Origin of the sequence: Agreia sp. Leaf283 (assembly GCF_001422485.1) — a bacterium.
Taxonomy (GTDB): Bacteria; Actinomycetota; Actinomycetes; order Actinomycetales; family Microbacteriaceae; genus Agreia.
In genome coordinates this window covers 1,373,256-1,430,926 of record NZ_LMNF01000001.1, presented here as the reverse complement: position 1 = coordinate 1,430,926, position 57,671 = coordinate 1,373,256, and the positions used below count along the sequence as shown (strand labels likewise).

General features: G+C 68.9%; 46 protein-coding genes (2 of these 46 cut by a window edge). 33 read left to right on the top strand and 13 right to left on the bottom strand.

The features are described 5' to 3' along the window. Positions 1–232: the beginning of a methyltransferase domain-containing protein gene (locus tag ASF51_RS06450; protein ID WP_055926655.1), read on the bottom strand. It extends 458 nt beyond the left edge of the window; 232 of the gene's 690 nt are visible here — the first part of the coding sequence; the start codon lies at positions 230–232; its stop codon lies off the left edge, out of view. Positions 233–376: 144 nt separating this feature from the next. Between ASF51_RS06450 and ASF51_RS06445 the strand changes: the two genes are divergently transcribed. Next, complete coding sequence (locus ASF51_RS06445; protein ID WP_055926653.1) at positions 377–1,384, top strand: ATP-binding cassette domain-containing protein; 1,008 nt, start codon at positions 377–379, stop codon at positions 1,382–1,384. Continuing rightward, a complete protein-coding gene (locus tag ASF51_RS06440) occupies positions 1,381–2,202 on the top strand; it encodes an ABC transporter permease (RefSeq protein ID WP_200926093.1) in 822 nt (273 codons plus the stop codon). Before ASF51_RS06445 ends, ASF51_RS06440 begins: the two co-directional genes overlap by 4 nt. Before the next feature lie 20 nt (positions 2,203–2,222). On the opposite strand, the gene ASF51_RS06435 is transcribed toward ASF51_RS06440, so the two are convergent. Further along, positions 2,223–5,612: a BTAD domain-containing putative transcriptional regulator gene (locus ASF51_RS06435; protein WP_055926651.1), complete on the bottom strand. Its 3,390-nt coding sequence runs from the start codon at positions 5,610–5,612 to the stop codon at positions 2,223–2,225. A gap of 4 nt (positions 5,613–5,616) precedes the next feature. Further along, positions 5,617–6,579 carry a DUF4190 domain-containing protein gene (locus tag ASF51_RS06430; RefSeq protein ID WP_162236926.1) on the bottom strand — a complete coding sequence of 321 codons (963 nt, stop codon included), beginning with the start codon at positions 6,577–6,579 and terminating at the stop codon, positions 5,617–5,619. 174 nt (positions 6,580–6,753) lie between these two features. On the opposite strand from ASF51_RS06430, the gene ASF51_RS06425 reads away from it, so the two are divergent. The 5 genes from ASF51_RS06425 (at position 6,754) to ASF51_RS06405 (ending at position 12,164) form a co-directional block, all read left to right on the top strand. Next, positions 6,754–8,190: a DUF6421 family protein gene (locus ASF51_RS06425; RefSeq protein WP_055926647.1), complete on the top strand. Its 1,437-nt coding sequence runs from the start codon at positions 6,754–6,756 to the stop codon at positions 8,188–8,190. Positions 8,191–8,290: 100 nt separating this feature from the next. Then, a complete protein-coding gene (locus ASF51_RS06420; protein ID WP_055926646.1) occupies positions 8,291–9,013 on the top strand; it encodes an SDR family oxidoreductase in 723 nt (240 codons plus the stop codon). Positions 9,014–9,040: 27 nt separating this feature from the next. Then, a complete protein-coding gene (locus ASF51_RS06415) occupies positions 9,041–10,708 on the top strand; it encodes an alpha-amylase family protein (protein ID WP_055926644.1) in 1,668 nt (555 codons plus the stop codon). A gap of 29 nt (positions 10,709–10,737) precedes the next feature. Next, positions 10,738–11,838, top strand: coding sequence for a GNAT family N-acetyltransferase (locus ASF51_RS06410; RefSeq protein ID WP_055926642.1), 1,101 nt, complete (start codon positions 10,738–10,740; stop codon positions 11,836–11,838). A 44-nt stretch (positions 11,839–11,882) separates the two neighbouring features. Next, on the top strand, positions 11,883–12,164 hold the full coding sequence (locus ASF51_RS06405; protein WP_055926640.1) for a hypothetical protein: 282 nt from the start codon (positions 11,883–11,885) through the stop codon (positions 12,162–12,164). An 84-nt stretch (positions 12,165–12,248) separates the two neighbouring features. Here the strand turns inward: ASF51_RS06405 and ASF51_RS06400 are convergent, their stop codons facing one another. The 3 genes from ASF51_RS06400 to ASF51_RS06390 form a co-directional block, all read right to left on the bottom strand. After that, complete coding sequence (locus tag ASF51_RS06400) at positions 12,249–15,707, bottom strand: bifunctional RecB family nuclease/DEAD/DEAH box helicase (RefSeq protein WP_055926638.1); 3,459 nt, start codon at positions 15,705–15,707, stop codon at positions 12,249–12,251. An 8-nt stretch (positions 15,708–15,715) separates the two neighbouring features. Beyond that, positions 15,716–16,969, bottom strand: a complete 1,254-nt coding sequence (locus ASF51_RS06395) for an MFS transporter (RefSeq protein ID WP_055926635.1) — start codon at positions 16,967–16,969, stop codon at positions 15,716–15,718. 131 nt (positions 16,970–17,100) lie between these two features. Further along, the gene (locus ASF51_RS06390; RefSeq protein ID WP_055926633.1) at positions 17,101–18,342 is read right to left on the bottom strand and encodes an MFS transporter; all 1,242 of its coding nucleotides are present in this window, start codon (positions 18,340–18,342) and stop codon (positions 17,101–17,103) included. Positions 18,343–18,481: 139 nt separating this feature from the next. Here ASF51_RS06390 and ASF51_RS06385 point away from each other — a divergent pair, with 139 nt between their 5' ends. After that, a complete protein-coding gene (locus tag ASF51_RS06385) occupies positions 18,482–20,230 on the top strand; it encodes a cation:proton antiporter (RefSeq protein WP_369797293.1) in 1,749 nt (582 codons plus the stop codon). A gap of 75 nt (positions 20,231–20,305) precedes the next feature. Continuing rightward, positions 20,306–20,977 carry a nucleoside/nucleotide kinase family protein gene (locus ASF51_RS06380; RefSeq protein ID WP_157412028.1) on the top strand — a complete coding sequence of 224 codons (672 nt, stop codon included), beginning with the start codon at positions 20,306–20,308 and terminating at the stop codon, positions 20,975–20,977. Between the two features lie 27 nt (positions 20,978–21,004). Here the strand turns inward: ASF51_RS06380 and ASF51_RS06375 are convergent, their stop codons facing one another. Further along, positions 21,005–21,718 carry an HAD family hydrolase gene (locus tag ASF51_RS06375; RefSeq protein WP_235497153.1) on the bottom strand — a complete coding sequence of 238 codons (714 nt, stop codon included), beginning with the start codon at positions 21,716–21,718 and terminating at the stop codon, positions 21,005–21,007. A gap of 314 nt (positions 21,719–22,032) precedes the next feature. Here ASF51_RS06375 and ASF51_RS06370 point away from each other — a divergent pair, with 314 nt between their 5' ends. The 3 genes from ASF51_RS06370 to ASF51_RS06360 all read left to right on the top strand — a co-directional run bounded on the left by ASF51_RS06370 (position 22,033) and on the right by ASF51_RS06360 (position 25,031). Next, the gene (locus tag ASF51_RS06370) at positions 22,033–23,001 is read left to right on the top strand and encodes a hypothetical protein (protein ID WP_157412027.1); all 969 of its coding nucleotides are present in this window, start codon (positions 22,033–22,035) and stop codon (positions 22,999–23,001) included. A gap of 118 nt (positions 23,002–23,119) precedes the next feature. Continuing rightward, positions 23,120–24,199, top strand: a complete 1,080-nt coding sequence (locus tag ASF51_RS06365; protein ID WP_055926629.1) for a low specificity L-threonine aldolase — start codon at positions 23,120–23,122, stop codon at positions 24,197–24,199. A 232-nt stretch (positions 24,200–24,431) separates the two neighbouring features. Beyond that, positions 24,432–25,031, top strand: a complete 600-nt coding sequence (locus ASF51_RS06360) for a nitroreductase family protein (protein WP_055926626.1) — start codon at positions 24,432–24,434, stop codon at positions 25,029–25,031. A gap of 164 nt (positions 25,032–25,195) precedes the next feature. On the opposite strand, the gene ASF51_RS06355 is transcribed toward ASF51_RS06360, so the two are convergent. Further along, complete coding sequence (locus ASF51_RS06355; RefSeq protein ID WP_082479592.1) at positions 25,196–26,779, bottom strand: amino acid permease; 1,584 nt, start codon at positions 26,777–26,779, stop codon at positions 25,196–25,198. Between the two features lie 118 nt (positions 26,780–26,897). Further along, the gene (locus ASF51_RS06350; RefSeq protein ID WP_082479591.1) at positions 26,898–29,051 is read right to left on the bottom strand and encodes an ATP-dependent Clp protease ATP-binding subunit; all 2,154 of its coding nucleotides are present in this window, start codon (positions 29,049–29,051) and stop codon (positions 26,898–26,900) included. Between the two features lie 180 nt (positions 29,052–29,231). Between ASF51_RS06350 and ASF51_RS06345 the strand changes: the two genes are divergently transcribed. The 18 genes from ASF51_RS06345 to ASF51_RS06260 all read left to right on the top strand — a co-directional run bounded on the left by ASF51_RS06345 (position 29,232) and on the right by ASF51_RS06260 (position 50,855). Continuing rightward, positions 29,232–29,651, top strand: coding sequence for a hypothetical protein (locus ASF51_RS06345; protein WP_055926625.1), 420 nt, complete (start codon positions 29,232–29,234; stop codon positions 29,649–29,651). 176 nt (positions 29,652–29,827) lie between these two features. Next, on the top strand, positions 29,828–30,349 hold the full coding sequence (locus tag ASF51_RS19320; protein WP_055926622.1) for an NADPH-dependent FMN reductase: 522 nt from the start codon (positions 29,828–29,830) through the stop codon (positions 30,347–30,349). After that, positions 30,346–30,852, top strand: coding sequence for a flavin reductase family protein (locus tag ASF51_RS06335; RefSeq protein ID WP_055926620.1), 507 nt, complete (start codon positions 30,346–30,348; stop codon positions 30,850–30,852). Before ASF51_RS19320 ends, ASF51_RS06335 begins: the two co-directional genes overlap by 4 nt. Before the next feature lie 5 nt (positions 30,853–30,857). Beyond that, complete coding sequence (locus ASF51_RS06330; RefSeq protein WP_055926618.1) at positions 30,858–31,712, top strand: ABC transporter ATP-binding protein; 855 nt, start codon at positions 30,858–30,860, stop codon at positions 31,710–31,712. A gap of 18 nt (positions 31,713–31,730) precedes the next feature. Next, positions 31,731–32,627, top strand: coding sequence for an ABC transporter permease (locus ASF51_RS06325; protein ID WP_235497194.1), 897 nt, complete (start codon positions 31,731–31,733; stop codon positions 32,625–32,627). A 65-nt stretch (positions 32,628–32,692) separates the two neighbouring features. Then, the gene (locus ASF51_RS06320) at positions 32,693–33,787 is read left to right on the top strand and encodes an ABC transporter substrate-binding protein (RefSeq protein WP_055926615.1); all 1,095 of its coding nucleotides are present in this window, start codon (positions 32,693–32,695) and stop codon (positions 33,785–33,787) included. 100 nt (positions 33,788–33,887) lie between these two features. Next, complete coding sequence (locus tag ASF51_RS06315) at positions 33,888–34,955, top strand: LLM class flavin-dependent oxidoreductase (protein ID WP_055926613.1); 1,068 nt, start codon at positions 33,888–33,890, stop codon at positions 34,953–34,955. Next, positions 34,952–35,620 carry a cysteine hydrolase family protein gene (locus tag ASF51_RS06310; protein WP_055926611.1) on the top strand — a complete coding sequence of 223 codons (669 nt, stop codon included), beginning with the start codon at positions 34,952–34,954 and terminating at the stop codon, positions 35,618–35,620. Before ASF51_RS06315 ends, ASF51_RS06310 begins: the two co-directional genes overlap by 4 nt. Then, the gene (locus tag ASF51_RS06305) at positions 35,617–36,978 is read left to right on the top strand and encodes an NtaA/DmoA family FMN-dependent monooxygenase (RefSeq protein WP_235497152.1); all 1,362 of its coding nucleotides are present in this window, start codon (positions 35,617–35,619) and stop codon (positions 36,976–36,978) included. The genes ASF51_RS06310 and ASF51_RS06305 overlap by 4 nt, the downstream gene beginning before the upstream one ends. Next, positions 36,975–38,252: an MFS transporter gene (locus tag ASF51_RS06300; protein WP_055926609.1), complete on the top strand. Its 1,278-nt coding sequence runs from the start codon at positions 36,975–36,977 to the stop codon at positions 38,250–38,252. The genes ASF51_RS06305 and ASF51_RS06300 overlap by 4 nt, the downstream gene beginning before the upstream one ends. A 50-nt stretch (positions 38,253–38,302) precedes the next feature. After that, positions 38,303–41,671: a DEAD/DEAH box helicase gene (locus ASF51_RS06295; protein WP_055926607.1), complete on the top strand. Its 3,369-nt coding sequence runs from the start codon at positions 38,303–38,305 to the stop codon at positions 41,669–41,671. 182 nt (positions 41,672–41,853) lie between these two features. Beyond that, positions 41,854–42,738, top strand: a complete 885-nt coding sequence (locus ASF51_RS06290) for a C40 family peptidase (RefSeq protein WP_055926605.1) — start codon at positions 41,854–41,856, stop codon at positions 42,736–42,738. A 119-nt stretch (positions 42,739–42,857) separates the two neighbouring features. Further along, positions 42,858–43,154 (top strand): hypothetical protein, encoded by a 297-nt coding sequence (locus ASF51_RS06285; RefSeq protein ID WP_055926603.1) that lies wholly within the window; start codon positions 42,858–42,860, stop codon positions 43,152–43,154. 142 nt (positions 43,155–43,296) lie between these two features. Continuing rightward, entirely contained in the window at positions 43,297–44,736 is a 1,440-nt protein-coding gene (locus ASF51_RS06280) for a gamma-aminobutyraldehyde dehydrogenase (protein ID WP_055926601.1), read from the top strand. 96 nt (positions 44,737–44,832) lie between these two features. Then, on the top strand, positions 44,833–46,230 hold the full coding sequence (gabT, locus tag ASF51_RS06275) for a 4-aminobutyrate--2-oxoglutarate transaminase (protein WP_055926599.1): 1,398 nt from the start codon (positions 44,833–44,835) through the stop codon (positions 46,228–46,230). Next, positions 46,227–48,224 carry a primary-amine oxidase gene (locus ASF51_RS06270; RefSeq protein WP_055926597.1) on the top strand — a complete coding sequence of 666 codons (1,998 nt, stop codon included), beginning with the start codon at positions 46,227–46,229 and terminating at the stop codon, positions 48,222–48,224. Before gabT ends, ASF51_RS06270 begins: the two co-directional genes overlap by 4 nt. Positions 48,225–48,323: 99 nt before the next feature. Further along, on the top strand, positions 48,324–49,181 hold the full coding sequence (locus ASF51_RS06265) for a universal stress protein (protein ID WP_055926595.1): 858 nt from the start codon (positions 48,324–48,326) through the stop codon (positions 49,179–49,181). A gap of 27 nt (positions 49,182–49,208) precedes the next feature. After that, entirely contained in the window at positions 49,209–50,855 is a 1,647-nt protein-coding gene (locus ASF51_RS06260; protein ID WP_082479588.1) for an APC family permease, read from the top strand. Between the two features lie 70 nt (positions 50,856–50,925). Here the strand turns inward: ASF51_RS06260 and ASF51_RS06255 are convergent, their stop codons facing one another. After that, a complete protein-coding gene (locus tag ASF51_RS06255) occupies positions 50,926–52,410 on the bottom strand; it encodes a GntR family transcriptional regulator (RefSeq protein WP_055926593.1) in 1,485 nt (494 codons plus the stop codon). A gap of 139 nt (positions 52,411–52,549) precedes the next feature. Further along, positions 52,550–53,686 carry a class I SAM-dependent methyltransferase gene (locus tag ASF51_RS06250; protein ID WP_055926591.1) on the bottom strand — a complete coding sequence of 379 codons (1,137 nt, stop codon included), beginning with the start codon at positions 53,684–53,686 and terminating at the stop codon, positions 52,550–52,552. 76 nt (positions 53,687–53,762) lie between these two features. On the opposite strand from ASF51_RS06250, the gene ASF51_RS06245 reads away from it, so the two are divergent. Then, positions 53,763–54,596, top strand: a complete 834-nt coding sequence (locus tag ASF51_RS06245; RefSeq protein WP_055926589.1) for a class I SAM-dependent methyltransferase — start codon at positions 53,763–53,765, stop codon at positions 54,594–54,596. Positions 54,597–54,722: 126 nt separating this feature from the next. Next, a complete protein-coding gene (locus ASF51_RS06240) occupies positions 54,723–56,069 on the top strand; it encodes a glycosyltransferase family 87 protein (protein WP_055926588.1) in 1,347 nt (448 codons plus the stop codon). A gap of 20 nt (positions 56,070–56,089) precedes the next feature. Here the strand turns inward: ASF51_RS06240 and ASF51_RS06235 are convergent, their stop codons facing one another. Beyond that, positions 56,090–56,551 (bottom strand): GNAT family N-acetyltransferase, encoded by a 462-nt coding sequence (locus ASF51_RS06235; protein ID WP_235497151.1) that lies wholly within the window; start codon positions 56,549–56,551, stop codon positions 56,090–56,092. Positions 56,552–56,577: 26 nt separating this feature from the next. On the opposite strand from ASF51_RS06235, the gene glpX reads away from it, so the two are divergent. Beyond that, positions 56,578–57,456, top strand: a complete 879-nt coding sequence (gene glpX, locus ASF51_RS06230) for a class II fructose-bisphosphatase (RefSeq protein WP_082479586.1) — start codon at positions 56,578–56,580, stop codon at positions 57,454–57,456. A 13-nt stretch (positions 57,457–57,469) separates the two neighbouring features. Here the strand turns inward: glpX and ASF51_RS06225 are convergent, their stop codons facing one another. Next, positions 57,470–57,671 carry the final stretch of a heat shock protein transcriptional repressor HspR gene (locus tag ASF51_RS06225; protein WP_055926585.1) on the bottom strand. Its footprint extends 209 nt past the window's final position, so the window shows 202 of its 411 coding nt (coding positions 210–411); its start codon lies beyond the right edge, outside the window — the gene reads right to left on this strand; it ends in the stop codon at positions 57,470–57,472.

Sequence of the window (57,671 nt, the reverse complement as noted above, 5' to 3'; positions counted from 1 at the left end):
ATCCGATGTCGAGCACGGGACCGCGGGCGTGCCGAAGCAGTGAGCGGTCGACCTCGTCGGCGTCGGCGCTCCACTTCGTGACATCAAGGTCGAGCAGGGCCGTCGAGCCTCCCCGCCCGGCCTCGCGCAGTTCGAGGCGCCCCGCGGCGCCATCCCGAAGCGCCCGGGCGTAGGGCTCGTCTCCCCCGCGGCCGAACGTGGCATCGGCGGGGTTCTGCTGCAGGAGGCTCATGGACTGTATTCGTGCCCGCGCGCCGCAACGGATTGTCTTTCGGCCGGGGCGACGGCGCCGACAGCACGACGACAGAGCCGCGACAGCGCCACGACAGCGGGCCGCTGAACGATGGAGACAACTTCAGCGAAAGGAAGTCCACCCATGGCAACCAGCTCCGACTGGGCCGTCGAGGCCACCGGCCTCGTCAAGATCTTCGGCGACAACCGCGCCGTCGACGGCGTCGACCTGCGCGTGCGAACCGGGAGCGTCTACGGCGTTCTCGGCCCGAACGGCGCCGGCAAGACCACCGTCATCCGCATGCTCGCAACCCTTCTTCGACCAGACGCCGGGCACGCCACCGTCTTCGGGCACGACGTGCAGCACGAGGCGCAGATCGTGCGCCAGCTCATCGGCGTGACCGGGCAGTACGCCTCGGTCGACGAGACGCTCAGCGCGACCGAGAACCTCGTGCTCTTCAGCCGGCTCAACGGTCTCGGCCGCGCGGAATCCCGGGTCAAGGCCAACGAGCTGCTCGAGGAGTTCGGGCTGACGGCCGCCGCGAAACGCCCGCTCAAGAACTTCTCCGGCGGCATGCGACGCCGCCTCGACCTGGCCGCGAGCCTGATCTCGCAGCCCCCTCTCATCTTCCTCGACGAGCCGACCACGGGTCTCGACCCGCGCACGCGTTCGCAGATGTGGGACACCATCCGGCGGCTCGTCAGCACGGGATCGACCGTGCTGCTCACCACCCAGTACCTCGACGAGGCAGACCAGCTGGCCGACCGCATCGCCGTGATCGACACGGGCAGGGTCGTCGCCGAGGGAACCGCCGACGAGCTCAAGGCCTCGGTGGGAAAGTCCTCGCTGCAGCTGCGCCTGCTCGACCCCGCCGATCGAGACGACGCCGTGCGCGCCATCCGCTCGGTGCTCGGGGTCGACGTGACCCTGTCGCCCGAGGCCGCCCGCATCACCGCCCCCATGCAGGACCCCGATCGCATCACCGACCTCCTCGTTGCGCTGCGCGAGCAGAACATCAGCCTCACCGAGCTCGCCGTGCAGAAGCCGACGCTCGACGAGGTCTTCCTCACCCTCACCGGGCACGGCGTCGAGAACGACTCCGAGACCCGGCCCGACGCATCCGAGACCCCGAGAGGACGGGTGAACGCATGAGCACCATCACCTCGACCATCCAATCCGGCGTGAGCCGGGAGCTGCGCAACCACGTGAGCGTCGGCCAGACCGTGCGCAACTCGTTCTCGATGGCCTATCGCGGCCTGTTGAAGGTGAGGCGCACCCCCGAGCAGCTGATCGACGTCACGCTGCAGCCGATCATCTTCACCGTGATGTTCACCTTCATCTTCGGAGGCGCCATCGCCGGCGACGTGGCGAGCTACCTGCCCCTGCTCATTCCGGGCATCCTCGTGCAGACCGTGATCACGACCTCGGTCGTGACCGGCGTGCAGCTGCGCGAGGACATGGACAAGGGCGTGTTCGACCGCTTCAAGTCGCTGCCCATCGCCCGCATAGCCCCGCTCGCCGGCGCGCTGCTGGCCGACACCGTGCGCTACACGATCGCCACGACGATCACCTTCGTCGTGGGGTTCATCCTGGGCTACCGGCCCGAGGGCGGCATCGGCATGGTGGTGCTCGCCGGCCTGCTGGTGATCGTCTGCTCGTGGGCGCTGAGCTGGATCTTCGCGTTCTTCGGCGTGATCGCCCGCAGCGCCTCGAGCGTGCAGGGCATCTCGTTCCTGGTGCTCTTCCCGCTCACCTTCCTGTCGAACGCGTTCGTTCCGAGCGACACCATGCCGGGGTGGCTCCAGGCGTTCGTGAACGTCAACCCGGTGTCGCACCTGGTGTCGGCGGTGCGCGACCTCGCCAACCTCGGCACGATCGGCGGCGACTTCTGGCTGGCGCTGCTCGGAGCCGCGGTCGTCGTGGCGATCTTCGCTCCGCTCACCGTGCGCGCCTACATGCGCAAGGCGTAGAGGCGCGTCCGCTCTGCTCATTACTGCAAGCGCAGGGCGGGAGACGACAGCAGCTCGGAGATGCGCGCCACGCGCTCATCGCGGGTCAGACGGCCGGATGCCTCGAGCATCCGGCCGTACTCGTCTGCCCCGACGGCCGAGCTCACGTGTGCGACGTGCTGCTCGATGCGCATGCTCGGGCTGTCCTGCCGCGGCGAGATGCCGGATGCGAGGGCGAGCAGTTCGGCCGCCAGCTCGGGCTCGTCGAGGGCGTCGAGGGCCCAGCGGGCCATGGCCACGGTCGCCGTTCCGAGCACGGGCCTGTCGAACTGGATGCTCCGCCTGCGGAACTCGACGAGCAGCCGGATGCGCAGATCGCGCCCGTGGTCGCGCAGCATTCGGGCGTCGGAAGCAGCGTTGGTATCGGCAGCGGTGTCGCTGTCCGCAGCGGTGTCGCTGTCCGCAGCGGCGTCGCTTGCGGTCTGGCACTCCGTGGCGACCAGGATGGCGAGGGCGATGAGCGCCTCGGGGCGCAGGCGCTGAGCCGATGAGCGCCCTTGGTCGACGCTCCTGCGGTACCCCTCGGTGCCGAGCGCCCGATGCCGGGCTGCCGCAGCGCGATCTCCGGCCCGCGCGGCCTTCGCGGCCCGGGCGAGTTCGACCTCCGCGAGGCCCGCCCGCCCGTTCAGCGCGAGCATGCCGTCGTCCAGCCCTCCCTCGACCGCGATCACCTCGTGCAGCAGGACCTCGGCCTCGTCGAGTTCGCCGAGGCCGATCCGGGCGATGGCGATCGCCCAGGTCAGCTGATGCAGATCGCTGAGGGCGCCCATGTCGCGCAGACCTTCGCTCGCGATCGGCGCCCAGTCGAGAACACCCTGCCAGTCGCCGGCCTCGCTGCTGAAGAGCACGAGCATCTGGGCGCTCATGGTCGAGCCCCACTCGTCTCCGACCTGCTCGGCCAGCTCGCGGGCGCGCAGCGCGAAGACGCGCGCACCCTCGACGTCGCCCCCGTTCTCGGCGAGCTGGGCGCCCATCACGTTGCCGAGGATCGCGGTGCGGGCATCCGGATGCGCCTGGGTCGCCTCCACGGCGGAGAACGCGGCCGACAGGTTGTCGATCGAGAGCACCAGTCGGGCCATCGCCTGCAGCTGCGGATACGCCACCTCCACGCGGTCGACGAGCCGACGCAGCAGCACGATCGCCCGAACGGTCGTGCTGAACTGGAACAGTCCGAAGGTCGCCGCGGTGATCACCAGCGCGAGCACGGCGAGCTGCCCCAGGGCGGCGGCCGGTCGGTAGCCGCCGAGCATCGCCATCACGGGGGCACCGAAGGCGAGCACCTCGGAGTGAGCGCCTCGCAGGGTCCACAGATAGGCGAGCGCGGCGTACACGCCGACGGACGCATCCTGCTCGCCGTCGGCGATGGCGCGCCGGAGCACGGCGACGAGGTTGTCCTGCTCGATGCTCGCGGGGCTGTCCCTGAGACGCGAGCCCTGCCCCGATCCGAACCAGAGTTCCGCGGAGTCGAGGGCCAGGCCGATCGCCCAGTCGCGTTCGTGCTGCGCCAGCTCCTTCTCGTCGACGATCGAGCCGATGCCGCGGTTCCCGAACTCCCTGACCGTCTCGAGCATCCGGTAGCGGGTGCCCTGCGCCGTCTCGGTGACGACGACGAGCGACTGCAGCACGAGACCGTCGAGCGCATCGGCGGCCGCACCCTCCCGGCCGGCCGCGCGCATCATCGTCTCCGCCGTGCGAAGCGAGAATCCGTCGGCGAACCGCGACAGGCGCACGAGGAGCTGCTGCTCGTCGTCGTGCAGCATGTTCCAGCTCCACTCGATCACGGCGAGCAGCGTGCGGTGGCGCTCCGGAGCCGAGCGGTCGCCCGACGTGAGCAGGGCGAACCTGTCGACGAGCCGGGCCTCGATCTCCTCGACCGAGAACGAGCGCACGCGGGCCGCCGCGAGTTCGATGGCGAGGGGAAGACCGTCGAGCCGATCGCAGAGCCGCTCGACGACGGTCGGCGGCAGACGAACGGATGGCCGGGCCGCGCGGGCGCGATCGACGAAGAGCGTGACCGCCGCCGCCGGGGAACCGTCGTCACTCGTCGAGGGAAGCGGCTGCAGCGAGTAGACCTGCTCCGCGGCGATGGAGAGGGGCGAGCGGCTCGTGCAGAGGATCGTCAGCTCGGCGGACGCCGCGACGAGGTCGGCGGCCCAGACCGCGGCCGCGTCGATGACGTGCTCGCAGTTGTCGAGCACGAGAAGGGTCGGCAGCGCGTCTCGCGCTGGCTGGCCGACGAGGGCGTCGAGAATGCGTCGACGCACGTCGGGCACCACGATCGGGTCACCGATCCGGCGCGCAGACTGCACCTCGCGAATTCCCAGCGTCGACGCGATGAGCAGCCCGACATCGTCTCCCGACGCGATGCTCGCGAGCTCGACCACGGCGACCGACGAGCCCGCCAGGGCGGCGCGCGCCGCGACATCCTGCGCCAGCCGCGTCTTGCCGAGACCGCCCGAGCCCAGAAGCGTGACGAGCCGGTGACGACCGAGCAGCTCGAGCACGCGACGCGCGTCGTCGTCTCGCCCGACCATGTCGTTCGGCGCCTGGCGCAGGCCGATGCCGAACGCCGGCCGGAGCATCCGGGCCTGCGGCCCCTGGGGTGCGCTCGGAACGCTCTGACCGTTCGATGCCCTGAGGATCGCCGCGTTGGCCTCGACGAGGGCCGGCGACGGGTCTGTGCCCAGCCGCTCGGCCAGCAGCTCGCGGTGGTCGGCGAACCGCTGAAGCGCCGACGCGAAGCGCCCCGCGTCGACCGCCGCGTTCATCGCCTCGAGCTGGGCCTTCTCGTCGAGAGGGTGCGCCCGGGCGAGCTCGTCGAAGGCGGCCGAGGCGTCGTCGGTGAGGCCGAGCGCCGCGAGGGCACGTGCCCGGATGCGACGGAGCGCATCGCGTGCGCGCTCGGCCCGGTGGGCGAGGGCGGCGGTGACGGGCGCGGTCTGAGGCAGGTCGGCCGCCGGCTCGCCCCGCCAGAGCGCGAGCGCCGTCTCCGCCTCGGCCAGTGCGGTCTCGGGGGCGCCCGGAGTCGCGAGGCCGTCGAGAACCGCCTCCGCGACCAGCAGGTCGATCGACGGCCGGCCCAGCGCGAGTCGGTAGCCCGCGGCCGACGATTCGATGATCGGCGACGGCTCCAGGGCCCGGATGCGTGAGACGAGCGTCTGCAGGGAGGCCCGGGGATTCTGCGGCGGCTCGTCGCCCCACACGTCGTCGACCAGGCCGTCGATGGAACGCGGCCGGCCGTCGGCGAGTGCCAGCGACGCAAGCACGGCGCGGCTCAGCGAACCGCGAACGGTGATGGGCTCACCAGCCGCCGTCACGAGCTGGATCGGGCCCAGGAGGGCGAGGCCTCCCTCGGAGGCCCCCCGCTCCACTGAATTAGAAGACAGTGATGGCAGCCTTCGTCGTCACCGTGTCGTAGACCGACTCGAGGTCGCCGCCCGATTTGCAGGTGACATCGACGTAGAGTCCGCTGCCGAGCTCGCCGAACGCGCGACCCGCCAGCTTCCAGTTCGAGCCGTCTGCGTCTGTTCCCTGCATCAACAGGGTGTCGACGAGCCCGGCATCCTCGAAGTTGTACGAGATCGTGCTGTCGGTGGCCTTGCCCGCGATCGTCGAGTCGTCGGTGTCGAGCACGACGGCCAAGAAACTCGTGGTCGTCGCGCGGTCGTCGCCGGCGGTCACGGGAACCGTGTCGCCGAGTCCGCCCTGGTGGAATGACACGGTGCAGAGGCCCGAGGGGTCGAGGTAGGACCAGTTGCCGTTTCCGTCGTCGGGGCTGGCCACGGTCCACTCGGAGTCGATGATGAACGGGTCGGCGAACTGGGCGACCGTGGTCGCGTCGAGGTCGTTGCCGGCCTCGAACGTCAGGTCTCCGCCGAGCGAGTCGGGCACGGCCGTCGAGCTGAAGGGATCCGACGTGTAGCTGTAGTCGTCGGAGTCATAGTTGGTGGCGATCGTCGCGAAGAGCCCGATGCCCGCGATGGCCATGACGACCAGGGCGATGATCGTGATGATGCCGCCGACGATGCCGGCGTAGCCGAGGACCAGGCCCGCGATCGCGAGCCCCCGCCCCTTCTCCGCCGTGCGCTTGATCTGTCCGAGCGCCATGTGCCCTGTGATGACGGCGACGAGCGAGAGGAAGAAGGCCGAAACGAACGAGACGATCGCGAGCACGTTGTACCGGGGTTCCTGCACGGGCGAATAGCTGCCGCCGGGCTGGGCGCCGTACGGAGGCGTCGCGTTGCCGTACCCGTTTCCGTACCCGTCGCCGGGCGGAACCGGCGCCCCGTATCCGGGGGCGGGCGGCACGGAGGGCGGAGTGGGCGGCGTCTGGCTCATGCGGTTCATCCTAAAGGGGGACGTGCGTCGTGTGCAGGATTCGTGCACCGCGGGCGGCCCCTGCCGCAGCAAATCGATGCTCCGGGCACGAAACCACGGTCCGATCGCCCGTAGCCTCGAATCACGGCGCATGCCGCGCCCCACGAGCACTGTCCTTTGGATCGGAGGTTCCCCATGCCCACCACAACGACCACCCAGTACGTCGTTCCCGCGATCGGCGATGAACCCGAGGTCGTCGAAGACGCGTCCCTCGCCGAGACCTCCGCCGCCTGGACCGGCCTCAAGGCCGCCGCCACGCAGCTGCAGTCGCTGCAGATCAAAGACGGCTCCGTGCCCGACGCGGCAGACCACGAACGCGCGGCCGACCTCGTCGCCGTGATCTCGGCATCCATCGCGGCCCTCTCGCCGGCGTTCCCCCACGACGCCGAGTATCACGAGGCCCTGCGCGCCGACTTCGCCCGCTGGGCGGCCGATGGCTTCGGGGTTCCCGACTTCCTCGACTCGCTCGTGCTGTTCCACCCCGAGAGGCACCGCTTCAACGGCATCCGGCACCTCGTTGTCTTTCCGATGACGACCCAGAACGGCTCGGCGTCGCGTCTCGTCGAGGCCGTGCTGATCGAGGTCATCTGGCCGGAGTTCGTGGCCGAGCTCGAGGCGGGCGACTACTCGAACGCCCTGTTCGTGCCCATCCGCTTCGTCGACTTCACGCCCGGCTACGACACCAACTCGGCCGTGCTCTTTCCCGAGACCGTCGCCACCCGCAGCATCCCGACGTTCACCTGGGGCGCCATCTTCGCCGACAGGGAGGCGGCCCGATTCCGCACCGTCGTGCGGGCGGCGGCCGACACCACGGGGCTCGAGCTGCCCGACGACGCCGCCCGGCTGCTGACCGACCAGGCCTTGGCCGAGCGCACCTTCGTGATGTGGGACCTCATCCACGACCGCACGCACATGCGCGGCGATCTGCCCTTCGACCCGTTCATGATCAAGCAGCGCATGCCGTTCTTCCTGTATTCGCTCGAGGAGCTGCGCTGCGACCTCACCGCGTTCCGCGAGTCGGTGGGCATCCAGCGTCGACTCGAGGCGCTCGGCGAGGCCGAGTTGTCGGATGCCGATGCGCACCTCCTCGAGCACGCCCGGCTCGTGCAGTACGCGGTTCTCTTCGACCGCATCTTCCGTTTCGCGCTCACGGGTTCGCGCGTGCGCAACTACGACGGACTCGGCGGCCAGCTGCTGTTCGCGTGGCTTCACCAGCACCACGTGCTGCACTGGACAGACACGAAGCTCACCATCGACTGGCCCGAGGTCGCCGACAGCGTGCTCGCGCTCGGAAAGCAGATCGACGAGCTCTACTGGCGCTCGATCGACCGCCCGAAGGTGGCGCACTGGCTGGCCGCCTACGAGCTGGTCACCGAGACGGTCACGCCGAACCCGGCATCCGTCTGGGCCCGCGGCCCGCAGGCCCTGCCCCTCGACGGCCCCCCGCGCGCCCTGACCGACGCGATCCTCGACGACGAGTTCCCCCTCTCGATGTTCTACGAGGCGCTCGCGAAGAAGATCGGAGACGTGATCCTCTCGACGGAGGGCATCACGGGCTCCTCTCGCGTGTAGCTCCGATAGGAGTTACCGTTGCGGACAGTAGCGCCCGGTGCGCCGGTCACTACTGTCCGCAACAGAAACAGTTGCTCGGGAACGCAGGAACGGGTGGGGCATGAGCGTTAGTAACAGGGTTGTCGTTGTCGCGGGGGCCACGAGTGCGTCGGGGGTTGCGACCTCGCGGGCGCTGCTGGGTGCGGGGGCTCGCGTCATAGCGGTCGGGTCGAATGTCGAGAGGCTGAGCGCGTTCGAGCGAAGCGTGCCCGGCGCCACGACGCGGGTGTGCGATCTGTCGAAGCTCGCCGCGGTCAGCGAGCTCGCCTCGTCGGTGTCGCAGGAGTTCGGTGGCGTCGACGGGCTCATCCACCTCGTGGGGGGATGGCGCGGAGCCTCTGGCATCACAGCCCAGAGCGACGACGACTGGGCCGCGATGGAGTCGGGCTTCACCACCCTGCGCAACACCTCGCGCGCCTTCTTCGATGCCCTCGTCGCCAGCGAGGCCGGTCGACTGGCGATCGTGTCGTCGAACTCGGTCGAGCGTCCGACCGCCGGGGGCGCCAGCTACACCGCGGCGAAGGCGGCCGCGGAGAGCTGGGTGCGCTCCGTCGCAGACGGCTTCCGCCGGGCGCAGTCGGGCAGCAAGACCGATCCGACGCCCCAGCGTGCGGCCGCCGTACGGTTTTCGATCATGGCCCTCGTCGATGACGACATGCAGCGAGACAACCCCGAGAAGACCTACGCCGGTTTCACCCACGTGGATGCGCTCGGCGAGGCCGTGGTCGGACTCTGGCGGGGCGACGCGGCCGAGCTCAACGACAGTCGCGTTCCGCTGGGCTGACAGCTGGTGCCGTCCTAGGCTCGAGCCATGAAGATCACCGACACGTCAGACCTGTGGTGGAAGAGCGCCGTCGTCTACTGCCTCGACGTCGAGACCTTTCTCGACTGGAACAACGACGGCATCGGCGACTTCGCCGGCCTCGCGCACCGACTCGACTACCTGGCCGAGCTCGGGGTCACCTGCCTCTGGCTCATGCCGTTCTATCCGACACCCGATCGTGACGATGGCTACGACATCATCGACTTCTACGGGGTCGACCCGCGACTCGGCTCTCTCGGCGACCTCGTCGAGTGCATCCGCATCGCCCGCGACCGCGGGATGCGGGTGATCGCCGACCTCGTCATCAACCACACGTCGGACAAGCACCCCTGGTTCAGGTCGGCGCGGAGCTCGAGGGATTCGCAGTACCGCGACTACTACGTGTGGCGCGACGAGCCGGTCGACGATGGAGAGCCGGTCTTCCCCGATCAGGAGAACAGCAACTGGGAGCTCGACGAGAAGACCGGTCAGTACTACCAGCACGTCTTCTACAAGCACCAGCCCGACCTGAACATCACCAACCCGGTGGTTCGAGACGAGATCGCGAAGGTCATGGGGTTCTGGCTGCAGCTCGGTCTCTCCGGATTCCGTGTCGACGCGGTTCCCTTCCTGCTCGACGCGTCGGGCGTGGTCGGCGGATCGAAGCTCCTTCCCGATCCTCATGCGTACCTGCGCTCCCTGCGCTCCTTCCTGGGTCGCCGGAGTGGCGACGGTGTGCTGCTCGGCGAGGTGAACCTTGCGCGCGCAGAGCAGGAGCAGTTCTTCGGCGGCTCGGAGGGAGACGAGCTCACGATGCAGTTCGACTTCATCGCCATGCAGAACCTCTACCTGTCGCTCGCGCGGCAGGATGCCCGCCCCCTCGTCGAGGCGCTGCTGTCCCGCCCGGCGGGCTCGCCCGACTCGCAGTGGGCGAACTTCGTGCGCAACCACGACGAGCTCACCCTCGACAAGCTCACCGACGACGAACGGCAGGAGGTGTTCGATGCCTTCGGCCCCGAGAAGCGCATGCAGGTCTATGGCCGCGGCCTGGTGCGCCGCCTACCCACCATGCTCGACGGCGATCCCCGGCGCATCCGCATGGTCTACAGCCTGCTGTTCTCGCTGCCCGGCACGCCCGTTCTGTTCTACGGCGAGGAGATCGGCATGGGTGAGAACCTCGACGCCGATGGCCGCATGGCGGTGCGCACGCCGATGCAGTGGAACGGCGGCGCCAACGGCGGATTCTCCCGCGCGTCGAAGCGTCGCCTCCGCAATCCCGTGGTCGAGGGCGGCTACGCACCGGCGCACGTGAACGTCGAAGATCAGCGGCGCGACCCCGAATCCCTGCTGCGCTTCATCCAGAACCTGGTGCGGCACTATCGCAACGCGCCCGAGTTCGGCTGGGGCGCCTTCGAGGTGATCGACCAGCCGAACACGGCGGTCTTCGTGCACTCGCTCAGCTGGGACGGCGGCCGCGTCGTGGTTCTGCACAACTTCGGCTCAGACCCCGCCGATGTCGCGCTGACGCTCGGCACCGAAGACGACGACGTGCTGAACGACCTGCTCTCGGGTGATTCCGTAGCGCTGGATGCGCGTGGCCGGGTCTCGATCGCGCTCGACGGCTACGGGTTCCGCTGGCTGCGGGTGGTGCGGGGCGGCGACACGACGCAGTATTGAAGCACCGTTCCGAAGCGAGGAGGTCGACGATGACCATCGAGGTGCGCAGGGTCTCCGTTCCGCGGTCGCTCGGCGACGACACCGACCCGAACGTCGTCGACTATCGACGTGCGGTCGAGCTCCGCAACCTCGTCGAGGCCCTCGGATACGGATCGGACGACTTCGCCTCGTCCGCCGAGGAGGACCTCCCGAGCTGGCATCGCGAACACGAGCCGCGCGAGTTGTTCGTGGCCACGGTGCCGGATGCGCGGGGGCCCGGCCGACGAAGCATCGTCGGCCGGGGTTTCGTCGAGACCAGGCTGGAGGACGGCTGGCCGGTGGCCTGGATCGCCGTGCAGGTACTGCCGGAATACCGCGGGCGCGGTGTCGGCACGGCCGTCGCCGACGCTGTCGAGGCGGCGGCTCGTGAGGCCGGCGCAACTCGGCTGCTGGTCTACGTCGTGTCGCCGGATGCGCCGGGCGAGCGTCTGCGGGCGCCCACCGGTTCGGGGTCCGTGCCACTCGGCAACGACGAGGTGCGCTTCCTGCTCGGGCGCGGCTACCGCCTCGAGCAGGTCGAACGCGGGAGCAGGCTCGGGCTGCCCCTCGATGCCGACGATCTCGCGCGTAGTCTCGACGACGCGCGCCGAGCATCCGGGGCCGACTACTGGCTCGTTCACTGGATCGGCGACACACCGGCGCACTGGCGTAAGGACCTCGCGATGCTGCTCACCCGCATGAGCACCGACGCGCCATCGGCCGGGCTCGACGAGCCGGAGGACGTGTGGACGGTCGAGCGGCTCGTCGCCCAGCAGGAGTCGGACCGGGAGGCGCCCGTCACCTCGCTGACCGCCGCGGTGGAGTACGTGCCGACGGGCAGGCTCGTCGCGTTCAGCGAGCTGTCGGTGAGCGACGAGGTCGCCAGACCCGTGTGGCAGGAGGACACGCTCGTGCTGCGCGAGCACCGCGGCCACGGGCTCGGCCTGCTCGTGAAACTCGGCAACCTCCAGCAGCTGCACACCGAGCGACCCGGGCATCCATCTGTACTGACGTTCAACGCCGAGGAGAACCGGCACATGCTCGCCATCAACGAGCGGCTCGGATTCGTGCCCGTCGGCTACGAGGGAGCGTGGCGAAAGGATCTGATCTGACAAGGGGGTGGTTGAGAGCGGCCTGTCCGCATAGCGTGGCTGGCATGACCCACGAGAAGCGCACCCATGGATTGTCGTCAGAAGCAGACCTCGAGAAGGACACGTCGTACGGCCCGTCGAGCGAGCGAGACGACGAGGCGTTGCAAGACGAGCGGGTCACCGACAGCGCGGCGGTCGACTCCGATATGGACTCGTCGGAGATTCTTGTGCTCCCGGGCTCGGGCGGCCCCGACGATGTCGGCGACATCGAGGTGGATCCGTCGGAGTTCAACCTGAGCGGCGATTCGATCCCGGGCCACCCGAAGCCCGCGTCGCACCCGCACTAGCCGGCTGCGCTACGCATCCGCCCCCGTTGGGCGCATGCGCTGCCGCACGACCGGGCGCGGATGTGCCGACAGGGCGCGGATGCCTCAGGACACCAGGCGGATGAAGGCGCTCAGCTGGGCGAGGGCCTCTTCGGATCTCGGCAGCGCGTCTGTGAGGGCCGGCGAGTACACGAGGTAGGCCGCCCACTGCGCGCGGGAGATCGCGACGTTGAGCCTGTTCGCCAGGAGCAGGAACTCGAGGCCCCTCGGCACGTCGTCTGCCGACGACGCGGCGAGCGACACGATGGCGACCGCGGCCTCGCGGCCCTGGAACTTGTCGACCGTTCCCACCGGGATCGACTCGTACCCGGCCGCCGCGAGCCGCAGCCTGAGCAGTTCGACCTGCGCGTTGTACGGCGCCACCACGATGATGTCGGTCTCGCCGAGCGGCCTCGAGACGCCGCGCGACGACCAGGTGCGACCGAGAACGGAGTCGACGATCCGGGCCACGGCATCGGCCTCCTCGGGCGAGGAGGTCGAGCGCTCCGCGTGGTCGATCGGCACCGGATGCAGCCCCGGCTGGATGCCCTCGAGCCGCCGGTCGGAGGCGTGCGAGACCAGCCGTCCCTCGTAGGAGAGCTCGGACACCGGCGCGCACACCGCGGGGTGCATGCGCCACGATGTCGCGAGGAAGTAGCCGAGCTCGGGGGGCAACACGTCGTGCCCGGCCGACAGCCAGCCGAGGGCGGACTCGTCGACCGGCTCGGGGTGGGTACCCTGGCTCACCTGCGGCAGCTGCTGCGGGTCGCCCAGCAGAAGGAGGCGCGTCGCCGCCACGGAGGAGGCGATGGTGGAGGCCAGCGAGAACTGGCCGGCCTCGTCGACGACGAGAAGGTCGAGCGACTGCCTCGGGATGCGGGACGCGTTGCTGAAGTCCCACGCCGTTCCGCCGACGACGTAGCCGCCGTCGCGGGAGGTGAAGCGCGCGAAGTCGCTGGGCGACAGCACGGTGAAGGCCGGCTCGTCGGACGCCTCGTCGGAGCCGGCCGTTGACGATGCCGATGCGGATGCCCCAGATGCCTTCTTGCCCACCAGCGCCCGGTCGACGCCCGCGCCCACCACGGCACGCAGCATGTTCTCGACCGCGGCGTGCGACTGCGCGACGACGCCGATCCTCCACCCGTGCTCGTGCACCAGACGCGCGATCACGTGCGATCCCGTGTAGGTCTTGCCCGTTCCCGGAGGGCCCTGCACCGCGAGGTACGAGCGGTCGAGGGCGAGCAGCGAGTCGACGAGGGCCGAGGCCACGTCGACGACACCGTCGGCGCCGACGGCCACGGGAGCGAGCGTCGCACGCGGCGGCCTGCGACGCAGCACGTCGTAGGCGGGGTCGACGAGCGGCTCGGGATGCGCGTCGAGGATCGCCCTGCCCCACTCGTTGATGGCGTCGACCTGGGTTCCGGGCGGCGGAGGCGTGCCCGGTGTCAGGGCGACGGGCAGCTCGTCGTAGTGCGGCGCGTCTTTCTCGAGCACCTCGTCGACGATGATCGTGCCATCGTCGAGGGTCTCGACCACGGTGACCCTGCTGTGGGCGGTTCGGGCACCCGGTTCTCGCCCGCGCAGGATCGGCGGGTAGGGCGCGTCGTAGAGGATGAACGGACTCTGCCCCTGCTTGATCGAGCTGCCCGGCGCGAGGATTCCCCGCAGGCCGAGTCGCCGCCGGTCGCTGCGCTGCCTGCCCTCGCGGAACCAGTCGCGCAGCACGACCGCGTCGGTCACGACGAGAACGTCGCGGGTGTCTGCCCACTCGTCGATGGGGCCTGTGAGCCGCGCGAAGTGCTGCCACCAGAACGACTTCTGCTCGCGCCGGTGGTAGTCGATGGCGGCGGATGCGAGTGCGAGCGCCGTGTCGTCGGCCGTGCGCTCTGCGAGCGGCACCGCCGCAGACAGCGCGGCGAGTTCGAGGTACACCGGATCGGGCTCGCGCACCGGGAGGTCGAAGTCGAGCCTGCCGCCGACCTCGGGAAGGGAGTCGCGCGACACCGAGGCGGCCCGCTCGAGCAGCCAGTCCCTCAGCCTCAGCGTGCTGACGCAGTCGTAGGTGTTGTAGCGCGCGATGTCGTCTTGCACCCGTGCCGACCCCGCCACGTCGCCCGCGGCGAGCAGCTCGCGCGAACGCACGTACTCGGTGATGGAGTCGGCCGCGTTGGCCACTCCCGCCCGCTCGGCATCGCCCATGTAGAGCGGCTCGAGCTTCTTCAGCGAGTAGCTGTGCGTGCCGATGCGCACGCCCTGCCGCACGATCGGGTACAGGTCGACCAGCACGTTCTGGCGCAGCAGGTCGTCGACCGCGTCTTCTCCGACTCCGTGCCTGGCGGCCAGCGTGAGCAGGTGCGTGCGCTCGTACGAGGCGTAGTGGTAGATGTGCATCAGCGGATGCCGGGCCCGGCGCTCGGCCACGTAGTCGAGGAAGTCGATGAGCGCCTGCCGCTCTTCGGCCAGGTCGTGCGCCCAGAACGCCACGAACGTCTCGTCGGGTTCGACGAGGCCGAACAGGTAGTCGAGGCCCCACGCGGAGCCCTCCTGATAGAGGGGGTCGCCCTCGAAGTCGAAGAAGATGTCGCCGTCGTCGGGCACCGGAATGGCGGCGAGCGGTGCCGGATCGGCGATCTGCCAGCTCAGCGCCTGGCCCGAGGCCGGCGGTTCGAGCTGCATGCGCGCCTGCCCCGCGAGCGACTCGAGGGTCGACTGGGCCAGGCCGGCGACGGGGCCGGTGGCCACCGCGAGCTGGTCGATGCTCTGGATGCCCGCGGCCCGCAGGCGCGCCCGTTGCGTGAGCCGCATGCCCGCCACGAGCAGCACGTCGCGGGTGCGTTCGACCTGCTCGGCGCAGGCGGCGCAGCGCCCGCACGCGGTGTAGCGCGGATCGCCCCACGGCGTGGCCTCGGAATCGGCCACGCGGTCGTCGACGAGCTGCTGCAGGCGTGCGCGCCGGCGGCGATACACGGGCAGGATGTCGCGCAGCCGATGCGAGGTGGTCTTGCCCGTGCCGAGAATGAGGTGCACGGTCTCGCTCGTGGGGATGCCGTTCTGCTGCAGCTGATCGGCGTAGGCCGCGAGCTGCAGCAGCGCCGTGATCTTGGCCTTGCGGGCGAGCTTGGTGTCGTACACGGAGTACGCAGGTGAATCATTCTGGTCGACGCCGTCGCGCACCAGGAAGTCGGAGTAGCCCAGGAACCGCCCGTCGAAGAACGCGCCCTGGAACACGACGGCCGCCCCCGAGCGCAGCGCGTCGAGGGTCTGCTCGGCGGCGACGGCCACCTGGTCGATCGCGGGGCGCTCGATCTCGACGACGCCGCCCGCCTCGCGCAGCCGCTCGAGCGTCGCGAGCTCGTGCAGGTCGCCCAGCGTCGCCGTGCGCCGCAGCATGTCGTCTTCGGCCTCGACGACCGCGTCGATGCGGCCGAGCTTGGCGTCGAGCCTGCGCATCAGGGCCCATTCGCACGCCGCCGCCGCGGTGAGGTCGCTGGCGGAGTAGACCACCGTGCCGTCGAGAAGGAACATGGATACGCCTAACCTTCCGTCGTCGTACCCACGCTAGCGGGAGCCGCCGACACCGCCCGAGGCATCCGGAGCGAGTAGAGCGACGCGGCCAAAAAGAAGACGGCGCCCACGCCGAACGCGACGGGGAACGAGAAGGCGTCGACCAGCGCGCCCGCCGCGAGCGGCCCGACGATGGCGCCGATGTCGGAGCTCATCGAGAAGATGGCGATGCCGCGCCCGCCACGTCGGCCGACGACATCGCCGACGGATGCCGCGGGCGCGATCCCGAGGAACGCCGAGACGACCCCGTAGAGGCTGAGCAGAACCGTGAGCGTGACGATGTCGCCCGTGAACGAGATGGCCACGGTCAGCACCGCCGCCGCGGCCAGCGACAGCACGAGGGCCGGCTTGCGCCCTGCGCGGTCGATGAAGCGCGCAGCCGGGCCGAGTGCCAGGGTCTGTGCGACGGCGGCGATGGCGAAGGCGATGCCCGTGAACGAGCTCGGTCCCTTGATCACCTCGACGACGATCACGGGGATGAGGGCGCTGCGCACCCCGAAGGAGTTCCAGCCCTGCGCGAAGTTCGCGAGGCAGGCGGCGCGGAAGCGCGCATCACGCAGCACGTCGCGAAGGGGAACCAGCGGGTTCACCGAGCCGTCGGCATCCGGAGCGCCCGCGGCCTCGGCCTGCCCGTCGGCGGGCTGCGCGCGGGGCCGCAGCAGCACGAGGCCGACGATTCCGGCCACGGCGAGGGTGCCGGCATAGAAGAAGAACGGGGCGGTGAGCGAGATCGTGGCGAGGAGGCCGCCGATCGCGGGGCCTGTCATACCGCCGATGAGGAAGCCGCCCTGGTAGAAGCCCACGGCACGGGCGCGATGCGCGGCACTGGTGGAGCCGAGCAGCAGCGTCATGGCGGCGACCGTGAACATGGCCGAGCCGATTCCGCCGACGCCGCGCAGGATCAGCAGGTGCGGGTAGTCCGCGGCGATCCCGACGAGTCCGCTCGAGACGGCGACGATGCCGATTCCGACGGCGAGCACCACACGCTCGCCCATCAGGTCGATGAGCTTGCCGACGAAGGGGCTCGCGACCAGGCGCATGAGTGCGAAGGCCGACACGACGGCGCCGACCTCGGCGTAGCCGACGCCGAAGCTGCGCACGAACACGGGCAGAACGGGAACGACCACACCGAAGCCGACCATCACGAAGAAGGCGATGAGTCCGAGAACGTAGACGTCGCGGGAGAGGCGCTCGCGAGGAGCAGAGCGGAAGAGGCGTGGCACTACCTCAGGCTACGGGCGTTTCGGGCTTCCGCTCCCGTCTCGACAGGCTCGACGAACGACGGAGCCTGTCAGCCTTCCGTTCCCTGAGCTTGTCGAAGGGGCCCGTCTCGACAGGCTCGACGAACGGGCTTCTACAGCGACTCGCCCACCGTGATCGCTTCCGCCTCGACGAGCGGGCTCTCCTCGTGGGCGGAGTCGACCCGGCGCAGTGCCTTGCGGCCGAGGAACGCGATCAGCACGGCGACCAGCACGGATGCGGCTCCCGCGTACATGGGCGCGCTCGGCGAGATCGCGGCAGCCAGGGCTGCGGCACCGGGAGGGGCGAACGCACCACCGAGGAAGCGCACCGCGGAATACGACGACGACGCCACCGATCGGGGCAGGTCGCTCGCCTCCATCACGCTCTCGGTCAGCACCGTGTTCACGATTCCGAGCATGAGCCCGCCGATGACGATGCAGACGATGAGTCCGGCTTGCGAGTCGATCACGATGCCGCCGGCGACCAGGTCGAGCGCGAGGATCGTGAGCACGAGCTTGAGCACGCTCGTGCGCTTCATGCGCTTCGTGAGCAGGGGCGCGACGAACACCGAGGTGAAGGCCACGGAGAGACCCCACGCGAAGAAGGTGTAGCCGAGGCCCATCTCGTTCAGCCCGAGGGGGTAGGGCGTGTAGGCCAGCAGCACGAAGAAGCCGATGTTGTAGAACAGGGCGATTCCGGCGAGATAGCGGATGCCGGGCACCTTCATCGCGGTGAACGGCGCCGACAGCTTCGTGGGTGTGCGGGCGATGGACTTGTCCTCGCGCAGCAGCGTGACGATCGCGATGAATCCCACGGCCATGAGCACCGCGGTGCCGAAGAACGGACCGCGCCAGCTGATCGTGCCCAGGGTGCCGCCGAGCAGGGGGCCGACGGCGATGCCGACGCCGAGCGCGGCCTCGTAGAGCGTGATCGCCGCTCCGCTTCCGCCGCTGGCCGCGCCGACGATGGTCGACAGGGCCGTGGAGATGAAGAGCGCGTTGCCGAGCCCCCATCCGGCGCGGAAGCCGATGACGCCCTCGACGCTGCCCGCGAATCCGGCGAGCGCCGCGAACACGATGATCAGCGCGAGGCCGATGAGCAGCGTCTTCTTGGCGCCGATGCGGCTCGAGATCCAGCTCGTGATGAGCATGGCGAGGCCGGTGACGACGAGGTAGCTCGTGAACAGCAGCGAGGTCTCGGTGGGGCTGGCCTTCAGGCTCTTCGCGATGGCGGGCAGGATCGGGTCGACGAGGCCGATGCCCATGAACGCGATGACGCTGGCGAAGGCGACCGCCCAGACCGCGAGCGGCTGCTTGAGGATGGATCCGGTGTGGGGTGAAGTAGAAGTTGGCACTGATCAACTATATAGCCTGGGCATGTAGTTGTGCCCGAGGCGTCTCGACAGGCTCGACGAACGACCATGGAGGCGTCTCGACAGGCTCGACGAACGTGAGCCACGAAATGTGGCCGGAACATAGCCCCAGTACCCTGTGATGACCATGGAACTCGGCGTCTACGCAGTATTCGGCATCGCGGTCATTGTCGCGGTCGCATACTTCTCCAAGCGCCTCGGGGTCGCCGCTCCCATCATTCTCGTGATCGTCGGCGTCGGAATCTCGTTCCTGCCCGGATTCCCCGAACTGCACATCGAGGGCGAGCTCGTGCTCGACGTGGTGCTTCCGCCCATCCTCTACGCGGCGGCCATCAGCGTGCCCGTCGTCGACTTCAGACGCAACTTCAGCACCATCACGAGCCTCTCGGTCGTGCTCGTCATCGTCACCGCCTTCGGCTCCGGCTTCCTCCTCTTCACGATGCTGCCCGACCTCAATCTGGCCGCGGCCATCGCCCTGGGCGCGATCATCAGCCCTCCCGACGCCGTGGCCGCCACGTCGATCGGCCGCCGTCTCGGGTTGCCGCCGCGCATCCTGACCGTGCTCGAGGGCGAGGGCCTCGTGAACGACGCGACCGCCCTGGTGCTGCTGCGGTCGGCCACCGCCGCCGCCGCGGGCGGCCTGCTCTCGCCGTGGGAGACCATCGGCGACTTCCTCTTCGCGGTCTTCGTGGCGATCGTGATCGGCCTGCTCGCCGGCCTGGTCTCGGTGTTCGTGCGCACCAAGCTCAACGACCCCGTCCTCGACACCGCGATCTCCATCGCCGTGCCGTTCCTGGCGTTCCTTCCCACCCAGGCGCTCGGCGCATCCGGCGTTCTCGCGGTGGTGGTCGCCGGCCTCTACACCGGACACCACGCGCCGTCGGCGTTCTCGGCGCAGGCACGAATCAGCGACCGCATCAACTGGCGCACGATTCAGTTCCTGCTCGAGAACGGCGTGTTCCTGCTGATCGGGCTCGAGATCCGCACGCTCATCAACGACGTCGAGAACCCCGAGGTGCTGAGCGTCACGGATGCCATCGGGCTCGGCCTCATCGCCGTCGTCGCGTTGACGCTCGTGCGCTTCCTCTGGATCGGCCCCCTCGTGTATCTGCTGAAGAGACGCGCGGAACACGCCGAGAAGCTCACCTACAAGAACCTGCTCGCGCTCTATCACTATCGAAAGACACCCCACCGAGGCGTCTGGACGGCGCGGCGACGCCTGCGGGAAGAGCGCATGTACCAGCGCAGGCGCAGCGACCTCGAGCAGCTGCGCCGCGAGAGCATCGACTGGCGCGGAGGCATCGTGCTGAGCTGGTCGGGCATGCGCGGCGTGGTCACGCTGGCGGCTGCGCAGTCGCTGCCGGCCGACATCCCCTACCGCTCGCAGCTCATCCTCATCGCGTTCACCGTCGCGGTGGTGACCCTGATCGTGCAGGGCGGCACTCTGCCCTGGCTCATCCGCCTGCTCGGAATCCAGGGCGTCGACGAGGCGGAGGACCGGCGCGAGCTCGCCACCCTGCTCGACGAGATCAGCTTCGCCGGCCTGGCCGTGCTCGACGACCCCGCTGCGGCCACCGACAGCACGAACGACGTCGATCCCGACGTGGTGGAGCGCGTTCGCCAGTCGTCGTTCCTCAGGGCCGAAGCCGCCTGGGAACGCTCGCACGAGGCGTCGCCCACCTACTCGGGCGACGGCGAGACGCCGCACCGCGTCTACCGGCAGCTGCGGTTGGCCGTGGTGCTGGCCGAACGCGAACGGCTTCTGGATGCGCGGCGCCGGGGCGCGTACCCCTCGCGAATCCTCGCCCAGGCCCAGGCGATGCTCGACGTCGAGGAGACTCGGCTGAGGCCCCGCGCGTCGGACCACTGACGGGGGGCGGGCCTCGAATGACGCCGTTCCCTTTTCCACCCCTCCCCACCCCTCCCGCCTTCCGGAGATAGCCACGTGATCGATCTGACTGCAGAAGACCTCTCGTTCGACGAGCTGGTCGACCGGGCCCGTGGCCTCGCCATCCCCGGCCGGCGCCACATCCTGGGCCTGACGGGGGCGCCGGGCGCGGGCAAGTCGACCGTGGCCGGTCAGCTGGTCGACGCTCTCGGCCCCGCCCTCGCAGAGCTGGTGCCCATGGACGGCTTCCACCTCGCCGACGAGGTACTGCGCGCGCTGGGGCGCCGCGATCGCAAGGGCTCGCACGACACCTTCGATGCGGCCGGTTACGCGGGCCTCATGAGCCGCATCCGCGATCAGCGGCGGTCGAATGCGGATGACGTCGGTGACGACGACGGCATCGTCTACGCCCCGCGGTTCCTCCGCGAGATCGAGGAGCCGATCGGGTCATCGATTCCGATCCACCCGGAGACCCCGCTCATCATCACCGAGGGCAACTACCTGCTGCTCGAGAGCGGAGCCTGGCCCCGGGCGCGAGCCGCGATCGACCAGGTCTGGTTCCTCGCTCCACCCGAATCGGTGCGACAAGACAGGCTGATCAGGCGACACGAGGCCTACGGAAAGACCCGCGCCGAGGCCGAACTCTGGGCGCTCGGCAGCGACCAACGCAATGCCGAGGCGATCGCGGCCACGGCATCCAGGGCAGACGCGATCCTGCGACTCATCTAAAGGGGGCCGCCCGCAGGCCGACCCCGGTCACCGCTTTCTGAACGCGGCCAGAATCGCCGCGGTGTCGTCGAAGACCCGCGTCGCGCCGGCATCCGTCAGTTCGTCGGCGCCGAACCCGCCGGTGCGCACGCCGATCGACCGCACGCCCGCGCGCTCCGCCGCCACCATGTCCCACACGGCGTCACCGACGAACAGCGCCTCGGATGCCTGCACCCCGGCGCGCTCGAGTGCCACGTTCACGATGTCGGGCTCGGGCTTCGCGGTGTCCACGTCGTCTGACGAGGTCGTCGCGTGCAGGGCGTCGTCGGAGTCGAGCACGCCCGTGAGAACGTGGAGCTCGTCCTCGGGTGCGCTCGTCGCGAGCACGACCCTGATGCCGGCGTCCGCGAGCGCGTGGAGCAGCTCGACGGCTCCGGGAAGAGGAATCAGCCGGTCGTACATCTCACCGTAGAGATCGGTGTGCAGCTGCTTCGCGCGGCTTCCGAGCTCGTCGGCGTCGTCGCCGAGCAGGGTCTCGACCAGTCGATCGCTGTCGAGTCCGATCGAGCGATGGATGCGCCAGGCCTCGACGGGGTGACCGACCTTCTCGAAGGCCCGGCTCCAGGCATCCACATGCAGGTAGTTGGAGTCGACGAAGGTTCCGTCGATGTCGAACAGCACCGCCTTCGGCATCGGAGACCAGGTCTCGGGCTCGTTCTCAGCGCTGCGGGTGGTGTCGTCGGAGCTTTCGCCGGTGGCCATCGTGTCCTCTCGGTTGGTGTGAAGTCGGCCACGTTAGTCCTCCCGCCGGGATGCGCTCGACCCCCTTGCGCTCGAGCGAGCGACCCGGCTCGGCTCGATTCGCTGTCGCGTGGCGTCGTCGCGCCCATCCGGAACGTTCGGATGGGCGCAACCGCGCCACGCGCGCCCGTCCCGCCGATCGCGTGGCGTCGTCGCGCCTATCCCGATGCCCCGGATGGGCGCAGCGGCGCCACGTGCCGCGACGCGACAGCCGCCACGACGCGCCTGTGGACAACTTCTGCGAGAGGTGGCCGTCCTGCGGCAGCATCAGGCGAGTGAAACGCCGCAAGCCTCTGCCGCCCGCGCTCGTCGGTCGACCCTTCTCAACCCGCGAGGCGCTCCATCTCGGCGCCTCACCGAAACAACTGCGTGCTCAAGACCTCTCCACCCCTTTTCGAGGAGCGCGACTGCCGGCCGGGGCCACCACCCTGCGCGAACGGAGCCTCGCCCTGCAATCCGTCAGCAGCCCGGCAAGCTACGTCAGTCACTCGACGGCCGCATTGCTCTACGGGGTTCCGCTGCCGCGGCGACTCGAGCTCGACGAGCGTATTCACCTCTCCGTCGCCAGGGGAACGCGCGCCCCGCAGCGCCCAGGGGTCGTCGGCCATTCCACGGCGCCCGGCGCCCACGACGCACCCTGGCTCGACTCCCGCGGACTGCGCATCTCCCGAGCGGCACGCCTCTGGCTCGACCTCGCGAGCCAGCTCGACCTCGTCGAGCTCGTGATCGCGGGCGACTACCTGCTGCGCGGCTTTCGACAGCCGAGCGGCCGACGAACCCCCTTCGTCACGATGAACCAGTTGCGCGACGAGGCGGCGAGCAACCCGGCGCGGCGACAGGGGCGGCTCATCTCGGCAGCGCTCGATCTCATCCGCGAGCGCGTCGACTCCCCCTACGAGACCCGCCTCCGACTGATCGTGCAGAGCGCGGGCTTTCCCGATCCCATCGTGAACGAACCGATTCTGGATGCCCGGGGAGACACGATCGCGCAGCCAGACCTGCGGATTCCCGGCTTCAACGTGGGGCTCGAATACCAAGGCGACGGCCATCGAAAGAACAGGTCGCAGTGGCAGCGCGACGTGGTGCGGCGCAGGGAGCTCGACGCGATCAAGTGGAAAACGATCGAGGCGGTCGCTCTCGACATCCGCAACCCGGGCCACCTGCTGCACACCCTCGAGCAGCAACTCCGCGAGCGCGGCTGGACGGGCACCCCCACGTGGCCGACCCTCGGCATCGAGACCTGACGCGACAACACCGAAACGACAACACGGACGCGACAACACTGAAACCACAACACAGTCGCGACAACAAAGACGCGCCGAACGCAACGCCCGTGCGCGGCCCGTGCGCCACACTTGAAAGGTGACCCCTTCGACTGACACCGCCACTCCCCTGCGCCTGCACGACCTCGACTACCGCGGGTTCGCCAGCGACAACTACGCGGGCGTGCACCCCGAGGTGCTCGCCGCCGTCGCCGCGGCCAACGGCGGCCACCAGATCGCCTACGGAGAAGACCTCTACACGGCCCGCCTGCAGCACGTGATGGCCGAGCACTTCGGCGACGGCGTCGAGGCGTTCCCCGTGTTCAACGGCACCGGCGCCAACGTTCTGAGCCTGCAGTCGATGCTGCCCCGCTGGGGTGCGGTGATCTGCACGCAGACCGCGCACATCCACACCGACGAGAACGCGGCGCCCGAGCGGGTCGCGGGCCTGAAGCTGCTCACCGTTCCGACGCCGGATGGCAAGCTCACACCCGAACTCATCGACCGCGAGGCCTGGGGCTGGGGCGACGAGCACCGCGCGCAGCCGCTCGCCGTGTCGATCACGCAGACCACCGAGCTCGGCACCGCGTACACGCCCGACGAGGTCCGAGCGATCGCCGACCACGTGCACTCCCGCGGCATGACCCTGCATATGGACGGCGCGCGCATCTCCAACGCCGCCGCCTACCTCGGCGTGCCGCTTCGAGCGTTCACCTCCGACGCCGGAGTGGACCTCCTCTCGTTCGGCGGCACGAAGAACGGGCTCATGTTCGGCGAGGCGGTCGTGGTGCTCAACCCCGATGCATCCGAGGGCCTCACGTACCTGCGCAAACTGAACATGCAGTTGTCGAGCAAGATGCGCTTCGTCTCGGCCCAGCTCATCGCGCTCCTCAGCGACGGGCTCTGGATGCGCTCCGCCTCGCAGGCCAACGCGATGGCCCAGCGGCTGCGGCAGGCCGTCGAGGGGCTGGACGGCGTGACGATCACCCAGCAGACGCAGTCCAACGCCGTCTTCGCGATCGTGGCTCCGGAGATCGCGGACCGGCTCCGCGAGAGCTTCCGCTTCTACGACTGGGATCCCTCGACGGGCGAGGTTCGCTGGATGTGCGCCTTCGACACGACGGAGGCCGACGTCGACGCGTTCGCAGGGCGCCTGAAGGAGCTGCTCGCCGAGCGCTGAGCACCGCTCCCTGAGCCTGTCGAAGGGGTCCGTCTCGACAAGCTCGACGAACGGGAACAGAGGGTCCGTCTCGACAAGCTCGACGAACGGGAACAGAGGGTCCGTCTCGACAAGCTCGACGAACGGGAATAGTGGGGACATCTATGCGTTTGCATAGCTAGGCAATGGATGCCGGGCCGCGCATCCGCCGCTTGAGGAGGGTGCGAAGAATCACACCCTAAGGAACTCCCTCATGACCCTCACCACGACCACCGCCGTGACCCGCGCCGACGAGACCAGCGCTCCGATCCTCGAGGTGCTCGCCGCCCGGTGGAGCCCGCGCTCGTACGACCCGACCGTCGCGATCGACGAGCAGGCACTCGCATCCGTTCTCGAGGCCGGCCGCTGGTCGCCGTCGATGGCCAACACGCAGCCGTGGCGCTTCATCGTCGCCCGCCGCGGAACCGCCGCGTTCGACACGATCGTGTCGAACCTCATGGGCTTCAATCAGGCCTGGACCCCGAACGCCGCCGTGCTCATCGTGAACATCGCCGAGACCACAGACCCCGATGGCAAGCCGCGCGGCATGGCCGCCTACGACCTCGGCCAGGCCGTGGCCCACATGTCGGTGCAGGCGCACCACGAGGGCCTGCACGTTCACCAGATGAGCGGCATCGTCGCCGAGGGACTGCGCGAGGCGTTCTCGATTCCCGAGAACCTCACCGCCCTCACGGTGACCGCCCTCGGCACGATCGACACCCCCGAGGCGCTGGGCGAAGAGGGCGCGATCGCCCGCGAGAAGGCTCCGCGCGAGCGCTTCCCCCTCGACGAGATCGTTCTCGTCAACGAGTAGCAGGCCCGGTTCCCTGAGCTTCTCGAAGGGATGCCCTTCGACAGGCTCAGGGAACGACAGGTAGGGATGCCCTTCGACAGGCTCAGGGAACGACAGGTAGGGAGGCCCTTCGACAGGCTCAGGGAACGACGAGCTCAGGGAACGACAAGCTCAGGGGCCGGCCGCTACTCCTTCGTGCTGTCGATTCCAGGCCGCTCCGCCACCACCGGGAACGGACCGGTGTGGCCCTCGCGCGCGGCCGCGATCGCCTGGATGCGGTCGCGGCTGGCGTACCAGCCGATGATCAGCAGCGGAATGATCACGACGAGCGATGAGATCGTGATCGTTCCGACAGGGAAGTCGATGGCCATGAGCACCAGCACGGTCGCGAGGAACGCGAGCGTGAGCCACGAGGTGAACGGCGCCCCGAACAGGCGGAACGACGGGCGCTCCAGCCGGCCCTCCTTCGCCCACTTCTGCAGCCGCATCTGACACAGGATGATCGTGCCCCAGCCGCTGATGATTCCGAGCGCCGACACGTTGAGCACGATCTCGAACGCCTGCTCGGGCACGATCGCGTTGAGGCCCACGCCCAGCAAGGTGATGGCCGCGGTGAGCAGGATTCCGCCGTACGGCACCCCCGACGCGTTCATGCGCCCGGTGAACTTCGGCGCAGCTCCCGCCACCGACATCGAACGCAGGATGCGACCGGTCGAGTAGAGCCCGGCGTTCAGGCTCGACAGGGCGGCCGTCAGAACGACGAAGTTCATGATGTTGCCGGCGATGGCCCCGACCTCGGGACTGCCGATGCTCGAGAAGAACGTGACGAAGGGACTCTCGCCCGCCTTGTATGCGGTGTACGGCAGCAGCAGCGACAGCAGCAGGACCGAGCCCACGTAGAAGACGGCGATGCGGATGACGACGGTGTTGACCGCGCGGGGCATGATCTTCTTCGGATCGGCCGTCTCTCCTGCGGCGGTGCCGACGAGCTCGATGGCCGCGTAGGCGAACACGACGCCCTGAACCACCAGGACGGTCGGCACGAGGCCGGCGGGGAAGAAGCCGCCGTTGTCGACGAGCAGCGAGATCCCCGTCTCGCCGTTGCCGACATCCGTGGGGAAGGAGAACGCGAGGAAGATCGCGCCGATGATGAGGAACGCCACGAGTGCAACGACCTTGATGATGGCGAACCAGAACTCCATCTCGCCGAAGACCTTGACCGAGACGAGGTTGAGGCTCAGCACGATCGCGAGGGCGATGAGCGCGAGCAGCCACTGCGGCACGTCGGTGAACGCCGACCAGAACTTCACGTACAGGGCCACCGCGGTCACGTCGACGATGGCGGTCATGGCCCAGTTGAGGAAGTACATCCACCCGGCGACGAAGGCCATCTTCTCGCCGTAGAACTCGCGGGCGTACGAGATGAACGAACCGGATGACGGCCGGTGCAGCACGAGCTCCCCGAGGGCCCGCAGGATGAGGAAGGCGAAGAATCCGCAGATCGCGTAGACGATCACGAGCGACGGGCCGGCCGACGCGAGCCGCCCTCCGGCGCCGAGGAAGAGTCCTGTTCCGATGGCGCCGCCGATGGCGATCATCTGCAGCTGCCTCGGCTTGAGGGTCTTGTGGTAGCCCTCCTGCTCGTGCGAGAAGTCCTGCACGCTCGTGAGCTCGTCGCCGAGGTCCTCTCGGCTGCGAGCCGCGGCGAGGCGCCGGTCTCGGGGCGTGGGCGTGTCGGACGGGTTCACGGATGGCTCTGACTTCGCCATGGAATGCCTCGTTTCGGTCGACGTCTGCTGACTCGCAGAAAGAGAGCCTAGACCCGAAAGGGGGCCACCCGACGACGGGTGGCCCCCTTTTTACACGGCCGAAACGATGGGTGAGGCGCTAGGCGTTGTTGCCCTCCGCGGTGACCGTGAGCCCTTCGCCGTCATCGTCGAGGTCGACCCGAACGGTGTCGCCGTCGCGCACGGTTCCACGCAGGATCTCCGTCGCGAGGCGGTCGTCGATCTCGTGCTGCATGAGACGACGCAGTGGGCGCGCCCCGTAGATCGGGTCGTAACCCTTCTCGGCGAGCCAGGCACGGGCATCCGGTGTGACGGCGAGCTCGAGCCGGCGGTCGCCGATGCGGCGAGCCAGCCGATCGACATAAAGCGAGACGATCTGCGCGAGGTCCTCGCGGGTGAGCGCCTGGAACACGACGATGTCGTCGAGCCGGTTCACGAACTCGGGCTTGAAGGCCTGGCGCACCAAGGCCTGCACCGCTTCCTCTTTCTGCTCGGTGGTCAGCGAGCCGTCGACGAGGTACTGCGACCCCAGGTTCGACGTGAGGATGAGGATCGTGTTGCGGAAGTCGACCGTGCGGCCCTGCCCATCGGTGAGACGCCCGTCGTCGAGCACCTGGAGCAGCACGTCGAAGACCTCGGGGTGTGCCTTCTCGACCTCGTCGAGCAGCACGACCGAGTACGGACGGCGGCGCACGGCCTCGGTGAGCTGGCCTCCCTGCTCGTAGCCGATGTATCCGGGAGGGGCACCGAGCAGGCGCGCAACGGAGTGCTTCTCGCCGTACTCCGACATGTCGATGCGGATGAGCGCCTTCTCGTCGTCGAAGAGGAAGTCGGCGAGCGCCTTCGCGAGCTCGGTCTTGCCGACGCCGGTCGGGCCGAGGAACATGAACGACCCGGTGGGCCGATCGGGGTCGGCGATGCCCGCCCGCGAGCGCCGGATCGACTCCGACACCGCCACGACGGCGCGCTTCTGCCCGATGAGCCTCTTGCCGAGTTCGCCCTCGAGGCCGAGCAGCCGCTCGGTCTGGCCCTGGGTGAGCCGGTCGACCGGAATGCCCGTCCAGGCGGCGATCACGCTCGCGATGTCGTCGCTGGCGACCTGGTCGTTGACCATCAGCGGGCCGTCCTGCTCGACGGCCTCGGCCTCGGCGAGCTGCCGCTCGAGCACGGGGATGTCGGCGTAGAGCAGCTTCGAGGCCTGCTCGAGCTTGCCCTCGCGCTGGGCGCGCTCGGCCTTCATGCGTGCGGCGTCGAGCTTCTCCTTGAGCTCGCCGACGCGGTTGAGGCTGGCGCGCTCCCTCTCCCACCGGTCTTGCAGCTCCTTGAGGGCTGCGCCGCGGGTCTTCAGGTCTTCGCGCAGCTTCTCGAGCCTCTGCTTCGACGCGTCGTCCTTCTCCTTCTTCAGAGCGAGCTCCTCGAGCTTCAGACGATCGACGCTGCGCCGCAGCTCGTCGATCTCGACAGGGGCCGAGTCGATCTCCATGCGCAGGCGCGACGCGGCCTCGTCGATCAGGTCGATGGCCTTGTCGGGCAGCTGCCGGCCCGGAATGTAGCGATTCGACAGCGCGGCGGCCGCGACGAGGGCGGAGTCGGCGATCGAGACCTTGTGGTGCGCCTCGTAGCGCTCCTTCAGCCCGCGCAGGATCGCGATCGTGTCTTCGACGCTGGGCTCGCCCACCAGCACCTGCTGGAAGCGACGCTCCATCGCCTTGTCCTTCTCGATGTACTCGCGGTACTCGTCGAGCGTGGTGGCGCCGATCATGCGCAGCTCACCCCGGGCGAGCATGGGCTTGAGCATGTTGGATGCCGCCACGCTGCCCTCGCCGGCGCCCGCACCCATGAGGGTGTGCAGCTCGTCGATGAAGGTGATGATCTGCCCGTCGGCATCGTTGATCTCCTTGAGCACGGCCTTCAGGCGCTCCTCGAACTCGCCGCGGTACTTCGCGCCCGCGACCAGGGCCGCGAGGTCGAGCGAGATGAGCTGCTTGCCCTTGAGCGAGTCGGCGACGTCGCCCGCGACGATGCGCTGGGCGAGCCCCTCGACGACGGCGGTCTTGCCGACGCCGGGCTCGCCGATGAGCACGGGGTTGTTCTTGGTGCGTCGCGTCAGCACCTGGCTGACTCGGCGGATCTCGGCGTCGCGCCCGATCACCGGGTCGAGCTTGCCGCTCGCGGCGATCTCGGTGAGGTTGACGCCGTACAGTTCGAGGGCGCTCTTCGCGTCCTCCTGAGCGGGGGCCTGCCCTGCCTGCATTGTGTCTGTCCTTCTCTTTTATCGTAGGGCTGGCCCGATCGGCCGCCCCCAAAACTTGAGTCTTGCTGGCTCAACTTTACTCTCAACACGCCGGATGCGCCAGAGCATTCCCGCACGATCGGATGTCGGCGAGCGAACCGGGAAACGTGGGCGAAACACCGGTCGCCTACACTCCGACGCATGACCGACAGGCCCCTGATCGGCGAGACCGGCCGCATGCAGGCCGAGTCCGTCGAGCACGCCATGCTCCGGGCGGTCGGAGACTGGCTGGGTACGAGCCTCGAGCCGCGCACCCTGAGCCTGACCGGCGGCATCAGGGTCGAAGTCGAGGGCATCGATCAGGCCGAAACGGTTCTCGTGCAGCTCGTTCCCACGTCGGGCCAACCCAAGTCCCATCACCGGAACAAGGCGATGGCCGACATGCTCAAACTCGTCTGGCTTCGCTCGGCTCTGCCGACCGGCCCTCGCGCCGTGCTGTGCATCTCGGAGCCCCTGGCGCGTTTCTTCACCGCCGCCTCGTGGCCCAGCACCGCGGCGCGCGACCTCGGAGTCGACATCGTCGTCTACCGACCCGACCACCCTGTCGAACAGCTGGTCTGACGAACCCGCCGAATTTACACGCGCGTAACGTGTGGCGACCCGGTGCGAAACACGATCGCCCTACTGTGATTCTCACGGACCTCCGCGGGCCATCTGTCTCATCGGCACTTCACCCGCTCGCTCTCCATTCATCTGGCCGACGTTCGCGTCGGCACCACCAGAGCCTGGGAGGCACGTTGTCATTCATCGTCACCGGAGTCGTCGGAAACCCCCGACCGAACTCCAAGACCTTCGCCGCCGCGGTCTCGCTGGTCGAGAAAGTCGCCGAAGCGATCGGCGCCGAGGCCCTCTCGCCGATCGACCTCGCGAGCTACGGCGGCCGAGCGCTCGACTACAGCGACTCCGAGCTGATCGACCGCCGCCACGAGCTCTCGACATCCCGAGTCCTGGTGATCGCGACCCCCGTCTACAAGGGCTCCTACACCGGCATGCTCAAGGCGTTCCTCGACGGCTACGCCGCTGACGCCCTGTCCGCGACGCGCACGATTCCCCTGACCATCGCGGCGTCCGCGCAGCACTCCCTCGCCGGTTCGACTCACCTGCAGCCTCTGCTCGACGAGCTGGGAGCCATCAGCCCGGCAGGCGGACTCTTCCTGCCCGACGCGACGGCCGCAGACCCCGATGCCAGGGATGCTCTCTTCGATTCGTGGATCGACGCGCGGCGCGCCCTTCTCTCCGCGAGCGGGGTGGCGGCATGACCGACTCTCAGACCATCACGACAGCGCCGGCGTCGAGCTTCGACCCCGCAGAACTCCGGCGGGCGCTGGCCGGCATGGCGACCTCGGTCACCCTCGTCACCACAAGTGTCGACGGAACGGCACACGGCTTCACCGCCAACAGCTTCACCAACGTGTCCGTCACACCTCCCCTCGTCGCCGTCTTCCTCGCCGAGACCGCCGAGAGCTACCCGGCGTTCGCCGAAACCGACCAGGTCGCCGTGAACATCCTCGCCGACGGCCAGGGCGACATCGCCCGGCACTTCGCGACCAAAGGAGTCGACAAGTTCGCCGCCGTCACCCTGCACGAGGATTTCGACCACGTCCCCGTGGTGACGGGTGCGCAGGCATCCATCGTCGGCCGTGTGCACGAGCGCTGGACGGTCGGGGATCACCTCATGATCATCGTCGCCGTCACCGATGTACTGCGCACCGCGCGCGACCCCCTCGTCTACCAGAACCGCGAATTCAGGAAGTTGGTCTGACCGCCATGAACACGGTGAACACTCCCGCCGCTGCACGCCCCGACTCGATCTCGATTCAGGGCGCGGTGAAGATCTACGGATCGGGGGCCACACAGCAGGTGGCCCTGAACAACGTCGACGTCGAGATCGAGCGAGGCAGATTCGTCAGCATCATCGGCCCGTCCGGCTGCGGCAAGTCGACGCTGCTCCGGCTGATCGCCGGCCTCGAGACGCCCGATGCCGGCACGGCCAGCGTGTTCGGCGTGAGCCCGGATGCCGCGTGCGCGGCCAAGATGATCGGTCTCGTACCGCAGGCTCCCGCCCTGCTCCCCTGGCTCGATGTCCTCCAGAACGTCAGCCTGCCGGCCAAGGTCAATCGAGGCTCCGAGCGGCGGCGCAAACGCATCGGCGGGCACGTCGAGAAGGAGGCTCCCGACATGAGCGCCCTGCTCACCGCGGTCGGACTCGGCGACGCCGTGCACAAGCTTCCGGCGCAGTTGAGCGGCGGCATGCAGCAGAGGACAGCCATCGTGCGCGCCTTCGGCCTGCAGCCCGACGTGCTGCTGATGGACGAGCCCTTCTCGGCGCTCGACGAGTTCACCCGCGAGGCCATCCAGGGCCAGTTGCTCGACATCTGGGACGAGCAGAAGTCGACAGTGGTCTTCGTCACGCACTCGGTCACCGAGGCCGTTCGTCTGAGCGACACCGTGCTCGTGATGTCTGCCCGGCCCGGCCGCATCACGGCCTCGGTCGACATCACTCTCGACCGGCCACGCAGCCAGGACATGCTCAAGACCCCCGAATTCCACCACTTCGAAGACCTCATCCGCGACCACCTCCAGTCGGCGTGGCACGAGGGTCCGATCACGAGCGCCGCCTAGGAGGCCACGGTGACATCCATGATGACGACCCACGACACCCCCGGCGCGAATGAGACGACCGCCGACGGCATCGACCCCGCCCTCTCCGCCCCGGTGGTCGCCCTGCCCGTGAAGACGACCGGCGCCGGGACGCGCTCGTCGCGCCTGCAGTTCCTCAAGCCCACCTACTGGGCGCCCGTTCTCGTGCTGCTGGTCGGGCTCGGAATCGTCTGGACGGTGGTCGCGAAGGACAGCCCCTACCTGCTGCCGCCGCTGTCGGCAGTGGGCGAGGCCCTCGCCGGAAACCCCCTCTTCTATCTGCAGAACGCGTGGGCCACCCTGCAGGTCGCCCTGATCGGACTCGCCATCGGCTTCGTGGTGGCCTACGTGCTGGCCATCCTCGTGTCAGAGCTGCCTCTGGCGCGCAGAGCGATCATGCCCGTCGCCGTCGTGCTCAATGTGACTCCGCTCGTCGCCATCGCGCCCGCGCTGGTCGTGGCCTTCGGATTCGGGCCGGAGCCCAAGCTCATCGTCACCGCCCTGATCTGCTTCTTCCCCATCCTCATCGGAGTCTCGACGGGGCTCCGCTCGGTCTCCCCCGCGGTACTGCAGGTCTTCACCACCCTCCACGCATCGCGACTCGAGACCCTCTGGCACGTGCGCATGCCGAGCGCCCTCCCCTACCTCTTCAACGCGCTCCGCATCGTCTTCCCGCTCTCGATCATCGGCGCCGTCGTGGCCGAGCTCGCGGCCCCCGGCGCGGCGGAGGGCCTCGGCACGGTCATCAGCGTCGCGTCGTCGAACAACCGGCTTGCCGTGGTCTACGCCGCGATCGTCTGCCTCGCACTGATGGGCTCGCTTCTTCTGCTCATCATCACGGCCATCGAGAACCGCGCCCTGCACTGGCACGACTCGCGCCAGGGATCACGGGGCTGACGCCCCGCCCGCTTCCGCTCCACCCCTTCGCACCCCACCCCACACCACATCCATAGGAGACAGCCATGCCCAAACGCACCCCCCTGGCCCTTGCCGTTCTGTCGCTCGCAGGCCTCACCCTCGTGACCGGCTGCAGCGCATCCGGCACCGAGGCATCGAGCACACCCGCCGCCGCGGAGGGAAGCGCGATCAGCGCGGACCGCTGCGAGACGAACAAGGCGGCGGGCCCCATCACCTTCCTCACGGGCTACCAGTACCAGGCCTCCGCCTCGATCCTCAATGTGATCGCGGCCGACGAGCTCGGGTACTTCGACGCCCTGTGCCTCGACGTCACCATCCAGCCGGGCACAGGCGACACGGGCGAGAACGCCCAGCTCCTCGCATCGGGCCAGGTGACCTTCACCGGCGTGAGCGAGCAGAACCTGATCCAGGCGCGAGACAACGGACTCGACATCCTCGGCATCTCGACCTACTCGAACGTGGGCCTCGAGATCCTCATGACGAACCCGGACATCACCGACCTCACCCAGCTCGACGGCACGATCCTGGGCCAGAAGGGCAACCTGCCGCCCGCCGTATCGACCATGCTGACCAACGCCGGCGCCGATGTCTCGTCGATGCAGCAGGTCGTCGTGGGATACGACCCGACCATCCTTCCGCGCGGTCAGGTGCAGTCGCTCACCGGCTTCATCTCGAACGAGCCCAACCTCCTCGAAGCGGCCGGCGAGAAGGTCACCGTCTGGCGACCCTACGACTTCGGAGTTCCCGGATCGCTCGGCAGCATCGCGGCGAACCCCGAGTTCGCGAGCGCCAACCCGACCGCCGTCGAGGACTTCCTGCGCGCATCCCAGCACGCATACGACTACTGCGTCGACAACGCCACCGAGTGCGTCGACTACGCCGCGACGCTCTCCGGCGAAGGATACGACGCCGCTCACAACGAGAAGATCTGGAAGACGGAGGTCGGAATCGTCGCCGACAACCAGCCCGAGGACCGCCCCGTGGGGCTCATCGACCTCGACAACGTCGACGCCGAGGGAACGTTCCTGACCGACACCGAGCAGATCAAGACGGCCCCCGCCGACGTGCGCTCCTACTTCGACAACAGCTTCATCGAGGCGATCTACGACGGCACCACCCTCGTCTGGCCGGCGCCGTAACTCACGCCTTCCCTCGACAGGCTCGGGCAACGATCTCTCCGTTCGTCGAGCCTGTCGAGACGCTCCCCCCGCGATCACTCTTGAGAAAGCAGTTCCACCCATGACTCCACGCGAATACGGAATCTTCCTCCCCATCGGCAACGGCGGATGGCTGGTCTCCACGACGGCTCCGCACCCCGACGGCAGCTACGAATACAACAAGAAGGCCTCGATTCTGGCTGAGGAGGCGGGCCTCGACTTCGTGATGGCGATGGCCAAGTGGCGCGGCTTCGGTGGGTCGACCGATCACTGGGGTCGGTCTTTGGAGTCCATGACGATGATGGCCGGCATCGCCGAGGCCACCGAGCGGGTCAAGATCTGGGCGACGGTCCACGCGAACGTGCACAACCCGGCGATCGCCGCGAAGATGTTCGTCACCCTCGACCAGATCTCGAACGGCCGCGCGGGAATGAACATCGTCTCGGGTTCCTATGCCGACGAGTTCGAGCAGATGGGCCTCTGGGACGCGGACATGTCGAAGGAGGCGCGCTACCGCATGGTCGACGAGTGGACGGATGCCGTCACCCGGCTCTGGACCGAAGACTCGGTCACCCTCGACGGCGAGTTCTTCACGCTGAAGGACGCGGAGTCGCGGCCCCATCCACGGGTGCGCCCCACCGTCATCAGCGCGGGACGGTCGCCGGCGGGCCAGGACTTCCAGGCACGGCGCAGCGACGGCGCCTTCCTCTCGGGAGACACGATGGAGGAACTCCGCGACGCCTCCCGGAACGTGCACGACCGCTCGGCCGCTCTGGGTCGCCAGGTCAAGACGTACGCGATGCTCACCGTCGTCATGGACGAGACCGACGCACTGGCGCAGAAGCGCGTCGACGTCATCTCCGAGGGCGTCGATCTCGAGGCGCTGGTGAACATGCGGATCTCCTGGGGAATGCCGCGTGACCGCGCCTCATCGTGGACGGAGTCGGCCAGCGGCAAGGACGCGTTCCAGACTCCGTACGTGGTCGGGTCTCCCGACTCCGTGCAGAGCCACATCAACACCGTGGTCGAGGGGGCCGAGCTCGACGGGCTCATGCTGATCTTCCCCGACTACCACGAGGATCTTCCCGCGTTCGGCGAGGCCGTGCTGCCCGGGCTGCGCGCCCAGGAGTCGACGGCGGCCGCGTCGTGAGCGCGAATCCCGTGCTCGCGGGCCTCGACGGATCGGGGGCCCTTCTCGTCGTCGACGTGCAGCGCTCGTTCGGCGACCCGGCCTACCTGGCCGGGTACGGCCTCGACGACGCCGCATCCGATGCTCTCGTTACGGCGATCGACACGATCGCCGCCCTCGTCGAGGTGGCACGCAACGCCGAATTGCCGGTGGTCTGGATCGAGCTCGCCTCTGATCCTCAGCAGCCGTGGGGCTCGAGCAACTGGCTTCACGGCGGCGATCCGACGGTGATGTCGGCAGACGAGCCGTGCATCGTCGGCACTCCCGGGGCCGACTGGTACGGCGTGACGCCACTGCCCGGCGATACCCGTGTCGCCAAGAAGCACTACAGCGGCTTCCATCAGACCGATCTCGATGCGCGTCTGCGCGAAGAGGGCATCGATTGGGTGATCGTGGCCGGCCTCACCACCGAGTGCTGCGTCGCGGCCACGGCGACGGATGCCATGCAGAACGGGTTTCCGGTGCTGATCGCCACCGATGCCACGGCGGCCTACGACGTGCGTATCCACACCAATGCACTCGAACAGCTCGCCCTCTCGGTCGCCCGACTGACCACCACATCCGAACTGGCCGAGGCGCTGCAGTCCACCCGCACCGAATCCGAACGAGAGTCGACTCACGCATGAACACCCCGAACCCCGACGTGGGCACGCAGAAGATGCACCTCGCCTTCGACCTGTCGTTCACGCACTCGGAGGGCCGCTGGGCTCGTCCCGGCTCATGGACGAATCGCTCCTTCCCCGATGTGCGCATGTTCCAGGAACTCGCGATCAGTGCGGAGCGCGGCGGCATCGACATGCTGTTCTTCGGAGACGGCACAGGCCTGCCCGACACCTGGCGCGGCTCCACCGACGCCGCCGTCGAATGGGGAGTGCAGTGGCCACGGCACGACATGAGCCCGTTCATCGCCGCCATGTCGGCCGTGACGCAGAGCATCGGCTTCGGCCTCACCTACTCGTCGACGTTCATGCACCCCTTCTATGTGGCCCGCCTGCTGAACTCGCTCGACCACGTCACGTCCGGCAGGGTCGCCTTCAACGTCGTGGCCTCGACACGCCTGGCCGACGCGGCGAACTACGGTTACGACCAGTTGCTCGAGCACTCGCTGCGCTACGAGCGCATGGAGGAGTTCATCGACGTCTGCCAGAGACTCTGGGACTCCGTCGAACCGGATGCGATCGTGATGGACCGCGAGACCGGCCGCTTCGCCGATCCGTCGAAGGTTCACCGCATCGACCACCACGGCCAGTTCTTCGACGTGCAGGGCCCGCTCACGAGCGTGCCGAGCCCCCAGGGGCGACCCGTTCTCGTGCAGGCCGGAAGTTCGCCGCAGGGCATCCGCACAAGTGCGAAGTTCGCCGACCTCATCTTCGGCATCGGAGGCAATCCGGCCGGCCAGGCGAGGCACCGCGCGGCCCTCGACGCCGAGCTCGTGTCGAACGGACGCAACCCCGCCGACGTGGGAATTCTGTGGACGACGCAACTCGTGCTCGGCCGCAGCGAGGACGAGGCGGCGGCGCGCAAACTCGAGATGCTCGAGTACTGGGGCGATGAGGCGGTCGGTGTCTACCTGTCGTACAACTCTGGCCACGACTTCTCCACCGTGCCCGAGCGCGTGGTGCTCGGCGAGCTCGCCGACGCGATCCGCGCGGCGAACGCATCGCCCGCGGGGTTCGTCGGTCAACTCATCACAGAGCTGGGCGTCGACCACGAGATGAGCCGCAGCGAGTTCTTCGAGCGGGGCTGGCGCCACGCGGTCGGCTTCGACTACACGCTCAGCGGCACGGCGTCGCAGGTCGCCGACCAATTGGAGGAGAACTTCGCGGCAACGGGCTCGCGCGGGGGCTACATGATCGGCAACCCGTTGAGCATGCCCGCCTCCTACGCCGACGTCACCGAACTGCTCGTTCCCGAGCTGCGCCGCCGGGGCGCCATGGGTGAGGCGTATCCCGGCCGCACCCTGCGCGAGAACCTGGCCCGGTGAGCCGCGACGCCGTCGGCGAGGAGACCACGTCGGCCCCGGCCGATCGTGGAGACCGGCGGCGGATGCCATCGATCACCGAGCAGACTCTCGTCGTGTGCGCGCTGATCGGGGCGACGCAGATGACATGGGGCACGATCGTGCCCGCGCTGCCGCTCTACGTCGACCGTTTCGGCGCCTCGGCCCTCGTACTGGGCCCGATCATCGCCGCGTTCGGCCTGGGCAGGGCGCTGGTGAACATCCCCGCGGGGCTGGTGCTGCGATGGTGGAGGCCGCGACCGTTTTTGTACATCGTCACGATTCTTCTGATCGCGGTGACCGCGCTCACCGGGCTGTGCACCGACTCGGCCTCGCTGATCGCGGCCCGGGTGGTCGCCGGAGTCCTCGGAGGGGCGGCCATCACCATCGGCTTCGCCGTTCTTGTGACCGGTGCGCCTCCCGACCGCAGAGGCAGAGTGATGGCCACGGCGACCGCCGTGCAGATGTCGGCGGGCGCACTCGGCGCCTTCCTCGGCGGCGCGGCACTGAGCGTGCTGCCGCTGGCGGGCGTGTTCGTGGTCGCCGCAGCCCCCGTTGCGCTCGCCCTGCTCTGGGACTCCGTCAGACCGGCCAGGCTCTACTGGGAGGCGTCGTCGGCCCCCACGCCATCGGTGCCGAGCACTGGGCCTGTGCGATCGGATGCCCCGGCCCGGCCGGCAGGCTCGCTGAGGGCGCTCGTCGCGGCGCTGGCCCTCGGCTCGTTCGCCGCGTTCTTCGCCCGCTTCGGAGGCGAGCAGGGACTCATTCCCGTGCTGGCATACGACGGGGGTGGCCTCTCTCCGTTCACCCTCGGACTCGCGTTGGCGGCCGCCACGCTGGTCTCCCTGGCCGCCATGCCCGTGATCGGACGGATCATCGACCGCGGTCCGCGTCTCGGTGTGCTGGCGCCGAGCGTGCTCGCGGCGGCCGGCACCCTGCTCCTCTTCCCGCTCGCCGACGGCCCCTGGGTCTACGCGCTGGTCATCGTCGGCTACGGACTAGCGAATTCGATCAGCAGTGTCGTTCCGTCGGTCGTGATGAGCGACGCGTTCCCCTCGAGATCGAGCGGTCTGGTCGTCGGGATCACGCGCACAGCCGGCGACGCGGGTGCCGTCGTTGGCCCCCTCGCCGCGCTCGCCGTCTACGACGTCATCGGCGCGGAGGCCGCGGTGGGGCTCATCGCCGCGGTCGTCGTGGTGGCCAACGCGCCGCTGATGATCCTGCTCCGCACCCGCGCCGGCGGGGGCCTGAAGGCCTAGACCCGGCCGAGGCACGATCGGATGTCGGCGCTGCGTGGGAGCATGGACGCATGCCCGAGTCGATCTTTCCGCTCGTCGATGCGACGGAGATCACCCGGCTCGTCGGCCGCAATGCGTTCGAGCGTGGGCAGGCCTACTTCCGCCAGGGCGCCGTGGTCGACGTCTCGTGGAACGCCGACACCCGGGTCATCAGCGCCTTCGTGCAGGGCAGCGCGCCCGAGCCCTACGCGTGCTCGGTCACCCTCGGCACGACCGGCCGCGGCTTCCGTCCGATCTTCAGCATGTGCGACTGCCCCGTCGGCATCGACTGCAAGCACGTGGCCGCCGCGCTCGTCGACACCAACGCGCGCGCCATGAAGCCGCTGGTGGCGTCGCCCGCCCGGCCCGAGGCATCCGTCGCCGCCGATTGGAAGAGCGTTCTCGGCACGGCCGTCGGCATCGCGGGTGCGGGCGCCGACGCGGGCGCGATCGCCGAGGTCGACAGCCCCGGCTCCGTGCCCATGGCCCTGCAGTTCGAGCTGCGTGAGCGAGCGACCCGCACGCACGACCGGTGGCGCGGCCCCACCTCCACGTCGGCGTCGCCGCGGTCGTCGCCGGCGGTGGCCGCGACCCGCCGGCTCGGCGTGCGGCCCGTGGTGCGCAGCGCATCCACCGGGGCCTGGGTGCGCAACAACCTCACCTGGGGCACCTTCATGCACCAGGCCAACCGCATGAACCTCGACCCCGCGCAGCACCGCTGGTTCGCCGAGTTCGCGGCCGTGCAGCGCGCGAGCCGGGCCACGTACACGGGTCAAGACCTCGACTGGATCTACCTCGACGAGTTCGCCAGCCCCCTGCTCTGGCATCTGCTCGACGAGGCCGAGCGGCTGGGCATCGCCCTGGTCGGGGTCAAGAAAGACGCGTCGGTCGCGGTCGCCCGTCGGGCGAGCGTGGGTCTGGATGCCTCGGCCGGCAACTCGGGCGACCTCACGCTGGCCACGTCGATCGACTTCGACGGCGCCGAGGTGGCGGCCGAGTCCGTGGGGCCGATCGGCACGCACGGCCTCTACTCCTATGCGCTCAGTCCGCGGTTCAGCGTGGCCCTCGCGCCCCTCGAATCGCCGCTCGCCGACGAGCAGCGCCGCCTGGTCTTCGACACGGCCTCGCGCGCGATCGAGGTGCCGAAGAACGAGGTCCCCGAGTTCCTCGCCGACTACTACCCTCGGCTGCGCCGCCTGCTGCCCGTCACCAGCACCGACGAGTCGGTCGCCCTTCCCGAGCAGGCGAAGGCCACGCTCGTGCTCACGGCCACGTTCGAGCCGAAGGGTCGCCTGCGCATCTCGTGGGGGTGGCGCTACGGCGGCGAGCGGCTGCTCCCTCTTCAGTCGACCGGGGCCGACAGGGCGCTGCGCGACGACGCCGCAGAAGATCGCATCCTGTCTCTGCTGTCGCACACCCTCACGGCGCGCGGGTGGGGAGGGGCCGACCCGAGCGTGGCCTTCGCGAGCCGCAACGTGTTCGACGGGGTCGACGCGGCCCAGTTCGTGGTCGAGGTCATCGACCAGATCGACGGCCGCGACGACGTGGTGGTCGAGACCGTGGGCACTCGACCCGACTACGTCGAGCTCACCGAGGCGCCCGAGCTCACCGTCACCACGGTCGAGACCGACAAGCGAGACTGGTTCGACCTCGGCATCATGGTCACCGTCGAGGGGCGCACCATCCCGTTCGGGCCGCTCTTCACCGCCCTCTCGAAGGGCAAGAAGAAGCTGAAGCTGGTCGACAACAGCTACCTCTCGCTCGAGCAGCCGGTGTTCGAGAGACTGCTCGAACTCATCGAAGAGGCCCGCAGCATCGCGGAGTGGGAGACCGACGCTCCGCGCATCAGCCGCTACCAGGCCAGTCTCTGGGCCGACTTCGAAGACCTGGCCGAAGAGACCGTCGAGGCCACGAGCTGGCGCGCGGCCGTGTCGGGGCTCAACGCGGCAGACGGCGTCGACACCGTGGCGGTTCCCTCGACGGTGGAGGCCGAACTCCGGCCCTATCAGGTCGATGGATTCTCATGGCTGGTCTTTCTGCACACGCACTCGCTGGGCGGCGTCCTCGCCGACGACATGGGGTTGGGCAAGACGCTGCAGACGCTGGCGCTCGTCGCGCACGCCCGGCAGCAGCCTGTCGCAGCCGACTCCGGCGAGACGCGCGCCCCGTTCCTCGTCGTGGCGCCGACGTCGGTCGTGTCGAACTGGGTCGCCGAGGCGCAGCGGTTCACACCCCACCTCGTCGTGCGCTCCATCAGCGCCACCGAGGCGAAGAGCAAGAAGAAGGTGGCCGCGATCTCGGCCGGCGCCGACATCGTCGTCACGTCGTACGCCCTGTTCCGACTCGACTTCGCTGCCTACAACTTGGGCCGCTGGGCCGGGCTCATCCTCGACGAGGCGCAGTTCGCCAAGAACCACACCTCGCGCATCCACCAGTGCGCCCGCGACCTGAAGGCGCCGTTCAAGCTGGCGATCACCGGCACGCCCATGGAGAACAACCTCCTCGAGCTGTGGTCCCTCTTCGCCATCACGGCGCCCGGGCTGTTCCCGTCGTCGCGCCGGTTCACCGAAGACTACGTTCGGCCCATCGATCGCGGCGAGAACCCGCAGCTGATCGCGCGGCTGCGCCGTCGCATCCGGCCCCTCATGATGAGACGCACCAAGCAGCTCGTCGCGCCCGAACTGCCCGAGAAGCAGGAGCAGGAACTGCAGATCGAGCTCGCGCCGAGCCACCGCAAGCTCTACGACGTGGTGCTGCAGCGCGAGCGGCAGAAGCTGCTGGGCCTCATCGACGACCTCGACAAGAACCGCTTCATCGTGTTCCGCTCGATCACCCTGCTGCGCATGCTCAGCCTCGACGCGTCGCTCATCGACGAGAAGTACGCGAACATCCCGTCGTCGAAGCTCGACTCGCTCATGGAGCAGCTCGACGACGTGGTGGCCGAGGGGCACCGAGCTCTCGTCTTCAGCCAGTTCACGACGTTCCTGCAGAAGGCGGCCGCGCGACTCGACGCGCTCGGGGTGCCCTACGAATACCTCGACGGCTCGTCGCGCCGGCGAAAAGACATCATCGACCGGTTCAAGCAGGGCGAGGCACCGGTCTTTCTGATCAGCCTCAAGGCCGGCGGATTCGGGCTCAACCTCACCGAGGCCGACTACGTCTTCCTGCTCGATCCGTGGTGGAATCCCGCATCCGAATCGCAGGCCATCGACCGCACCCACCGCATCGGGCAGACCAAGAACGTGATGGTCTACCGACTGGTCGCCGAGGGCACGATCGAAGAGAAGGTCATGGCACTCAAGGCCAAGAAGGCCGAGCTCACCGACGCGGTGCTCGACGACGAGGCCGCGTTCAGCCAGGCGCTCACGGCCGACGACATCCGGGGCCTGCTCGAGTCCTGAGACGCGTTCCCCGTTTGAGCGCGGCTCACATTTGCCAGCTTTCACTCAGGGCGCCCCTGTACCGTCGCCCGGGTTGGAAAGCACCCCGCCGATCGCGTCGTCGACCTGCGTACGGGGAGCATCCGCACGGGGGGAACCCGAATACCTGCCCGACGCTCTACAGATCCCTGAGGTACTAAAGCATGAGTGGACGACACTCAGCAGAATCCGCAGCCCTTGCACTCGCCGGGCAGCACCGTTCGACCTTCCAGGCTCCTACTCGCGCTGCCCTCGCGGCTGCTGCTCGGGAGTCGCGCACCTACAAGCCGCAGGCGATCAAGCCGAAGAGCCGCGGCATCCGCAATCTCGCCCGGGCCGGCGTCTTCGTCGTCGCGGCGGGCATGGCCAGCGTCACCGCTCTGCCGGCCTACGCGATGATGCCCACGGGCACCAACCCCGTCGCCACTACGGTCAACGCCGGCCAGACCTTCGTCGACGAGACGGCGCCCGCCACGCAGACGATCGATGTCGACGCCGACAGCCAGGTCACCGCGCTGTCCGCCACGCGCGATTCGTACAACTCCACCGACATGTCGGTTCTCCAGGCCCAGCGCGATGCCGAGGCCGCCGCGGCCCAGGCCGCCGCCGATGCGCTCGCCGCCGCTGCGGCAGCCGTCGAGGCCGCATCGACCCCGTCGACCCCCTCCACCCCGTCGGCACCCAGAACCTTCGCCGCACCCCAGGGCGGCTACAGCGGCGAGGCCGTCGTTGCCTACGCCGAGCAGTTCGTGGGCGTCGTACCCTACGGCTGGGGTGCAGACCCTAACGACAGCTTCGGATGCGACGGGTTGACCCAGTACGTCTACGGCCAGTTCGGCATCTCCCTGCCCCGCGGCGTCGACCACCAGTCGGCGCTCGCCACTCAGATCTCCGAGAGCGAGGCTGTAGCCGGAGACCTCGTGGTCTGGCCCGGCGAGCACATCGGCATCTACGACGGCGCGGGAGGCGTGATCCACTCCCCCGACTTCGGTCGCTTCGTCGAGCACGCCCACAGCCTGTGGGGCAGCCCGGTCTTCTACCGCCTGTAGCCGCTCCCGGGCCTCATCGACAGTGAGCGCGCCTCGAGCGGGCGAGCGCTACGTCTACGAGCGCGCGTTCGCCCGCTTACGGCGCGCTCGGCGGACGGCGCAGGTGGCATACTCGCTGCGTGCCCTCCTACCGGTTCTCCGCCGCCATCGGCGCGCTGCGCCCCGGCGTCGCGGCAGCACGCCTGCTTCCCGAGCTCAGCGACGACGCGCGCACACTCGCCATCGTCGAGGCCTCCAGCATCGCGGTGGTCCGCGGCGAGGCGAGGGTCGTCATCCGCTTCACCGGCGACGACGACCCGGATGCGCGCAGCATCGCGCTCGGCATCTTCGGCCTGGCGGGCGAGCTGGCAGAGCTGAGCACGCCGGAACTCACCCGCAGGGTCGGCAACCGCTGGATCCCCGTGGCTGCGGAATGACGCTGCGGAGTGACGCTGCGGAGCACTAGCGCCGAGTGATAACATTCGGAATCAAATCTTTATCGATTCGATCGCCGCGACGGCGCGGGCAGTGCCAGACTGGCCCCAGCCGCTCAGGTTGTTCCGCCACTCGACGCAGAGGATGAGATCCGTGTCCACGCCCACGCTAAAGAACTTCATCAACGGCCAGTTCGTCACGCCAGGGGGCTCCGAGCTGCTCGACATCGTGAATCCGGCCACAGGCGAGACCGTGGCCCAGGCGCCCGTCTCCACCGCCGACGATGTCGATGTCGCGATGAAGGCCGCGAAGGCCGCCTTCAAGCCCTGGGCTCGACTCACTCCCGGCGCCCGTCAGCTCGCGCTGCTGAAGCTCGCCGACGCCATCGAGGCGAACGCCGACGCTCTCGTCGAAGCGCAGCACCGCAACACCGGCCAGCCCCGTGACACGATCCGCACAGACGAGGTCGAGGCCGGCGCCGATCAGATCCGCTTCTTCGCCGGAGCCGCCCGCCTGCTCGAGGGCAAGAGCGCCGGCGAGTACATCGAGGGCACGACCTCCTACGTTCGCCGCGAGCCCATCGGCGTGGTCGGCCAGGTCACCCCGTGGAACTTCCCCTTCCTCATGGCGATCTGGAAGATCGGACCCGCCCTCGCCACCGGCAACACCATCGTGTTGAAGCCCAGCGACACCACCCCCGAATCGACCCTCGAGCTGGCGCGCATCAGCCAGGGCATCCTGCCCGACGGCGTGCTCAACATCGTGCTCGGCAACGGGGCCACCGGCGCCGCGATCGTCGACCACCCCACCCCCGGCCTGGTCTCGATCACGGGATCGGTGCGCGCGGGAATGGCCGTCGCATCCGGGGCCGCGAAGACCCTCAAACGCGCCCACCTCGAGCTCGGCGGCAAGGCGCCGGCCGTGGTCTTCGGCGACGTCGACGTGGCGAAGACCGCCGCGGCGATCGCCGACTTCTCGTTCTACAACGCGGGCCAGGACTGCACGGCGATCACCCGCGTGCTCGTGCACGAGTCCATTCACGACGAGCTCGTCGAGGCGCTGTCGAGCGAGGCGAAGGAGCGCACGACCGGCAGCGCCGACGACAGCGAGAACTACTTCGGCCCGCTCAACAACATCAACCACTTCACCGATGTGAAGACGAAGGTGGAGTCGCTTCCCGACCACGCCGTCATCGCCACGGGCGGCCACCAGGTGGGCGACACCGGCTTCTTCTTCGAGCCGACCGTCGTCACGAACGTGCTGCAGAGCGACGACATCGTTCAGGAGGAGACCTTCGGCCCCGTCATCACGGTGCAGAAGTTCAGCGACGAAGAGGAGGCGGTCGAGCTCGCCAACGACGTGCGCTACGCCCTGGCCTCGAGCGTCTGGACGAAGGACCACGCCACGGCGATGCGCGTCTCGCGCGACCTCGACTTCGGCGCCGTCTGGATCAACACGCACATCCTGCTGACGGCAGAGATGCCGCACGGCGGGTTCAAGTACTCGGGCTACGGCAAAGACCTGTCGATGTACGGCGTCGAGGACTACACGCGCATCAAGCACGTGATGTCGTCGCTGGAGTAGTCGCCATCGTTCCCTGAGCTTGTCGAAGGGAACCTCCACGCGGCCCCTTCGACAAGCTCAGGGAACGACAAGCTCAGCGAACGACACAAGGACACCATGACCATCACGCATCGCCTGCCGCAGGAGCGGCGCATCACGGGACCGTTCCCGGGGCCCAAGTCGGCCGCCCTCACCGAGCGCCGCCGCAAGGCCGTATCGGCGGGCGTCTCGTCGCTCGTTCCGGTCTACGCGGCGGATGCCGACGGCGGGGTCGTCGTCGACGTCGACGGCAACTCGTTCATCGACCTGGGCGCCGGCATCGCGGTCACCAGCGTCGGAGCATCCAACCCGGCTGTCGCCGCCGCCGTCACCGAGCAGTCCACACATTTCGCGCACACCTGCTTCACGATCACCCCCTACGAGGGCTACGTCGAGGTCGCCGAGCTGCTGGCCGAGCTGACTCCCGGCGATCACGAGAAGCGTTCCGCGCTGTTCAACTCCGGCGCCGAGGCTGTCGAGAACGCCATCAAGGTGGCCCGCCTGGCCACGGGTCGCGACGCCGTCGTCGCCTTCGACCACGCCTACCACGGGCGCACGAACCTCACGATGGCGCTCACCGCCAAGGCCATGCCCTACAAGACCAACTTTGGACCGTTCGCGCCCGAGGTCTACCGCATGCCCATGTCGTACCCCTTCCGCGACGAGCCGGGCCTCTCGGGCGTCGACGCCGCGAACCGCGCCATCCTGGCCATCGAGAAGCAGCTGGGCGGCGACCAGGTCGCGGCCCTGATCATCGAGCCCATCCAGGGCGAGGGCGGCTTCATCGTGCCCGCTCCGGGCTTCCTCCCCACGCTGAGCGCCTGGGCCACGGCCAACGGCGTGGTCTTCATCGCCGACGAGGTGCAGACGGGCTTCGCCCGCACCGGCTCCTGGTTCGCCAGCGACGACGAGGGCATCGTGCCCGACCTCATGACCCTCGCCAAGGGCATCGCGGGCGGGCTTCCTCTGGCGGCCGTCGTCGGTCGCGCCGAGCTGATGGATGCCGTGCACGCCGGTGGCCTGGGAGGCACCTACGGGGGCAACCCGATCGCGTGTGCCGCGGCCGTCGCATCCATCGCCCAGATGCGCGAGCACGACCTGGCCGGCCGTGCGCGCCACATCGAGGAGATCGTGATGCCGCGGTTGCGGGCGCTGGCCGACGACACCGGCGTCATCGGCGACGTACGGGGCCGCGGCGCGATGCTCGCCATCGAATTCGTGCGGCCCGGCACCACAGAGCCGGATGCCGACATCACGAAACGCGTGGCCGCTGCGGCCCTCGAGGCGGGCGTCATCATCCTCACCTGCGGAACCTACGGAAACGTGATCCGCCTGCTCCCCTCGCTCGTCATCGACGACGCCCTGCTGCTCGAGGGGATCGGCGTGCTCGAAGACGCCGTCCGCTCTTCCCTTCGACAGGCTCAGGGAACGCTCCCTGAGCCCGTCGAAGGGCACCCGAAAGGAACCACGCCATGACCTTCCACCCGCTCGACCCGCTGAACGCCGACGAGTTCCGCGCCGCATCCGCGATTCTGAAACGCGAGAAGGACGTCGGCCCGGGCTGGCGCTTCGCCTCGATCGAGATGATCGAACCGTCGAAGGCCGCCGTGAAGCAGTTCGAGGCCGACGGCACGGTTCCCGAGCGCCGGGCGCGCCTCGTGGTGCTGAACCGCGCCGAGAACGCGACGTACATCGCCGTCGTGTCGCTCGCATCCGACGCCCTGCTCGAGTGGACCCACGTGCCCGACGTGCAGGCCAACTTCACCGTCGACGAGTGGGAGGAGGCCGACGCGGCACTGCGCGCCAACCCGCAGGTCATCGCGGCACTCGCCAACCGCGGTATCACCGACCTCGAACTCGTCTTCATGGACACGTGGACCTACGGCGCCGCCGTGATCCCCGAGAAGTACAAGGGACGCCGCCTCGGCTGGAGCGACACCTGGGTGAAGTCGCAGCCCGGCGCCAACCCCTACGCCGGCCCGGTCAACGGCTTCCACTGCGTGATCGACGTGAACACCATGGAGCTGCTCGAGATCGAGGACACGTTCACGGTCGAGACGCCGCAGATCATGGGCGAGTACGTGCCGCACCTCATTCCCGAGCGCATCCGCGAGCACTACAAGCGCCCGCCGCTCAAGCCCCTCGACATCGTGCAGCCCGAGGGTCCCAGTTTCGAGGTCGACGGCAACCTCATCGAGTGGCAGAACTGGTCGCTGCGGGTGGGCTTCAACTACCGCGAGGGCATGACCCTGCACTCCATCTCCTACAAAGACGGCGACGAGGTTCGCTCCATCGCGAACCGCCTCTCGTTCTCCGAAATGGTGGTGCCCTACCGCGACCCGAGCGTCGACCACTTCCGCCGCACGGCCTTCGACATCGGCGAGTGGGGCCTCGGTTTCATGACCACATCGCTCGAACTCGGATGCGACTGCCTGGGTGAGATCCGCTACATCGACGCCGTGATGCACGACTCCAAAGGCGAGCCCTACGCGATCCCGAACGCGTTCTGCATCCACGAGGAGGACAACGCCGTTCTGTGGAAGCACGTCGACCACGACGCCGGCGCCGAGGTGCGCCGCATGCGCCGACTCGTCGTCTCGTTCCATGTGACGGTCGCCAACTACGAGTACCTCGTCTACTGGCGCTTCTATCAAGACGGCAACATCGAGTGCGAGGTGCGCGCCACCGGCATCATGGTGGTCACCCACATCGACGAGGGCCAGGCGCACCCCAACGGAACCCTGGTCGACAACCGCACCTACGCGCCGTTCCACCAGCACTTCATCGTGGCCCGCATGGACCTCGACATCGACGGCACCGAGAACACCGTGTACCGCTCCGAGACGCAGATCGTGCCGATCTCCGACGAGAACCCGCACGGACTCGCCCTCGTGCAGGCGAACACCCCGATCGAGGTCGAGGGTCACGACGACTTCGACTGGAACACGCAGCGCGCCTGGAAGGTCGTGAACGAGAACAAGCGCAACACCATCGGAAACCAGGTGGCCTACAAGCTGGTTCCGGGCGGCGCCATCCCCTCGTTCTTCGCCCCCGGCTCGGCCGTGCTCGAGCGCGCCCAGGTGATCGGGCACACGGTGTGGGTCACGCCGAACGACGAGAACGAGCGCTGGCCGGCCGGCGAGTTCGTGAACCAGAGCTCGATCGACCACGGCCTGCCCGAGTGGATCGAGGCGGAGCGCCCCGTGCGCAACACCGACGTGGTGCTCTGGTACGTGTTCGGAATCCACCACATCACCCGCCAGGAGGACTGGCCGATCATGCCGAGCGACACCGTGTCGTTCTGGATGAAGCCGGTCTCGTTCTTCGACCGCAACCCCTCGATCGACGTGGAGCCGAGCCCCGGCGCACACTGCGCCCCCGGGCACGACCACGCCGGACACGATCACGGCCACGAGGGCCACGACCACCACGCGCCGAGCACCGACGGCGGCCTGACCCACGACCACTGATACACCCGTTCCCTGAGCCTGTCGAAGGGGAGAGATGCCCTTCGACAAGCTCAGGTAACGGAATGCAGGCCCAGGGAACGAGAAGCAAGGAGCACCGAAGTGACCCGCACAGCGAACTACGTCGTGGCATACGAGGCCACCGAGCGAGGCCGCGAGGCCGTCGAGCTCGGCATCGCGCTCGCGCGGCTCACCGAGGCCGAGCTGCGCATCTGCCTCGTGCTGCCGCAGAGCACCGCGGTGCCCGCGAAGGTGCCGGCATCCGCCGCCGATTTCGAGGGCATCATCGCCCAGCAGGCGCAGTTGTGGCTGGATGAGGCCATCCAGAATGTGCCCGCCGACGTGACGGCCACCACCCACGTGCTGTGGGCCGAGTCGACGTCGGAGGGTCTGATCGAGGCGGCAGAGGCATTCGACTCCGACCGCATCGTCGTGGGTGCCGCCCGATCGGGAATCCTCAAGCGCTTCTCGATCGGCAGCGTGGCGAACGCCCTGCTGCACGCCTCGCCGGTTCCCGTGGCGCTCGCACCCCGGGGCTATCGGGCGCCGGAGCGCATCAGCCGCATCACGTGCGCCATCGGAACCCGCCCCGGCTGGGAGGCCCTGCTCGACTCGATGGTGGCGATCTCCGAGGGCCTCGATGTGGAACTGCGCTTCGTGACCCTGGTCGAGGTGGGGGCCGGCGAGTCCCGCCCGGTCTCGAGCGACGAGCACCTGCTGACCGTGCTCGACTACTTCTCCGAACGGGAGAAGACGGAGGGCATCCTGTCGACCGAGGTCGCGGAGGGTCCGAGCGTCGAGGCCGCGGTCGAGGCGCTCGGCTGGCGAGACGATGAGATCGCCTTCGTCGGATCGTCGAGGCTCGCCTCTCCGAGTCGCATCTTCCTGGGCGCCACGGCGAACCGCATGCTGCACTCCCTGCCTGTTCCCCTCATCGTTGTTCCCAACGACGCCGACTAGCGCCGCCTCACCAGAAGGATCGAAACCATGGCACGCAAGAACACAGCCCCTTCGACAGGCTCAGGGAACGGGAGTGGGGGCGGCTCAGGGAACGGGACTGGGGGCCGCTCAGGGAACGGGAGTGGGGGCGGCGCAGGGAGTGGGAGCGACGCGGGCGTCGACTTCATCGACGCAGCGGATGCGAAGACCGGCCTCTCGTCGAAGGGCCTCTCGGCCGGCTCGATCGGCCTGCTCGGAGCCACTGTCATCGGCATCTCCTGCATCGCCCCCGCGTACACGCTCACCGCGTCGCTCGGCCCCACGGCGGCAGCGGTGGGAACGCAGATGCCCGGCATCTTCCTCGTGGGCTTCCTGCCCATGCTCCTCGTGGCCCTCGGCTACCGCGAGCTGAACAACGCCATGCCCGACAGCGGCACGTCGTTCACCTGGGCCACCCGGGCGTTCGGGCCGTGGCTCGGCTGGCTCGGCGGATGGGGTCTGATCGTAGCGACGGTGGTGGTGCTCTCGAACCTCGCCGGCGTCGCGGTCGACTTCCTGTATCTGGCGATCGCGCAGATCACCCAGAATCCCGACATCGCCGATCTGGCGGGCAACATCCCCATCAACATCCTCACCTGTCTGGTCTTCATGGTGGGCGCCTGTTACGTGTCGTACCGGGGCATGGAGACGACCAAGTCGCTGCAGTACTGGCTCGTGGGGTTCCAGCTCGTGGTGCTCGTCTGGTTCGCCATCGCCGCGATCGTGCACTTCGCAGACGGCTCGGCCTTCGACGCCACACCCTTCAGCCTCGACTGGTTCAACCCGTTCGGCGTTCCCTCGTTCTCGGCCTTCGCCGCGGGCGTCTCGCTCTCGATCTTCATCTTCTGGGGCTGGGATGTGACCCTCACGATGAACGAGGAGACGAAGAACCCGAAGACCACTCCGGGCCGCGCCGCGACGCTGACCGTCGGTATCATCTTCGTGCTCTACATCCTCGTCGCGGTCGCGTCGCTGATGTTCTCGGGCATCGGAACGGGCGAGCTCGGACTCGGCAACGAGGACATCTCGGGCAACGTCTTCGCGGCGCTGGCCGGCCCGATCATGGGACCCTTCGCCATCCTGCTGTCTCTGGCCGTGCTCTCGAGCTCGGCCGCGTCGCTGCAGTCGACCTTCGTGGGCCCGGCCCGCACGATGCTCGCCATGGGCCACTACCAGGCGTTCCCCAAGCGCTTCGCGTCGATCAGCCCGCGCTTCAAGTCGCCGGGCTTCGCCACGATCATCGCCGGAGTCGTGGCATGGGGCTTCTACGCGGTGATGCGTGTGCTGTCGAACGACGTGCTCACCGACACGATCCTGACGCTCGGCATGATGATCTGCTTCTACTACGGCGTCACCGCGCTGGCCTGCGTCTGGTACTTCCGCAAAGAGGCCTTCTCGGGCGCGCGGTCGTTCTTCTTCAAGTTCCTCGCTCCGCTCCTCGGCGGCATCATCCTCGCGGTCATCTTCGTGACCACCCTCATCGACTCGATGAACCCCGACTACGGCAGCGGATCGAACATCGGCGGGCTCGGCCTGGTCTTCATCCTGGGCGCGTTCCTGCTGCTCGCGGGCGTGGTGCTCATGTTCGTGATGCGCGCGGTGAACCCCGCGTTCTTCACCGGCCAGACCCTGAAGCGCGGAACCTCGACCGACTGAGCCTCGTCACTGCACTGAGGTGCGGAGAAGTGTCGCATCCCGGCGAGCCGAGGCGACATTTTTCCGCACCTCAGTGCCGCACGAGGGCGAGGGGCAGCGTTCCGCAGGAGACGCGATCCCCGCCCTCGGGCAGCAGGGTCCCCGCCGCGATCGTCGGGTCGGTCGAGAGCACGACCCTCGAGGCCGCGTTCACCAGAGTGACGCGCTCGCCGAGCCGCGCGAATGCGGGCAGGAACCGGGCCTCGAGGGCCGACACCGTCACATCCACCCCGGCGACGCCGGGCTGCGCGCCCGCCGAATCGAGCACGGGCATGGTGAGGGTCAAAATGAACTCGTCCGTGCAGAGGTAGTCGACGTAGGGGCCGGTCACGTGGCTCGCCTCGCCCGACGCCACTCCGCGCCACCACTCGAGCCGGGTGTAGTCGCGGAAGAACTCTGACTCGGGGTCTTCGACCACGGCCAGCTGGCGGGGCGGAAGCCGCTGCACGAGCGGGTCTCCCGCCTGGCGCACCCACCAGGCGAGGTGCCAGGCCGCGTCGTCGACGAACCCCGGCGTCGCCACGAAGCCGGCCCCGATCACGAGCTGGGCGCCGGCGCTCAGCTCGGCCTCGGCGAGGGCGCGCACGCTGTCGTCGAGGGCGGCCCGGGTGATCGGATGCGCGAGGCCCGCCAGCGTGGTCGCGAAGGCGTCGCGGGCCCGGCCGAGCGCCTCGAAGACGGTGTCGAGCGTCTCGACGACGAGGGATGCGCAGTCGTCGAGCGTGAGGATCGATTGAGGGGCGGCGTCGGTGGATGCCGCTTGGGTCGCCGCGTGCCTGTGCGCATCGGAGATGGAGATCGCGCCGGCTGCCAGGGCCGCGAGCTGCTCGTCGACGATCGCCCGCGCCCGAGCCGCGTCGCGCCGGGCGAGCGCATCGATCAGCGCGAGCTGCGCGTCGCGAACCGTGTCGCGGAGGGCCTGGTCGCGCATGCCGAACCACAGAAGAGGACCGAACTCGGCTTGAAGACGCAGCTCCTCGGCCACCAGCCGTGGCGACTGGGCGGCCGCCGCGACCTCGACACGGAAGAGGGCCTCGCCCCGGCGGGCGGACACCTCGTCGCCGAAGTCGATCGACTCGGCGATCGAGCGCAGGCTGTCGAGGTCGGAGCTCGTGGCGCGCGTGGCCGCCGTGGCCGCGACGGAGCCGCTGATCGCGCCGAGCTGCAGAGCGAGGTCGTGCAGCTGAGCCCTCGAGAAGCGTGAGAGGCGGGCCGCGAGGAGTTCGCGCTGGCCCTCGGGGCTCGAGGTGATGAAGCTGCCGCCGTCTCGTCCGCGGGTCGTGCGCACGAGCCCCTGGCCGCGCAGCGCGTCGAGCGCCTCGCGCACCGTCGACACGGCCACGCCGAACTGTCGCGCCAGCTCCGTTTCTCGGGGCAGACGCTCGCCGTGCCCGACGAGCCCGAGCACGATCGCCTCGCGCATCCGCTGCTCGACCTGCTCGCTGCGGCCGGGGCCGGCGAGCGGCGCGAACACGGCCGAGCGGGCCTCCGCGGTGAGGCCGAGCGAACGCGACATCTGGCCTCCCGGAGCTGGATTCGACGCTATCACCTGGTGGTCTCCGCGGCGTTCCCTGAGCCTGTCGAAGGGCGGGCGCGGTGGCCGGATGGCCTCGATACGCTCTTCCTCGCTACTCGACCGGCGCAGCGCGGGTGGGTCAGCGCTTCGTGCTGCGCGTCACCGTGAACTTCGCGTTCTGCCCGACGACGTCGGTCGGCCCCACGATCTTGCGCAGGGTCGCGGCGTGCGAGAGCGAGCTGTTGAACACGGTCCAGAGCTCACCGCCCGACTCGAGCACACGCGCCGCATCGCGGAACAGCCCGAGGGCGGCGTCCGCGTGCACGGCCGCGCCCACGTGGAACGGCGGGTTGCACAGGATGAGCCCGGCCGACGCATCCGGCTGCGAGCGCAGCGCATCGTCGCGAACGACCTCGACCCGGGCCTCGAGCCCGTTGAGCCGCATCGTCTCGCGGGCGGATGCGACGGCCGACGACGACTGGTCGCTCGCGATCACCCGCGCCTCGGGCCGGGCCCGGGCGATCTCTGCGGCGAGAACGCCCGTGCCGCATCCGAGGTCGATGGCCACGTCGGGGTGCGCCGCCATCTGCGGAATGAACGACAGCAGGAAGCGCGTGCCGATGTCGAGCTTCGTGCCCGCGAAGGCGGTGCCCTGCGCCGCGACCCAGAGCTGCACGTCGTCGTGGAACTCCGTGCGCATCGCGGCGGCGTCGGAATCGGCGTGGGCGCCGGCCCGGGGCTGGGAGGCCACGAGCACGCGCGACTTCTGCCGCGCCAGGCTCACCCGCAGCTCGGAGAAGTGAGTCGTAAGCACGTCGTTCATGCTGGTCGAGAGGTGCTTGATGCGTCCGCCTGCGAACACCACGACCGACGGATGCGCATGCCGGGCGATGAGCGCCGCCGCCTGCTCGAGCGCGGCGAGCGTTCGCGGCAGCTGCATGAGCACGACGGTCGCCCCCTCGACGAGCGAGGCGTCGAACGGCATCGACTCGTACGAGTCGGCGAGCCCCGTGCGGTCGGCATTGCGGGCCAGGGCCCGCTCGCCCGTCAACGCATCCTGCTGAACCCGGATGCGCGTGGCCCCGTGCAGCCCGGCCGCGCCGAGCGTCAGCGCCCCGTAGCGATCGCCCAGCACGGCGACCTCCCCGGGAGCGGCCGCGGCAAGCGCATCCGCCGCCTCATCGAGGATCAGCCTGTCGCTGGCGTCGACCGCGAACAGGTTGGGAGCCTCGACGTCGGGAAAGCGGCGGAGGTCGTCGAACGAGAAATCGGGCATCCCCCCATCCTGACAGGGATGCGCCCGGACTGATATTCTGGCGGGCTCGCCGGACGGCGGCAGGAAGAGGCCGACGATGACCGACTATCTCAACGCGAACCGCGACAACTGGAATGATCGGGCGTCTGCGCACGCCACCCGCAGCGGAGTGGGCTACCAGGTGCAGCGCTACATCGACGATCGGCGGCTCATCTCCGACGTCGTGAGGTTCGACCTCGACCGACTGGGCTCCGTCGAGGGGCTGCGCACGGTGCACCTGCAGTGTCACATCGGCACGGACACGCTCTCGCTCGCCCGACTCGGCGCCCGTGTCACGGGGCTCGACTTCTCGCCCGTCGCGCTCGACGAGGCACGCCGACTCGTGGCGGAGACGGGCGACGACGTCGACTTCGTCGAGGCAGACGTCTACTCCGCGCTGTCGGTGCTCGAGCCGCAGAGCTTCGACCTCGTCTACACCGGCATCGGCGCCCTCTGCTGGCTGCCCAGTGTGCAGCGGTGGGCGGAGGTCGTCGCGGGCCTGCTGAAACCGGGCGGCCGGCTCTTCATCCGCGAGGGCCACCCCATCCTGTGGACGATGGAGGAGCGGCTGACAGACGACCTGCACCTGCGCTTTCCCTACTTCGAGCAGAAGGCTCCACTCGAGTGGAACGACGAGGCCAGCTACGTCGAGACGGATCAGCCGATCACCGCGACCACGACCTACGAGTGGAATCACGGCATCGGCGAGATCGTCACAGCGCTCCTCGACGCCGGCCTGAGGCTCACGATGCTCGTCGAACACGACAGCGTGCCGTGGCGAGCACTCCCGGGCCAGATGCTGCTGCGACCCGATGGCGAGTTCGCCCTCGATGCCCTCGCGGGAGTGGCCCCGCTGAGCTACACGATCCAGGCGGTCAGACCGGCAGCGTGAGTCGTGAATCACATCGTGCGCCTCACGCGACAGTCGTCGAGATTCCGGTGTCTGCCGAGCGACGGTCAGGTAACGGCAAGGTGAATCCCTGCTCGCTCGCAGGCATTCGACACTACGGTCACAAGAGTGGCGACAACCGATACAGCGATCCAAGGCCTAGCGCCGCAGGGCATCTACGACCGATTCATCCGACCCGCACTGCCGGAGCCCGAGGTCTTCGAGAAGCCACGCAACCTGCTCTGGGGCTTCCTCGGAATCCACGTCGTCTACCTGCTCGGCCTGCTGCCCAACATCGTCGCCGGTACCGTCGAGGGCGACCTGCCCCTCTACCGCCGCTGGGCCATCGCCGCCGAGAGCTTCGGTCAATGGCCGGGCATCCACTTCGAGTGGGTCTACCCGATCGGGGCGATCCTGCCGATCGCCATCTCGAACATCGCGGGCCCCCAGCTCTACCAGCTGCTCTGGTTCGTGCTCATCGCCTCGCTGAACGCGGCGTCGATCGTGGTGCTCTCCAACCGCGGGCGCTCCCGCCGCGGCGTGCTGGCCTCGTGGTGGTGGCTCGGAATCCTCACTCTTCTGAGCCCGGTGGCGTTGCTGCGCCTCGAGGGCATCACCGCTCCCCTGGTGATCATCGCCCTCGTTCTGATCGCGCGCCGGCCGATCGTCGCATCCGTTCTTCTTGCCCTCGCCACGTGGATCAAGGTGTGGCCGGCCGCGATCTTCCTGGCCATCATCGGGGCGTTTCCGCGCCGCCGCATCGCGATCGCGACCGGAGCCCTGTTCTCGGTGGGGGTCGCCGCCATCGTGTGGGCCTTCGGCGGCCTGCACTACCTCCTCGGCTTCGCCCAGATGCAGACCGCGCGCGGCCTTCAGCTCGAGGCTCCCGTGACAACGCCGTGGCTCTGGCTCGCGATCCTGAACAGGCCGGGAAGCCACATCATCAACAACACGGAGATCGCCACCCGTGAGGTCGTCGGCCCCTACGACCACATCGCCATCTCGCTGATGACGCCGGCCATGGCGCTGGCCGTCGTCGGCGTGCTCGCCCTCGTCGTGTGGGCCAAGCACCGTGGCGCGCAGACCCAGCGGCTGCTTCTCGTCGCGTCCCTGGCGCTCGCCACCACGGTGGTCGTGTTCAACAAGGTGGGCTCACCGCAGTACATGCTCTGGCTGGCGCCGATCATCGCCGTGGGAATCACACACGGATGGCGCGCCTGGAGAACACCCGCGCTGCTCATGGTGGCCATCTCGGTGCTCACCACGTTCGTGTTCCCGATCCTCTACATGCCGCTCATCGCGGGAGATCCCGGGGTGGCGCTGCTGCTCACCGCCCGCAACGTTCTGCTCGTGGTGCTGCTCGGCTGGGCCGTGCGCGAACTCGTGTCGCTCGGGGCCCGGGCGGCCGGCGCGGAGCCCCGCTTCGAGCGCAGGGCACGCGAGCGCGAGCAGCGCCGGGCTGGCCTGAGCGCCTGAGCGCCTGACGGCCTGACGGTCTAGAGGCGGCGCTCGTAGCAGAGCGACTCCGCGGCTCCCGCGTAGGCGCCGAAGTTCGGAATGAGCGTGTACCCCTCGCGTTCGTAGAAGCGCACGGCATCGGGCTGCGCCGTTCCCGTCTCGAGCCGAAGCGTGCTCCAGCCGCGGCTGCGAGCCCGCTCCTCGAGCGCGCGCAGCACCGCGACCGACACACCCGTGCCGCGCGCATCCGGCGTCACGAACATGCGCTTGATCTCGGCGCTGACATCGTCGAGCTGTCGCAGGCCGCCGCACCCCAGGGCTCTTCCGGCCTCGTCGTAGGCGACGACGAAGACGGGCACATCGGATGCCGACGGCTTGGTTCCCGGCTCGGTGTCGCCGCCGTAGCGCGCGTCTATCTCGATGCGCTGCGCGGCTCGCAACGCCTCGGAATCGGGGTGGTCGAATGCCGTGTCTCGGATCTCGATCGATGCAGTGCTCACGGGCGACAACGCTACCCTTTTCAGTCATGCCCCTGCCGACGCCGCCCCTCGCCCCCACTACCGTCGTGGGGGCCCACAACTATCCCGACGATCTCGTGACCGCCATCGTTCGCGCGACCGAGGCCGCGGCATCCGCGTGCCTGCCCCTCGTGGGCTCGGGCGACAAGAACGGCGCCGACGAGCTTGCCGTCGCGGCGATGCGGGATGCCCTGGGCCGGGCCCCGTTCGACGGCACGGTCGTGATCGGCGAGGGCGAGAAGGACGAGGCCCCGATGCTCGCGAACGGCGAGCGGCTCGGCACGGGCGCGGGCCCGACGTGCGATGTGGCGGTCGACCCGCTCGACGGAACGCGGCTCGCGGCGGAGAACCTTCCGGGAGCGGTGGCCGTGATCGCGCTCGCACCGCGCGGCAGCATGTTCGACCCGCGCGACGTGTTCTACATGCAGAAACTCATCGCGGGCGCGGCGGGGGCCGGGGTGCTCGACGTGCTCGCGTCGCCGACGCAGAACGCGACGCTGCTCGCCGACGCTCTCCGAAAGCCGATCGATGAGCTCGTCGTGGGCGTTCTCGACAAGCCGCGGCACGCATCCGTCGTCGCCGAACTGCGCGCGCTCGGCGTGCGCGTGCACCTGGTGGGAGAGGGCGACGTGTCGATCGCGATCGCGGCCGCCACCCCGGGCTCGGGCATCGACGCCGTGATGGGAACGGGCGGCACTCCCGAGGGGATCATCGCGGCGTGCGCGGTGCGCTCGCTCGGCGGGTTCATGCAGGGCCGCCTGGATCCGCAGTCGGAGTCTCAACGGACCGCGGCCGTCGCTGCGGGCCACGACCTCGACCGCGTCTTCACCCTCGACGAGCTGGTGGCGAGCGACCGAGTTCTCTTCGTGTCGACCCCGGTCACCTGAGCAGATCGGTCAGCTAGTCGGTGGGGCGCCAGATCACGACTTCTGTGCGGCGCGCCGTGCGCGTTCCGTGCTTGAGCGACACCACATCGCCCTGCACGTCGGCGGCGAAGACCCGGCGGTTGGGCCGGTTGAGCAGTTCGTCGGCGAGGGCGCTCTCGAGCTCGCGGACTCGGCCGGTGAGGGCGCTCACCTGGTTCTCGAGGGTCAGGATGCGG

Excerpts from the sequence above, each read along its gene's own strand:
- ASF51_RS06445 (WP_055926653.1), top strand. The coding sequence starts at position 377 with ATGGCAACCAGCTCCGACTGGGCCGTCGAGGCCACCGGCCTCGTCAAG.
- ASF51_RS06440 (WP_200926093.1), top strand. The coding sequence starts at position 1,381 with ATGAGCACCATCACCTCGACCATCCAATCCGGCGTGAGCCGGGAGCTG.
- ASF51_RS06430 (WP_162236926.1), bottom strand. The coding sequence starts at position 6,579 with ATGAGCCAGACGCCGCCCACTCCGCCCTCCGTGCCGCCCGCCCCCGGA.
- ASF51_RS06425 (WP_055926647.1), top strand. The coding sequence starts at position 6,754 with ATGCCCACCACAACGACCACCCAGTACGTCGTTCCCGCGATCGGCGAT.
- ASF51_RS06420 (WP_055926646.1), top strand. The coding sequence starts at position 8,291 with ATGAGCGTTAGTAACAGGGTTGTCGTTGTCGCGGGGGCCACGAGTGCG.
- ASF51_RS06415 (WP_055926644.1), top strand. The coding sequence starts at position 9,041 with ATGAAGATCACCGACACGTCAGACCTGTGGTGGAAGAGCGCCGTCGTC.
- ASF51_RS06410 (WP_055926642.1), top strand. The coding sequence starts at position 10,738 with ATGACCATCGAGGTGCGCAGGGTCTCCGTTCCGCGGTCGCTCGGCGAC.
- ASF51_RS06405 (WP_055926640.1), top strand. The coding sequence starts at position 11,883 with ATGACCCACGAGAAGCGCACCCATGGATTGTCGTCAGAAGCAGACCTC.
- ASF51_RS06400 (WP_055926638.1), bottom strand. The coding sequence starts at position 15,707 with ATGTTCCTTCTCGACGGCACGGTGGTCTACTCCGCCAGCGACCTCACC.
- ASF51_RS06385 (WP_369797293.1), top strand. The coding sequence starts at position 18,482 with ATGACCATGGAACTCGGCGTCTACGCAGTATTCGGCATCGCGGTCATT.
- ASF51_RS06375 (WP_235497153.1), bottom strand. The coding sequence starts at position 21,718 with ATGGCCACCGGCGAAAGCTCCGACGACACCACCCGCAGCGCTGAGAAC.
- ASF51_RS06360 (WP_055926626.1), top strand. The coding sequence starts at position 24,432 with ATGACCCTCACCACGACCACCGCCGTGACCCGCGCCGACGAGACCAGC.
- ASF51_RS06355 (WP_082479592.1), bottom strand. The coding sequence starts at position 26,779 with ATGGCGAAGTCAGAGCCATCCGTGAACCCGTCCGACACGCCCACGCCC.
- ASF51_RS06350 (WP_082479591.1), bottom strand. The coding sequence starts at position 29,051 with ATGCAGGCAGGGCAGGCCCCCGCTCAGGAGGACGCGAAGAGCGCCCTC.
- ASF51_RS06345 (WP_055926625.1), top strand. The coding sequence starts at position 29,232 with ATGACCGACAGGCCCCTGATCGGCGAGACCGGCCGCATGCAGGCCGAG.
- ASF51_RS06335 (WP_055926620.1), top strand. The coding sequence starts at position 30,346 with ATGACCGACTCTCAGACCATCACGACAGCGCCGGCGTCGAGCTTCGAC.
- ASF51_RS06330 (WP_055926618.1), top strand. The coding sequence starts at position 30,858 with ATGAACACGGTGAACACTCCCGCCGCTGCACGCCCCGACTCGATCTCG.
- ASF51_RS06325 (WP_235497194.1), top strand. The coding sequence starts at position 31,731 with ATGATGACGACCCACGACACCCCCGGCGCGAATGAGACGACCGCCGAC.
- ASF51_RS06320 (WP_055926615.1), top strand. The coding sequence starts at position 32,693 with ATGCCCAAACGCACCCCCCTGGCCCTTGCCGTTCTGTCGCTCGCAGGC.
- ASF51_RS06315 (WP_055926613.1), top strand. The coding sequence starts at position 33,888 with ATGACTCCACGCGAATACGGAATCTTCCTCCCCATCGGCAACGGCGGA.
- ASF51_RS06305 (WP_235497152.1), top strand. The coding sequence starts at position 35,617 with ATGAACACCCCGAACCCCGACGTGGGCACGCAGAAGATGCACCTCGCC.
- ASF51_RS06295 (WP_055926607.1), top strand. The coding sequence starts at position 38,303 with ATGCCCGAGTCGATCTTTCCGCTCGTCGATGCGACGGAGATCACCCGG.
- ASF51_RS06290 (WP_055926605.1), top strand. The coding sequence starts at position 41,854 with ATGAGTGGACGACACTCAGCAGAATCCGCAGCCCTTGCACTCGCCGGG.
- ASF51_RS06280 (WP_055926601.1), top strand. The coding sequence starts at position 43,297 with ATGAGATCCGTGTCCACGCCCACGCTAAAGAACTTCATCAACGGCCAG.
- gabT (WP_055926599.1), top strand. The coding sequence starts at position 44,833 with ATGACCATCACGCATCGCCTGCCGCAGGAGCGGCGCATCACGGGACCG.
- ASF51_RS06270 (WP_055926597.1), top strand. The coding sequence starts at position 46,227 with ATGACCTTCCACCCGCTCGACCCGCTGAACGCCGACGAGTTCCGCGCC.
- ASF51_RS06260 (WP_082479588.1), top strand. The coding sequence starts at position 49,209 with ATGGCACGCAAGAACACAGCCCCTTCGACAGGCTCAGGGAACGGGAGT.
- ASF51_RS06255 (WP_055926593.1), bottom strand. The coding sequence starts at position 52,410 with ATGTCGCGTTCGCTCGGCCTCACCGCGGAGGCCCGCTCGGCCGTGTTC.
- ASF51_RS06250 (WP_055926591.1), bottom strand. The coding sequence starts at position 53,686 with ATGCCCGATTTCTCGTTCGACGACCTCCGCCGCTTTCCCGACGTCGAG.
- ASF51_RS06245 (WP_055926589.1), top strand. The coding sequence starts at position 53,763 with ATGACCGACTATCTCAACGCGAACCGCGACAACTGGAATGATCGGGCG.
- glpX (WP_082479586.1), top strand. The coding sequence starts at position 56,578 with ATGCCCCTGCCGACGCCGCCCCTCGCCCCCACTACCGTCGTGGGGGCC.